This is a genomic window from Streptomyces sp. NPDC057253 (assembly GCF_042669125.1).
Lineage (GTDB): Bacteria > Actinomycetota > Actinomycetes > Streptomycetales > Streptomycetaceae > Streptomyces.
Map to the genome: position 1 here is coordinate 1 of NZ_JBHUXV010000039.1, position 56571 is coordinate 56571.

The window sequence follows — 56571 nt, forward strand, 5'->3', positions numbered from 1 at the left end:
TCCCCGCGCCCCTGGGTAGGTTGCAGCCCACCTTTTCAGGGGCGCGGGGAACTGCGCGACCAGCCACGATGCACCCGCAGCCGCCCAAGCACCTGACGCAGCACTTCATCAGGCGCTACGGCCGTACCGTCCGCGGCCCCGCCACCTCCGCCCCCAACTCCCCCACCCTCCGCCGCAGTTCCCGGTCCGCGGTCACGACCAGCACCGGCCGCTCACCGGCCCCCGCCACCAGCTCCACCATGTGGTCGTCCCCGCTCCCCGGTGCCGACTCCACCCGCACTCCCGGCACCGAGGACACCCCCCGAGCCGCCCCCTCCACCACCAGCACGATCTCCACCGGCCCGTCCCGCCCCGGCACCCCCTCCGCCGCCAGCCGGTCCCGCAGCCGCTCCGCGGCCCCCCGTCGGTCCCGCCACCACCCGTCCGGCACCGAGCCGACGACGTTCGCGGCGTCCACGATCACCAGCTGCGCGTCACTCATGCCCCCAGCGTCCCACGCCCGGCCCACCCGAAGTCGGCACCGGCCGCCCGATTAGAGTGGCCCCGTGTCAATGGTCCGTACAGTGAACGGCAACTGGCTCATCCGCGCCCGCGACGGCCGGCTCGGCGTCTACACGGTCCGCGACGACGGAGTGTGGTGCCGGGCGGAGCGCCGGCCGGGCGGCGACACCTGGCTGCCCTGGCGCAAGGTCGGCGGCGACCAGCGCCTGCACCCCGGACTCGCCGTCGGCCAGGGCGTCGACGGCTACGCACACCTCGTCTCCTGGCGCCCCACCAAGGCCGCGGAGTCGGGCCTCGTCCACTCCACCCACTTCCGCGTCCACCTCGCCCCCCTCGACTGGGCCGCGATCGGCCACCCCGACAGGGCGGGCGCGCGCACCGGCCTGCCCGCCGTGGCCGTGGACGCGGAGGGCCGGGCCCATGTCTTCGCCCGCAACCGCGGGAACGGCGTGCACGCCCTCGTACAGAAGGAGCGCGGCGGCTGGAGCGCCTGGGCGGACCTCACGGGTTCCGACGTCCATGAGCAACTGGTCGCGGTGACGGGGGAGTCGGGCCGGGTGGAGCTGTACGGCACCGCCCCCACCGGCATCCTGCGCTGGCTCCAGCAGGAGGCCGGCGCGCCTCCCGTGCCGGACGACCCGCTGCCGGTCCGCGTCGAGCCGGGCACCCTGAGCGCGCTGCCCACCTCCAAGGAGCACACCACGCTGTTCTTCGCGGACCCGGAGGGCATGCTCCACGCCTGGCGGCCGGCTATCGAGCCCGTCCCCCTGCTCGCCGCGGCCGGCCCCGGCCCGGTCGCCCTGCTGCGCTGCACGCTGGAGGGCCACGACTGCACGCTCCTCGCCCAGCGTTCGGCCTCCGGCCGCGTCGCCTTCGCGGCCTGTCCGACGGAGCAGGAGTCGGCGGGCCTGTGGTGGACCGAGTCCGGGCCGCAGCTGCCGGTGGACACGGCCGTGGCCCTCACCGAGGACGCGGACCGCCGTATCGTCGCCGCCACGCTCACCCCCGACGGCGATCTGCGGATCGCCCGGCAGAAGGACGAGCCGGGCCTGGCGCTGGCGGCCTGGCAGGAGGTCTGACGGCCCTGCCGGGGACCCGGGAACGCCGGTCCCAGGGCCGTCCGGGCACTGCCGGGACCCGGGACGCGAAAGGGGCCCCCGCCGAAGCGGAGGCCCCCTTCACGGCCGTACGAAAGGCGCTTACGCCGGAACCGACGCCAGGCCCGGAGCCAGGAACTTCTTGCCGTTCACGCGCTCGGAGACACCCTCGCGGTCCAGGTACGGCGTGATGCCGCCCAGGTGGAAGGGCCAGCCGGCGCCCGTGATCAGGCAGAGGTCGATGTCCTGGGCCTCGGCGACGACACCCTCGTCGAGCATGAGCCCGATCTCCTGGGCGACGGCGTCCAGGACGCGCTCGCGGACCTGCTCCTCGGACAGGACGACATCGCCCTGCTTGAGAAGCGCGGCGACCTCGGGGTCCAGCTCCGGCTTGCCGGAGTCGTAGACGTAGAAGCCGCGCTTGCCCGCCTTGACGACGGCCGCGAGGTTCGGGGAGACCGTGAAGCGGTCCGGGAAGGCCCGGTTGAGGGTCTCCGAGACGTGCAGACCGATCGCGGGGCCGACCAGCTCCAGGAGGACCAGCGGGGACATCGGCAGGCCGAGCGGCTCCACCGCCTTCTCCGCGACGGCCACCGGGGTGCCCTCGTCGATGACGTTCTGGATCTCGCCCATGAAGCGGGTGAGGATGCGGTTCACGACGAACGCCGGGGCGTCCTTCACGAGTACCGCGGTCTTCTTCAGCTTCTTGGCCACCGCGAAGGCGGTCGCCAGCGAGGCGTCGTCCGTCTGCTCGCCGCGGACGATCTCCAGGAGCGGGAGGATCGCGACCGGGTTGAAGAAGTGGAAGCCCACGACCCGCTCGGGATTCTTGAGCTTCGACGCCATCTCCGTGACGGAGAGGGAGGAGGTGTTGGTGGCGAGGATCGCGTGCGCCGGGGCGACCGCCTCGACCTCCGCGAACACCGTCTGCTTGACGCCGATCTCCTCGAACACGGCCTCGATGATGAAGTCCGCGTCGGAGAAGCCCTCGGCCTTGTCCAGCACACCGGTGACCAGGGCCTTGAGGCGGTTGGCCTTGTCCTGGTTGATACGGCCCTTGCCGAGCAGCTTCTCGATCTCGGCGTGGACGTAGCCCACACCCTTGTCGACGCGCTCCTGGTCGATGTCGGTCAGCACGACCGGCACCTCCAGGCGGCGCAGGAAGAGCAGCGCGAGCTGGGAGGCCATCAGACCGGCGCCGACGACACCGACCTTGGTGACCGGGCGGGCCAGGTTCTTGTCCGGGGCGCCCGCGGGACGCTTGCCGCGCTTCTGCACCAGGTTGAACGCGTAGATGCCGGAGCGCAGTTCGCCACCCATGATCAGGTCGGCGAGGGCCTGGTCCTCGGCGTCGTAGCCCTGCTGGAGGTCGCCGTTCTTGGCGGCCTCGATGATGTCCAGGGCGCGGTAGGCGGCCGGAGCGGCCCCGTGCACCTTGGAGTCGGCGATGAAGCGGCCCTTGGCGACGGCCTGGTCCCAGGCCTCACCGCGGTCGATCACCGGGCGCTCGACGACGATCTCGCCCTTGAGGACGGCCGCCGTCCACAGCAGGGACTGCTCCAGGAAGTCCGCGCCCTCGAACAGCGCGTCGGCGATGCCCAGTTCGTAGACCTGCGCGCCCCCCAGCTGCTTGTTCTGGTTGAGGGAGTTCTCGATGATCACCGAGACGGCCTTCTCGGCGCCGATCAGGTTCGGCAGCAGGGTGCAGCCGCCCCAGCCGGGGACCAGACCGAGGAAGACCTCGGGGAGCGAGAAGGCGGGCAGGGCCGCGGAGACCGTGCGGTAGGTGCAGTGCAGACCGACCTCGACACCGCCGCCCATGGCCGCGCCGTTGTAGTACGCGAAGGTCGGCACCGCGATGCCCGCGAGTCGCTTGAAGACCTCGTGGCCGCCCTTGCCGATGGCCAGCGCGTCCTTGTGCTCCTTGAGCAGCTCGACGCCCTTGAGGTCGGCGCCGACGGCGAAGATGAACGGCTTGCCGGTGATGCCGACACCGACGATCTCGCCGGCCGCGGCCTCCTTCTCGACCTGGTCGATGGCGGTGTTCAGGTTCGCCAGCGAGGCCGGGCCGAAGGTGGTCGGCTTGGTGTGGTCGAAGCCGTTGTCCAGCGTGATGAGCGCGAAGCGCCCCGCGTTGAACGGCAGGTCGAGGTGGCGTACGTGCGCGGACGTCACGACCTCGTCGGGGAACAGCTCGGCCGCGCCCTTGAGGAGTTCGGTGGTGCTCACTTGTCGCCTCCGGCGTCCTTGTGGTGCGGGTTCTCCCAGATGACCGTGGCGCCCATGCCGAAGCCGACGCACATGGTGGTCAGGCCGTAGCGGACCTCGGGCTGCTCCTCGAACTGGCGGGCCAGCTGCGTCATCAGACGCACACCCGAGGAGGCCAGCGGGTGACCGAAGGCGATGGCGCCGCCGTACTGGTTGACGCGCTCGTCGTCGTCCGCGATGCCGTAGTGGTCGAGGAAGGCCAGGACCTGGACGGCGAAGGCCTCGTTGATCTCGAACAGACCGATGTCGGAGATCGACAGACCCGCCTGCGCGAGGGCCTTCTCGGTGGCCGGGATCGGGCCGTAGCCCATGACCTCCGGCTCGACACCCGCGAAGGAGTACGCGACCAGGCGCATCTTCACCGGCAGGTCGTTCTCGCGGGCGAACTCCTCGGAGGCGATCAGCGAGGCGGTGGCGCCGTCGTTCAGACCGGCCGCGTTACCGGCGGTGACCCGGCCGTGGACGCGGAACGGGGTCTTGAGGCCGGAGAGGTTCTCCAGGGTCGTGCCCGGGCGCATCGGCTCGTCGGCGGTGACCAGGCCCCAGCCCGTCTCACCGGCCTCCGGGTTGGTGCGGCGCACCGAGATCGGGACCAGGTCGGCCTGGATCTTGCCGTTGGCGTACGCCTTGGCGGCCTTCTCCTGGGAGCGCACGGCGTACTCGTCGGCGCGCTGCTTGGTGATCTGCGGGTAGCGGTCGTGCAGGTTCTCGGCGGTCATGCCCATGAACAGGGCGGACTCGTCGACCAGCTTCTCGCTCACGAACCGCGGGTTCGGGTCCACGCCCTCACCCATGGGGTGACGGCCCATGTGCTCGACACCACCGGCGATGGCGATGTCGTAGGCACCGAAGGCGACCGAACCGGCGACCGTGGTCACGGCGGTCAGCGCGCCCGCGCACATGCGGTCGATGGAGTAACCGGGCACCGACTGCGGCAGCCCGGCGAGGATGCCCGCGGTGCGGCCGATGGTCAGGCCCTGGTCACCGATCTGCGTGGTCGCGGCGATGGCGACCTCGTCGATCTTCTTCGGGTCGAGACCGGGGTTGCGGCGCAGCAGCTCCCGGATCGCCTTCACGACGAGGTCATCGGCCCGGGTCTCGTGGTAGATACCCTTCGGGCCCGCCTTGCCGAACGGGGTGCGGACGCCGTCGACGAAGACGACGTCCCTGACGGTACGAGGCACGATGGCTCTCCTCCAGATGCGGGATCTGCACTGCTGCGACCGCGCTGAGCGCGCGCTCAGTCCCATGCTACTTATGAGTAACGTTGCTGCCCACCCCTGGAGGCCGGAGCGGCGAAGGTCACACCGCGGGAGGCGCCGTCGATCCCCTCGGCGTCAGCACCGGAGTGGGCACGGGGTGCGATCCGGGTCCCTCCCCGGTGATCACCCCGAACAGCGTACGGGCCGCCTCCGCCCCGAATCCGTGCACGTCATGGCTCATCGCGGACAAGGTCGGATGCGTGAGCCGGCACAGCTGGGAGTCGTCCCAGGCGAGCAGCGAGACGTCGTGCGGCACGCTCAGGCCCATCTCCGCCGCGACCGACAGACCGGCGACGGCCATGATGTCGTTGTCGTAGACGATCGCCGTCGGCCGGTCCGGCGGGGCGGCGGTCAGCAGGGACCGCGTGGCCCGCGCCCCGGCCTCGCCCGAGTAGTCGGTGGTGACCTGCCAGGCCCCGGCGAGCTCCAGCGTCCGCGCCGCCTTGTCGAAGGCGGCCGTGCGCGTGGCCGTGTGCCCGAGCGCCGCCGCGCCGCCCACCCGGGCGATCCGCCGGTGCCCGAGCGCCGCGAGATACCGCACGGCCTCCGTCACGGCGGTCGCGTCGTCGGTCCACACGGAGGTCAGCGCCCCGGTGAACGACGGATGCCCCACGGCCACCACCGGCATCCCCAGCCGCTCGACGGCGGCGACCCGCGGATCGTCCGCCCGGAAGTCCACCAGGATCGAGCCGCCGATCTGCCGCCCGCGCCACCACGACTCCTGAAGCCCGACCTCCTCCTCCACGGTCCGCACGAGCCGCAGCAGCAGCGAGCAGTTCCGCTCGATCAGCACGCTCTCCACACCCGACACGAACTCCATGTAGAACGGTTCGAGTCCCAGCAGCCGGGCCGGCCGGCACACCGCGAGCCCCACCACGTCCACCCGGGACCCGGCGAGCGTCCGCGCGGTGAGGTTCGGCGCCCAGCCCAGCTCCCGCGCGGCCCGGAAGATCCGGTCCCGGGTCGCCTCCGACAGCCCCGGCTTGTGGTTGAAGGCGAGCGACACGGCCCCCTTGGACACCCCGGCGCGCGCGGCGACGTCCTTGATGGTGACGCGGGGGGTCGTCATGAACCGGGCTCCAGGCAGTACAGGGCGGACCGGGCGGCGTCCGGATCGGGAGTCTCCCACCCGCTGACCCCGATGGTCACCCGTTCCCCGGGCAACAGCGTCACCAGCCCCCGATCGGCCCGGGCCGCCGGATCCAGCCGGTCGGCCTGCAACAGCAGATCCCGTACGAGGGTGTGGGCCGTCACGGTCACGGAACCCGGCGCCACCGTCACCTCGAACTCGGGGCGGGGATAGGGGATTTCACGATCGGGTGAGGGGAAGCGCAGGGCCCGCAGCCCGTCCGCGTCGGCCACCAGGAACTCCTTCGGACCGGCGGGCTCCAGCTCGTCCGGCACCGGCACCTCGGCCACGGCCCGGCGTCCCGCCCGGAACTCCAGGCCCGCCTCGCCGATCACCGCCCCCTCGACCGACATCCGCCGCAGCCGCAGGACACCCGCCCACTCCTCGCCCGCCTGGTTGGCCACGGCCACCACCCGCTCGCGGACCGTCAGCAGCCGGTCCGCGTACAGCCGCCGCAACTCGTGGTACAGCGGCTTCTCTCGCCCGTCCCCGTCCACCGCCGACCAACTCGTCACCGGCCAGCAGTCGTTGAACTGCCACACCACCGTCCCCGCACACACCGGCCAGTGCGACCGCCAGTGCTCGATCCCGGCCGCCACCGCCCGCGCCTGGTTGACCTGCGTGAGGTAGTGCCAGCGGTCGAAGTCCCCCTCGGGGAAAGCGAAATGCCGCTCCAGTCCCCGCCGCAGCTTGCCGTTCCCGTCGTCGGCCTTCTGGTGGTGCAGCATGCCGGGGGAGTCCGCCGCGAGCTCCTCCCCGGCCAGCGCCCGCGCGAGCGTGGCGTACGCGGGCGGTGCCTGCCACCCGAACTCGGCCACGAATCGCGGCACTTCACCGCGGTACTCGGTGTAGTCGAGCCGGTTCCAGACCTCCCACGAGTGATGCGTCCCGTGCGCCGGATCGTTCGGGTGGTGCTCCCAGGACCCGGACCAGGGACTGCCCGCCGTGTACGGCCGCGTCGGATCCAGCTCGGCCACCACCCGCGGCAACAGGCCCAGGTAGTACCCCTCCCCCCAGGAGTCCCCGGCGAGCCGCGCCTCCCACCCCCAGTCCCGGAACCCCCACAGGTTCTCGTTGTTGCCGTTCCACAGCACCAGTGAGGGATGCGGCATCAGCCGTACGACGTTCTCCCGGGCCTCCGCCTCCACCTCACCCCTGAGCGGCTGCTCCTCCGGATAGGCCGCGCAGGCGAACGGGAAGTCCTGCCACACCAGCAGCCCCAGCTCGTCGCAGGCGTCGTAGAAGTCCTCGCTCTCGTAGATCCCGCCGCCCCAGACCCGCACCAGGTCCACCCCGGCGCCCGCCGCCTGCCGCAGCCGCTCCCGGTACCGCTCACGGGTGATCCGGGAGGGGAACACGTCGTCCGGGATCCAGTTCACGCCGCGCGCGAAGATCCGCTCGCCGTTGACCACCAGACAGAACCCGGTGCCGTGCTCGTCGGCCGACCGGTCCAGCTCGACGGTCCGGAAGCCGACCCTGCGCCGCCACACGTCCAGGGGGCGGTCCTCGTGCAGCAGAGTCAACACGACGTCGTAAAGCGGCTGTTCACCGTAGCCTCGCGGCCACCACAGGCGCGCCTGCGGGACTTCGAGCCGTACCACCCCCGAGGCCTTGTCGATCGCCGCGCGCGCCCGCACCCCGTCCACCACGGCCTCCACGGTCAGCGGCGCCTCGACCCGGGCGCGCTCCACCTCGACCGCCAACTCCACCACGCCCACGCCCTGTTCGACGCTCACCAGCGGCCGCACCCGGGCGATCCTCGCCGTGGACCACCGCTCGATCCGCACCGGCCGCCAGATCCCGGCCGTCACCAGCGTGGGCCCCCAGTCCCAGCCGAACGAGCAGGCCATCTTGCGGAGGTACTGATACGGCTCGGCATACGCGGCCGGCCGCTCGCCCAGCTTCCCGCGCACCGCCTCGGCCTCGGCGTAGGCGGAGACGAACCGCACGCTCAGCCGACCGGACATGCCGGTCACGTCGAAGCGGTACGAGCGGTGCATGTTCCTTGTCCGGCCCAGGAGTTGGCCGTCCAACCGGATCTCGGCCGCGGTGTCCAGACCGTCGAGGACGAGGTCGGTCTGCTCATGCCCGTTCGAGGGCGCCAGCTCCCTCTCGTAGGTCCACTCCCGCCGCCCCACCCACGCGACCTCGGTCTCGCCCAGGCCGAGGAAGGGATCTGGGATCACCCCGGCCGCGAGCAGATCGGTGTGCACACAGCCCGGCACCACGGCCGGCAGCTCCTCGCCCTCGTGCCGCAGGATCCAGCCCTCGGTGAGCGGTGTGGCCTGAAGCATGAACACACTCCCTAAACCGATCAAGTCCTGTCCTGCGGACGCATTTCGGCACCGCTGCCATCCTTGGCGAGATAGGGACTGTACCGGTTAAGAAAACGTTGTCAGAGTACCGAACCAGCCAACCCGCTCGTGCTCGTCCGTCCCTTGAACGGAGCTGATGCACATGAACCGCCGTACAGCCGTGTCCCTGGCCGTGGCCGCGAGTGCCGCCCTGCTGCTCCCGGGCTGCACCGGCACCGGAGGATCCTCGAAGGGCGCCGACGCCAAGGCTCCTGACGACCCGTCGAAGGTCACCGGAACCATCAAGGTGCTCACCGTCCGCACCGACCTCGTGCAGGACGGCACCCTCAAGAAGTACGCCGCCGAGTGCAACAGGACCTACCCGAAGGTCAAGGTCGAGTTCGAGGGCCTCACCAACTACGAGGCCGAGGTCAAGATCCGGATGAACACCGAGAACTACGGTGACGTCCTGCTGATCCCCGCGGTCATCAAGAAGGCCGACTACCCGAGGTTCTTCGCCTCGCTGGGCACACAGGCCGAGCGTGCGAAGAAGTACCGCTTCACCGACTACACCACGGTCGACGGCAAGGTCTACGGACAGAGCCCGGTCGGCGTGGCCCCCGGGTTCGTCTACAACAAGCGGATCTGGAAGGAGGCCGGGGTCACCGCATGGCCCACCACCCCGGCCGAGTTCATCGCCGACCTCAAGGCCATCAAGGCGAAGACCGACGCGATCCCGTACTACACCAACTTCGCGGCCGGCTGGACGCTCACCTCCTGGACGTACGTCGACGGCGCCGTCAGCTGCGACCCGCAGGCCACCACCGAGCTCGCCGAGGGCGACCCGTGGGCGAAGGGCGCCGACCTGCGCGTCGGCGACACCCTGCTCCACGACATCGTCCAGCAGGGCCTGGTCGAGAAGGACCCGACGACCAGCAACTGGGAGGAGTCCAAGCCCCGTACCGCCAAGGGCGAGATCGCCACCCAGTGGCTCGGCACCTGGGCGATCGTGCAGTTCCAGGACGCCGCCAGGAAGGCCGGGGCCGACCCCGACGACATCGGCTTCATGCCCTTCCCGGCGCAGACGGACGGAAAGTTCTGCGCGACCGTGGCGCCGGGCTACAACCAGGCCGTCAACGTGCACTCCCGGTACAAGGAGGCCGCCCGCGCCTGGATCGACTGGTTCACCGACAAGTCCGGCTACGTCGAGGACAACCTCGCCATCTCCCCGCTCAAGGACGCCCCGATGCCCCAGGTGCTCAAGCCGTACGAGGACCAGGGCGTGAGGCTCATCGAGGTGGACGACGCCCAGGGTGCCCGGGTCAAGCAGCTCGACAGCGACTCGGAGGTCGGCATCTACGCCCCCGAGTACCGCCAGAACCTCGTCGACCTCGCCCGCGGCGCCCGCAAGGGCAGCCTCGACGGCTTCCTCGGCGACCTCAGCAAGCGCTGGACGGACGCCCAGAAGAAGCTGGGGTCCTGATGACGAACACCACCGAGAAGGCGGCCGTGGAGGTGAGCACGGCCGCCCCCGTCCCGGCGCCCGCCTCGCGCCGGACCCGTGCGTGGCGGGGCGTCACGCCCTGGCTGTTCCTGATCGCCCCGCTCGCCCTGCTGATCACGTTCACGTACGCGCCGATCGCCAACATGCTGGCGTACAGCTTCACCGACTGGGACGGCGTCAGCCCCGTGCTGCACTGGACGGGCGTCGAGAACTACCAGGAGGTCTTCACCCGCCCGGATCTCTTCGAGGTCTTCTGGGTCAGCGGCTACTACCTGGCCGCGTCCGCGATCCAGATCGCGCTGGCCCTCTACTTCGCGACCGTCCTGAGCTTCGACGTCCGCTTCCGGAACTTCTTCAAGGGCGTGCTCTTCTTCCCGTACCTGATCAACGGGGTCGCGATCGGCTTCGTGTTCCTCTACTTCTTCCAGGACGGCGGCACCCTCGACTCGGTGCTGAGCCTGTTCGGGGTGCACACCGACCACGCCTGGCTCGGCACCCCGGCCTCCGCGAACACCTCGCTGGCCGCCGTCTCGGTCTGGCGCTACCTGGGCCTGAACTTCGTGCTCTTCCTGGGCGCCATCCAGTCGATCCCGGGAGAGCTCTACGAGGCCGCCGAGCTGGACGGCGCGAACCGCTGGCAGCAGTTCCGCCACATCATCGCGCCCGGCATCAAGCCGGTTCTGACCCTGACGGTGATCCTGTCGATCTCCGGTTCACTGTCGGTCTTCGAGATCCCGTACATCATGACCGGCGGGGCGACCGGCACCGAGACCTTCGTGATCCAGACGGTGAACCTGGCGTTCCGCTTCAACAAGACGGGCCTGGCCTCGGCGGCCGCCCTCGTCCTCCTGCTGATCATCCTGCTGGTGACCTGGGTGCAGCGGCGCCTGGTCCCCGACGACAAGGTGGACCTCGTATGACGCGCCGTGGGATCGCCCGCACCCTGGTCCACCTGTCGCTGATCGCCGCGACCCTGATCGTGCTGCTCCCGCTCCTCGTCGTCCTCCTGACCTCCCTCAAGTCGGAGAAGGAGATGGCGAACACGAGCGGCGCGCTGGAACTCCCGCACGACCTGCTGAACTTCCACAACTACGCGGCGGCGTTCCGGGACGGCGAGATGCTCTCCGCCTTCACCAACACCACGATCATCCTGCTGGTCTCGGTCACCGGCACGGTCCTGATCGGCTCGATGACGGCCTACGCGATCGACCGCTTCACCTTCCGCTTCAAGAAGCTGGTGGTGGCGCTCTTCCTCACGGCGGCCCTGGTCCCCGGTGTGACGACCCAGGTGGCCACCTTCCAGATCGTCAACAGCTTCGGCATGTTCGACACCCTCTGGGCGCCGATCGCCCTCTACATGGGCACCGACATCGTCTCGATCTACATCTTCCTGCAGTTCGTCCGCTCGATCCCGATCTCCCTGGACGAATCGGCCCGCCTGGACGGTGCCAACGCCTTCACGATCTACCGCAAGATCATCTTCCCGCTGCTGAAGCCCGCGATCGCGACCGTGGTGATCGTGAAGGGCATCACCGTCTACAACGACTTCTACATCCCCTTCCTCTACATGCCCTCGGAAGATCTTGGCGTGATCTCGACGTCCCTGTTCCGCTTCAAGGGCCCCTACGCAGCCCACTGGGAGGTCATCTCGGCAGGAGCGGTACTGGTGATCCTGCCGACCCTGATCGTCTTCCTGAGCTTGCAGCGCTTCATCTACAACGGCTTCATGAGAGGCGCGACCAGGTAAGTGCTTTTAGGGGCGCGGGGAACTGCGCGAGCAACCACGACGCACCCGCAGCCGCCGCACGTCGAAGGACCCCTACGGCGGCTACGCGGACAACGCGGCGACAAGAACCGGCGTGACCTGCTCAACCTGCCAGGCCCGAGCCCCCAAACCGGCCAGCGCCGCCCCCACGGACTCCGCACTGACGACACTCGGCGGCTCCCAGCAGACCCGCCGCACGGTGTCCGGGCTGATCAGGTTCTCCTGAGGCATGTTCAGCGACTCGGCCAACGCCGAAACCGCCGCCCGCGCCGCGGACAACCGAGCCGCCGCCGCGGGATCCTTGTCGGCCCAGGCGCGCGGGGGCGGAGGCCCCGTCACCGGCTGCCCCGGCTGCGGCAACTGCGTCTCCGCAAGGGCCCTGGCCCGGTCGACGGCGGCCTGCCACTGCTCCAGCTGCCGCCGCCCCGTCCGATGCCCGAACCCGTTCAACGCGGCGAGCGCGTGCACGTTCACCGGAAGCGCGAGCGCCGCCTCGACGATCGCCGCGTCGGACAGCACCTTGCCGGGTGACACGTCCCGCCGCTGGGCGATCCGGTCCCGCGCCTCCCACAGCTCCTTGACGACGGCCAGCTGCCGACGCCGCCGTACCTTGTGCATGCCGGAGGTGCGACGCCAGGGATCCTTGCGGGGTTCGGCCGGCGGAGCCGAGGCGATCGCGTCGAACTCCTGAAGCGCCCACTCCAGCTTCCCCTGCCGGTCGAGCTCCTTCTCCAGCGCGTCCCGCAGATCGACGAGCAGTTCCACGTCGAGGGCGGCGTACCGCAGCCACGGCTCGGGCAGCGGGCGGGTCGACCAGTCGACGGCCGAGTGGCCCTTCTCCAGGACGAAGCCCAGGACGCCCTCGACCATCGCGCCGAGCCCCACCCGGGGGAACCCGGCGATCCGCCCGGCCAGCTCGGTGTCGAAGAGCCGGGTGGGGATCATGCCTATCTCGCGGAGACAGGGGAGATCCTGTGTGGCGGCGTGCAGCACCCACTCGACGCCGGAGAGCGCCTCGCCGAGCCCGGACAGATCGGGACAGGCCACGGGGTCGATCAGCGCGGTCCCCGCACCCGCGCGGCGCAGCTGGACGAGATAGGCGCGCTGGCCGTAGCGGTAGCCGGACGCCCGCTCGGCGTCGACGGCGACGGGCCCGGTACCCGCGGCGAACGCGGCGATCACCTCGGCGAGCGCGGCCTCGTCGGCGATCACGGGCGGAATGCCCTCGCGCGGCTCCAGCAGAGGGATCGGCGCCTCCGCGCCAGAAGATCCACCATCGTCCGGAGGGCCGCCTCCGGTGGTTCGCAGTGAAACGTCTGCTGCGGTCTCTTGGGCGTCGGTCACATGTCAAGGGTATCCGTGTATGGACAGCGCCTGCCGACGGAACGTTCCGACGGCAGGCGCCTGAGGGTCGTAAACCAGTCAGCCCGGTGAAAGCTCTGGTTCACGTCCGTGAACAGTGAGGCCCGGACGAGCCCCTGGGGACGAGGCTCGGGGGAACCTCAGTGGATGATGCCGGTGCGCAGGGCCACCGCCACCATGCCGGCGCGGTCACCCGTGCCGAGCTTGCGGGCGATCCGGGCGAGGTGGCTCTTGACGGTCAGTGCGGACAGGCCCATCGAGACGCCGATGGCCTTGTTCGACTGGCCTTCGGCCACCAGCCGCAGCACCTCGACCTCGCGGCCGGAGAGCTCGCGGTAGCCGCCCGGGTGGCTCGGGGCACCCGGGGGGCGGCGGTGCATACGGGCGGCGGCGGCGCCGATGGGGGCGGCGCCCGGTCGGGTGGGGAGCCCGAGGTTGGTGCGGGTGCCGGTGACGACGTAGCCCTTGACGCCGCCCGCGAGGGCGTTGCGCACGGCGCCGATGTCGTCGGCCGCGGAGAGGGCGAGGCCGTTGGGCCAGCCCGCGGCGCGGGTCTCGGACAGCAGCGTCAGGCCGGAGCCGTCGGGGAGGTGGACGTCGGCGACGCAGATGTCTCTGGGGCTGCCGATACGGGGACGGGCCTCCGCCACCGACGAGGCCTCGATGACATCGCGCACACCGAGCGCCCAGAGGTGACGGGTGACGGTGGAGCGGACACGCGGGTCGGCCACGACCACCATGGCGGTGGGCTTGTTCGGGCGGTAGGCGACCAGGCTTGCGGGCTGCTCGAGGAGAACGGACACCGGGCCTCCTGGGGTGCGGGACGGCTTGGAAGGTCACAGACGTCTTCGGCACCGAACCCGGCGTCCTTTAGAGAATGATCACGATCTAGTGAGTAACAATTCGTGCAATTCGGACGTGCGATCGATCGTTCGGTGAGCACATCGAGTCGTTCGATGACTCACTCCTGACTGAAAGTGGCCGTATCGACAAATTGATGCGCCATGTGGGTGGACGGTTCCGCTGGTGGGCAGGGGGTCAGCGCGCCTGGGGGTCGCGGCGCTGTGGCAACGTCACCACCGACGCGTCACCCGGACCGGCCGGCGGCAGTCCTGCGACCTGGGCCAGCAGATCGCACCAGGACGTCAGGTGCGCTGAAGCGTCCGGCACCCCGCCCAGGCCCTCACGGGGCGTCCAGGAGGCACGGATCTCGATCTGCGAGGCCGCGGGGCGCTCGGACAGCCCGCCGAAGTAGTGCGAGCTCGCGCGCGTGACGGTGCCGCTCGGTTCGCCGTACGACAGTCCGCGCGCCCCGAGCGCCCCGGTCAGCCAGGACCAGCACACCTCGGGCAGCAGCGGGTCGGCCGCCATCTCCGGCTCCAGCTCCGCGCGCACCAGCGTCACCAGCCGGAAGGTGCCCCGCCAGGCGTCGTGCCCGTCAGGGTCGTGCAGCAGCACCAGACGCCCGTCGGCGAGGTCCTGGTCGCCGTCGACGACGGTGGCCTCCAACGCGTACGCGTAGGGGGCGAGCCGCTGCGGAGCCCGGGTCGGCTCGATCTCGATCTGCGGCCTGAGCCGACTGCCGCGCAGGGCCTGAACCGCGGCCTGGAAAGCCGGCGGAGCCGCACCGCTCCCATCCCGGTCCCCTTCCTTCGCGTCGTCCATCCCACCAGCGCCGTCCGACAGTCGTCCCTGAGCCGCAGCCATGCCGGAAGGTTAAAGGGAAGGGGGCCGTGGTGCCGCCCTAGACACCCGGACTTGGCCCCATGCCCACACAGACACCGCGCACCGGGCACTCACCGCACCGTGCGAGACTTTCCGACGTGAGTGCACACGAGACGCCGCCGTCGGCCACGTACGAATCCGCCTTCCTCAAGGCCTGCCGGCGCGAACCCGTGCCGCACACCCCGGTCTGGTTCATGCGGCAGGCCGGACGCTCGCTGCCGGAGTACCGCAAGGTCCGCGAGGGCATCCCGATGCTGGAGTCCTGCACGCGGCCCGAGCTGGTCGCCGAGATCACCCTCCAGCCGGTGCGCCGGCACCACGTGGACGCGGCGATCTACTACAGCGACATCGTCGTCCCGCTCAAGGCCATCGGCATCGACCTCGACATCAAGCCCGGCGTCGGCCCGGTCGTCGAGCGCCCGATCCGCACCCGCGCCGACCTGGCCCAGCTGCGCGACCTCACCCCCGAGGACGTCTCCTACGTCACCGAGGCCATCGGCCTGCTGACCCGCGAGCTCGGCCCGACCCCCCTCATCGGTTTCGCCGGCGCACCTTTCACCCTCGCGAGTTACCTCGTCGAGGGCGGCCCGTCCCGCACGTACGAGAACGCCAAGTCGATGATGTACGGCGACCCCGAGCTCTGGACCGACCTGCTCGACCGCCTCGCCGAGATCACCGCCGCCTTCCTGAAGGTCCAGATCGAGGCCGGCGCCTCCGCGGTCCAGCTCTTCGACTCCTGGGCCGGCGCCCTCGCCCCCGCCGACTACCGCCGCTCGGTGCTGCCCGCGTCCGCGAAGGTCTTCAAGGCGGTCGAGGGCTACGGCGTCCCCCGCATCCACTTCGGCGTCGGCACCGGCGAGCTGCTGAGCCTCCTGGGCGAGGCCGGCGCGGACGTCGTCGGCGTCGACTGGCGGGTGCCGCTCGACGAGGCCGCCCGCCGCGTCGGCCCCGGCAAGGCGCTCCAGGGCAACCTCGACCCGACGGTCCTGTTCGCCTCCACGGCGGCCGTCGAAGCCAAGACCCGCGAGGTCCTCGACTCCGCCGCGGGCCTGGAGGGCCACGTCTTCAACCTCGGCCACGGCGTCATGCCGTCCACCGACCCGGATGCGCTCACCCGTCTCGTCGAGTACGTCCACACGCAGACCGCCCGATAGGACGCACCGCGTTCTTCGAGCCCGCCGGGACCCTCACCAGGTGTGCCGGGGCCGTGCCTTCCTGCCGAACAGCAGGCCGCGCGGTTCCGGCGGCGGGGGAGTGCCGGCCTTGAGCGGCCAGGCGAGCAGCATCCCGGCGAGGAAGCCCACCACGTGCGCCGCGTACGCCACCGTGCCCGCGGCGGACACGCCCTCGCCGGACGAGTACACCGCCTGGAGCACGAACCAGAAGCCCAGCACCAGCCAGGCCGGCAGTCGCAGCGGCAGGAAGACCAGGAAGGGCACCAGGACCCACACCCTGGCCTTCGGATACAGCACCAGATAGGCGCCCAGGACCCCGGCGATGGCCCCCGAGGCGCCGATCAGCGGGTCGCTGGAGTCGGCGTTGAGGAGCGCGAAGCCGTAGGACGCCGCGTAGCCGCAGACGACGTAGAAGAGCGCGAAGCGGACGTGTCCCATGCGGTCCTCGACGTTGTTGCCGAAGATCAGCAGGAACAGCATGTTGCCCAGCAGGTGCAGCCAGCCGCCGTGCAGGAACATCGCCGTCAGGACCGACAGCGCCGGGGACTTGTCGTAGTCCGGCGGGGCCACCACACAGCCCGTCGCGCCCTGCGCGTTGGTGCCGACGTCGCCCGTCGGGACGAGCTTCGGCATCTGATGGTGGATCAACTCCTGCGGGACGGCCGCCCAGTGCTCCAGGAACGCCTGGAGATGGCACAGCTGCGACACGCTGCTGTCGCCCGCCACGGAACCGGCCAGACCGGGCGTGAACAGGAACACGAGGACGTTCGCGGCGATGAGCGCGTACGTCACCACGGGGGTGCGGCGCACGGGGTTCACGTCATGGACGGGGATGACCACAAGGAAGTAGTGCCCCCGATACGTCCGCCGAATCGGTGGCACCTCGGTGAACACCCGCACGCACGCGTGCGTATGACTCCTCAACCGCCCGTGGCACGGGGAAGGCGGGCCGCGGGGACTACGTGAGGAACAGGCGATGAACGACCGTATTACTCCTGCGATGCACGCTCTTCCCGACGGTGAGGCCGAACTGTCCCTGGTGGTGCGGCTGCCGTGGGAGGACGTGGCCAGGCTCGGTCAGGAGGCCGGGCGGCTGGCGTCCCAGATGCAGCGTCCGGTGACGCTCGACGAGGCGGTGAGCAACCGGCTCAGGACCACCCGGCCGGCCGCCCACGCGAAGCCCGCGGGGGAGCAGCCGGCCGCGATGCCCAGCACCGCCAGCGCCTCCGTCTCGGCGCTGCCGCCCCGGCCGCCCGCGGACCAGGCCCGGCAGGCCATCGAGCGGATCAACGGGACGGCCTAGCCGCCCAGGTCCTCAGGAGGCCCGCACCTTCGCGGCGGCCTTCCTGGCCGCCACCAGCACCGGGTCCCACACCGGGCTGAACGGCGGCGCGTACCCCAGGTCCAGGGCCGTCATCCGCTCCACCGTCATCCCCGCCGTCAGGGCCACCGCGGCGATGTCGACCCGCTTGCCCGCGCCCTCCCTCCCGACGATCTGCACGCCGAGCAGCCGCCCCGTGCGGCGCTCGGCGAGCATCTTGACCGTCATGGGGGAGGCGCCCGGGTAGTAACCGGCCCGGCTGGTGGACTCGATCGTGACCGACACGAACTGGAGCCCCACCCGACGGGCGTCCTTCTCGCGCAGCCCGGTCCGCGCGATCTCCAGGTCGCAGACCTTGCTGACGGCGGTGCCGACGACACCGGGGAAGGTCGCGTAACCGCCGCCCACGTTCATGCCGATGATCTGGCCGTGCTTGTTGGCGTGGGTGCCGAGCGCGATGTGCCGCTCCTGCCCGGAGACCAGGTCGAGGACCTCCACGCAGTCGCCGCCCGCCCAGATGTCCTCGTGGCCGCGCACCCGCATCCCGAGGTCGGTCAGCAGACCGCCGTGGTCGCCCAGCGGCAGCCCGGCCGCCTTCGCGAGCGCCGTCTCGGGACGTACGCCGATGCCGAGCACCACCACGTCCGCCGGGTACTCGGCGTCGTCGGTCACCACGGCCCGCACCCGGCCGTCCTCGCCCGTGAGCACCTTGGTCACCTCGGCGTCGTCGACCATGGTGATGCCGAGGCCCTCCATCGCCCGGTGCACCAGCCGGCCCATGTCGGGGTCGAGCGTGGACATGGGCTCACTGCCCCGGTTGACGACCGTCACCTCGTAGCCGCGCTTGATCAGGGCCTCGGCCATCTCCACGCCGATGTACCCGGCGCCGACGACCACCGCCCTGCGGCCACGCGTGCGTGCCAGCGTGTCGATGAGCGCCTGGCCGTCGTCAAGGGTCTGCACGCCGTGCACGCCAGCCGCGTCGACCCCCGGCATGTCGGGCCGGATCGGCCGGGCACCGGTCGCGATCACGAGTTTGTCGTACGACGTCCAGGACTCGTCCCCCGATTCGAGGTCACGCGCGCGTACCCGCCGGCGGTCCACGTCGATCCCGGTGACCTCGGTGCGCAGGCGCAGGTCGATGCCGCGGTCCCGGTGCTCCTCGGGCGTACGGGCGATCAGGTGGTCCCGCTCCTCGACGTCCCCGCCCACCCAGTACGGGATGCCGCACGCCGAGTAGGAGGTGAAGTGGCCGCGCTCGAACGCCACGATCTCCAACTCGTCGGGGCCCCTCATCCGCCGGGCCTGCGACGCCGCGGACATCCCCGCGGCGTCACCCCCGATCACGACCAGACGTTCCCTCGTGTCCCGCGTACGGCTCATGTTCATGCGAACACGCTACGAGGACGGGGCATTTCACGACCGGGGAGCCCCGCCCTCGGCTCTGCGGAGCCTCCCGGTTCCTCCATACGTCCCGGTTCGTGGGCGCGCCCGGCTTCCTGCGGTGTCGGCCGCACCCGCCTCGCGCGTCAGTCCTCCTCGCCGCGCTCCTGCGGGCGGTCCGGGTCGGGGACCGGGCGTGCCACGGGCAGGGGGCCCAGGGCTGTCGCGGCGCCGGCCGGGGCGGGGCGGTGGGGGAGTCGGGGGCGGATCAGGCGCAGCCACACGAGCACGATCAGTGCGAGCCCCGCCAGGAACGGCAGCACCGCCGCCAGCGCCATCACGATCCAGCGCAGCATGGTCACGAACGCGTCCCAGCCGCCCGTCAGCGCGTCGGCGACGCCCGGGTCGTCGTCCTTCGCCGCCTTCACGACCGGCTTCTCGGACAGGGACAGGGTGATGGTGGCCAGCGTGGTGCGGTCCTTCAGGGACGCCTGGCGGGCGAGCAGCGACTCCAGGTCGGCCTCGCGACTGCTGAGTTCGCCCTCCAGGGTGACCACGTCGCTCAGCTTGGTCGCCTTGTCCATCAGCTCACGGATCCGCGCCACGCTCGCGCGCTGGGACGCGATGCGGCTGTTCACGTCGACGACCTGGTCGGTGACGTCCTGCGCGTTCGCGGTGCGCTCCAGCAGCTTGCCCGCGCCCTCCAGGTCGGCGAGGACCTCCTCGTACTTCTCCACGGGCACCCGCAGCACCACCCGCGTCCGCTCGTGGCCCTCCTCGTCGCGGTTGGTGGTCTCCTTGCCGACGAACCCGCCCGCGTTCTCGGTCGTGGTCCGGGCCGCGTCGAGCGCCTTCGGCACGTCCTTGACCTGGACGGTCAGCGTGGCGGTGCGGATGATGTGGTTCGCGGTGATCTTCGGCGCGGAATCGGCCTGCTTGCCGCCGGCCGAGGCCTGGGCACCGGCCCCGCCCTCCACCTGGGACTGCGGCGCGTCGGCCCGTTCGTCGCTGGCGGTGTCGGCCCCGCTGTCACTGGCCCCGCTGCACCCGGCCAGGGCCAGCGCACCCACCAGCAGCAGCCCCGCCAGGGCACGGCCGCGGCGTACGGAGCTTCGTGAACGGCGTGAACGTGGTGTGCGCATGGGCGTCCCCCCGAGGGTGTGGAACAGCTGACGGTCCTTCGACGCCGCGGCGGGCGCGAACGTTGGACCCCGCCGGTCCCGATGCGGTCACGGTCAGGACTCGTGAAGGACACCGGGCCGCCGACGGGCTGTCAGTGGGGTCTGAGAGGCTGGGGCCATGAGCGGATCACAGGTGGTCGTCGTCGGCGCCGGCATCGCGGGACTGGCCGCGGCCCACCGGCTGCTGGAGCGCGGCGCGCGCGTCACCGTGCTGGAGGCGTCGGACCGGGTGGGCGGCAAGCTGCTGCCCGGCGAGATCGCGGGCGCCCGGGTGGACCTCGGCGCCGAGTCGATGCTGGCCCGCAGGCCGGAAGCGGTCGCCCTCGCGCGCGAGGTGGGCCTCGGGGAGCGCCTCCAGCCGCCGGCCACCGCGACCGCCTCGATCTGGACCCGCGGCGCCCTGCGCCCCATGCCCAAGGGCCATGTCATGGGCGTCCCCGGCACCGCCGAGGCCCTGGCCGGCGTGCTGTCCGAGGAGGGCCTGGCCCGCATCGAGCAGGACGCGCACCTGCCCCGCACCGAGGTCGGCGACGACGTGGCCGTGGGGGAGTACGTGGCGGCCCGCCTGGGCCGCGAGGTCGTCGACCGCCTCGTCGAGCCCCTCCTGGGCGGGGTCTACGCGGGCGACGCGTACCGCATCTCGATGCGCTCGGCGGTCCCGCAGCTCTTCCAGGTCGCCAAGACCCACACCTCGCTCACCGAGGGCGTCCGCGAGATCCAGGCGAGGATGGCGGCCGGCCAGCAGACCGGCCCGGTGTTCATGGGCATCGAGGGCGGTGTGGGCACCCTCCCGCTCGCCGTCGCCGACGCGGTCCGCGCGCGGGGCGGCGAGATCGTCACCGGCGCCCCGGTGACCGAGCTGCGCCGCGAGGCGTCCGGCGGCTGGAAGGTCGTCGCCCGGGACCGCGTCCTGCGCGCCGACGCCGTGATCGTCGCGGCCCCCGCCCCGGCCGCCGCGGCCGTCCTGCGCGCCGAGGCCCCCGAGGCCGCCGGCGAGCTCGCAGGCGTCGAGTACGCCTCCATGGCCCTGGTCACCCTCGCCTACCGCCGCTCCGGGACCGCCCTGCCCGCCGGCAGCGGCTTCCTCGTCCCGCCGGTCGACGGCCGCACCATCAAGGCGTCCACCTTCGCCTCCCAGAAGTGGGGCTGGATCGCCGACGAGAACCCCGACCTCGTGGTCCTGCGCACCTCCGTCGGCCGCTACGGCGAGACGGCGATCCTGGAGCGCGACGACACCGATCTGGTGGACCTCTCCCGCCATGACCTGCGCGAGGCGACCGGCCTGGACGCCACCCCCCTGGAGACCCGCGTCACCCGCTGGACCGACGGCCTGCCCCAGTACCCGGTCGGGCACCACACGCGCGTGGCCCGCATCCGGGAGCACCTCGCCAAGCTGCCGGGGCTCGCGGTGTGCGGCGCGCAGTACGACGGCGTCGGCATCCCCGGCTGCATCGCTAGCGCGCACGCCGCCGTGGACCAGATCGAGGGCGACCTGACCGCCGTACGCGAGCTGACGGCCAACCCGGTGCAGAGTCTCCACGGCGGAGCGGGAGAATGAGAGCCATGAGCAACGACGCCCCCACCCCCGAGTCCGGCAGGGTCCCGAACAAGGGCAAGCTGGCCAAGGACCTCAACGAGGTCATCCGCTACACGCTCTGGTCCGTCTTCAAGCTGAAGGACGTGCTCCCCGAGGACCGCACCGGCTACGCCGACGAGGTCCAGGAGCTCTTCGACCAGCTCGCCGCCAAGGACGTCACGATCCGCGGCACCTACGACGTGTCCGGGCTGCGCGCCGACGCCGACGTCATGATCTGGTGGCACGCGGAGACCAGCGACCAGCTCCAGGAGGCGTACAACCTCTTCCGCCGCACCCGGCTGGGCCGCGCCCTGGAGCCAGTCTGGTCGAACATGGCGCTGCACCGCCCCGCCGAGTTCAACCGCTCCCACATCCCGGCGTTCCTCGCCGACGAGAACCCCCGCGACTACGTCAGCGTGTACCCGTTCGTGCGGTCGTACGACTGGTACCTGCTGCCCGACGAGGACCGCCGGCGCATGCTCGCCGACCACGGCAAGATGGCCCGCGGCTACCCCGACGTGCGGGCCAACACCGTCGCCTCCTTCTCGCTGGGTGACTACGAGTGGATCCTGGCCTTCGAGGCCGACGAGCTGTACCGCATCGTCGACCTCATGCGCCACCTGCGCGCCTCGGAGGCCCGGATGCACGTCCGCGAGGAGGTCCCGTTCTACACGGGCCGCCGCAAGGACCTCGGCGACCTCGTGGCGGGCCTGGCCTGATCAGCGACCGGGTGCGGCGGCCGCCGTGTCATCGGAGGCCGCTTTCCCCTCGGCTCGAGCCTTCCCTTCGGAGCTCGCCTTTCCTTCAGCGGCCGTCGTCCCCTCGGCGCGAGCCTTCCCTTCGGCGGCCCCCGTCCGGGAGGCCACCCGCGGCTTCGGTTCCGGGTGCGGGGCGCACGCGGCGCGCCGCACCGGGAGGCGGCCCTCCAGCAGGTAGGCGTCCAGGTAGCCGTTGACGCAGGGGTTCGGGCCGCCCGCGATGCCGTGCGTGCCCGCGTCCCGCTCGGTCACCAGCACCGACCCCGACAGCCGCCGGTGCAGCTCCAGCGCCCCCTCATAGGGCGCGGCGGCATCCCGCTCGGCGGCGAGGATCAGCGTCGCCGGCACCTCCCCGGGCCCGGTCCGCACGTCCAACGGCTCCTGCCGGGCCATGGGCCAGTAGGCGCAGGGGAGATTCATCCACACGTTGTCCCACGTCTCGAACGGCGCGACCCGGGCCAGCCGGGTGTTGTCCCGGTCCCACACCTTCCAGTCCGTCGGCCAGGACGCGTCGTTGCACTCGACGGCCGTGTAGACGGCGTTGGAGTTCTCCGCCTCCTTCGCCGCCTCCTGATGCGGCCCCGCCTGCTGGATGAGCGGATTCGGGTCGCCCTTGAGGTACGCCGACAGCGCCTGCGCCCGGTGCGGCCAGAAGTCGTCGTAGTACCCGACCGACAGAAACGCCCCCTGAAGCTGCCCCGGCCCGACCTTCCCCCCGGCCGGCTCCGCGGCCAGCCGGGCCGCCGCCTTCTCGTAACTGCGCAGCACCTTCTGGGCGGTGTCGCCGAGCCCGTACACGTCGTCGTGCCGGGCGGCCCACTCCCGGAAGTCCGCCCACCGGTCCTCGAACGCGGCCGACTGGTCCAGGTTGTTGCGGTACCAGACCTGTTCCGGGTCCGGGTTCACCGCCGCGTCGAACACCATCCGCCGCACGTGCGAGGGGAAGAGCGTCGCGTACAGGGCACCGAAGTAGGTCCCGTACGACGCCCCCATGAACGTCAGCCGCGGCTCGCCCAGCGCGGCCCGCAGGACGTCCAGGTCGCGGGCGTTGTTGAGCGAGGTGTAGTGCCGCAGCGCCGCGCCCGTCCGCCGGGCGCACCCGCGCGCGTAGGCCTTCGCCTGCGCGACCCGCTCCCTCTTGTACGACGCCGAGGGGTGCGTCGGTGCCTGCGTGGGCGCGTGGAAGAACTGCTTGGGGTCCTTGCAGGACAGCGGCGCCGAACGGCCCACTCCGCGCGGGGCGTAGCCGACGAGGTCGTAGGCGGCCGCGAGCCCCTTCCACTCGGGAAGGGCGCCGATCAGCGGGAAGTACATGCCGGAGGCGCCGGGGCCGCCGGGGTTGTAGACCAGGGCGCCCTGCCGGGGCACCCGGCGCTTGCTGTTGTGCGGATCCCTGTGGGTGGCGCGGACCCGGCTGACGGTCAGCTTGATCTGCTTGCCGTCGGGGTGCGCGTAGTCGAGCGGGACCGACACCGTGCCGCACTGGACGTCGTCGGGGAGGTCCTCCACCTCGGGGCAGGCGCCGAAGCGGATCCCGGCCGTCCCGGCGCGCGCGGCGGCGAGCGCGGTTCCGTGCGACTCCGCGACGCCCGGGGCGGCCGGAGCGCCCCCGGCCGGAGCGGCGGCGAGCGTGGTGAGGAGCAAGGACCCGGCGGCCGTGTAGAGGGCGGGAGCTCTCATCGGTATCCCTTCGGTGCGCGGCTGCGACAAAAGGGATGTTTGGTTCGGGTGGGTGGGAAGGCAAGCACCGCCCCGCCGGTGTCGGCCCCAATGCCTCCGTGCGCCCCCGGACGCGCTCAGTCCCGCGGGTCCGTGTCCCACCCGTCACGCCGCTGCTCACGGTGGGCGAAGGCCGCGCGCAGATCGGGTTCGCCGACCGCGCTGATGCCGCGCACCGCGACGGAGGTGAGATACGTCCGCTCGTCCGTGCCGCCGCTGTGCCGGGTCAGGGCGCCGAGCAGCCGCTGGCCGGCCGGGGAGGCCCAGCGCGAGTACGGGTGGACCTCCATCCGTGCGATGGCCAGGCAGCTCAGGTCGAGTGCGAGCGGCAGGGCGAACCAGAGGGCGACCAGGTGCCGAGGCATCTCCGAGGGGGCGGGCGCCAGCAGGGCGATCGCGCCCAGCGCGACGACGGCCACCGAGGCCAACTGCACCTGGCGGACCGCTGCCGCGATGCCGGACCGGGCGCCGGCGGGCACGGCGAGGCCCGCGTCCACGAGCCGGTCGCCGAGACCGCGCACCGCGTCCGCCGAGGCCGCGTCGGCGCGCACCGGCGCGATCCGGGACTGACCCTCGGGTCCGATGGCGCCGATGACCGTGCGCTCCATCTCGTCCCGCCCCCGCGGATCGACGACGGTCGCCCAACCGGTGCGGGCCAGCAGCAGCCGTCGCTGCCGGGCCATGGAGACGAGCGTCAGATCGGCGACCCGCCGGGGACCGCCGGACAGGAACGCGGCCTCGTACAGCGTCAGATCGTGTGCCCGGGCATCCGCGTCCGCGGCCGCCGCGTGAACGGCGGCCAGGCACAGCCGCGTGCACGCGGTGCCGGTGGCGGCCCAGGCCAGCAGCAGAAGAAGAACCCAGAACATGCCGCGTTTCTATGCCAAAGGCTCGCGACGGCGCCATGGGCTGTTCACAATCCGGACGGAGTGTTGTCGGTGTGTGACGTTCCGTTTGTCCGGAACCGACCTACGACGCCACGGGCACCGGCGCCGGGCTGGAGGCGGCCGGGGGCAGCGAGTACGTCGTGGCGTACGGGGACGGGGTGACCGGTACGACCACGCCCGGGTCGGTCGTCGGACCGGGCGGCGCGGGGGAGTTGACGAGGGGCGGCGCGTTGTCGCCGGCCAGTTCCTGGGCCAGGGCGGCGAAGTCGACGTACCCCGTGGCCTCCAGGACCTTGATGTGGTCGAGGACGGTGCTGTTGGCGTCGTCGGCCAGGGCGCGGACCAGGGAGTTCTGGGTGCTCGCGCGGACCTCGGCGACGACCGAGAACACCCTGCCGTGGGCGAGGCGCAGGATGTTGGCGAACTGCCGGTCGTAGTCGACGCCCTGGGCCTGGTTCAGCGTTTCGAGCCACTGCTTCTGCTGGTCGTTGGGCTCGTTGGGCAGGGCGAGCCCGAGTTTCGCCGCCACGTCCCGCACCCGGGCGTCCAGGAAGGTGTGTCCCGCCACGAGGTGCTCACCGGCCGTCCGTACGGCCTGGGTCGTGCCCTTCTGCTCCGCCTGCCGGCCCGCGGGCAGCTCCCACAGCCCCGCCAGCCGCACCTTGGTGACGAAGTCCCGGTCCAGCGCGGAGAGCGGGCCGTACGGTGTCGTCACGGTCCCGGCCTTGAGCACGCTCAGCCCCGTGTCCGAGCGGTCGGCGTACGACCAGATCGGGACGAGCAGCGCCACGAGGGTCGCCGTGAGACCGGTGATGATGACTCCAGTACCGGTGAAGATGCCTCGGCCTTTGAGGGGCGGCCGTGGTCGCGGTCGCATGGTGCCTCCTGTTGCGGCACCGCACGCTAGTACGTTTCAGGTGCGGGGGTGACATATTACCGTCGGGTCAACGTCAACCGCCGTACACCGGTGCCGGCCGGCCACCGGGCCGGAGGCACCCCCTCAGCGCCGCAGCAGCACCTTCCGCGTGGCCCGGGCCAGCCGCACCGCGGGCCTGCGGGACCTGGGCACGGGCCCGGACCGCTCCAGCCACCACTCGCGCACCTCCCGCCGTGTCCTCGCGTCCGCCAACTTCCCGTCGAGCAGCAGATGTTCGGTGAAGGACAACGCGTCCCGCCGGTACCCGTCCGTCATCGGCGACCCCTGCGCGTACGCCAGGAACGCCGGCCGGTACCCCGCCCCGAGGATCACCGGCAGCTCCGGCGCCACCTTCGCCACCACGTCCGCCCGCTTCCCCGCGAGCGCCCGCGCCTGCACCCCCAGCCGCACCCGATCGAACCCCTCCGGGGCAGGCGTCCCCGCCACCAGCGCGGACAACAGAGAGGCCTGAGCGAGAGCAAGCCGCTGCCGGGCGCCTTCGGCCGAAGCACCGGACGGTCCCTCGGAGGAGGCGGCCCGCCCCGCCTTGCCGGACAGCCCTTCAGAGGACGTGGCACGCCTTGCGCCGCCGGACGGCCCTTCCGAGGAGGTCGCCCGTCCCTCCTTGCCAGACGGCCCTTCCGGGGACGCGGCCCGACGTGCCCCGCCCGACAGCCCCTCCCCAAACCCGGCACGCCCCGCCCCGCCGGACTGCCCCAGCGAGACCGTCGCCCGGCCCGCGCCGCCTGCCTCTGCCCCGGCACCGCCGCGCCCGGCCCCGCCGCCTCCCCCCTTCTCCACCGCCTCCCGGATCGCCCTCAACTCCCCCTCCAGTTCGGCCGGTTCGGGGAAGTTCTCGTCGCGTTCCAGTAGTACCCCCGGCGGGGACACCCGGGACGCGAGGTCGGTCAGGATGTCGAGGACCGGGCGCGGTACCGGGTGGGCGTGGCTGTCGTGCCACACGCCGTCCCGTTCGAAGCCGCCCGCGACATGGACGTACGCGAGGGCCTCCAGCGGGAGTTCGGCGAGCGCCTCGGCCGGGTCCTCGGCGCGGTTGACGTGGTTGGTGTGCAGATTGGCCACGTCGATCAGCAGCCGCACCCCGGTCCGGTCGGCGAGGTCGTACAGGAACTGCCCCTCGGTCATCTCCTCGCCCGGCCAGGAGATCAGCGCGGCGATGTTCTCCACGGCGAGCGGCACCGGCAGCGCGTCCTGGGCGATGCGGACGTTCTCGCACAGGACGTCGAGCGCGTCCCGGGTGCGGGGGACGGGCAGCAGGTGCCCGGCCTCCAGCAACGGGGAGGCGGTCAGCGGTCCGCCGGCCCGGACGAACGCGATGTGCTCGGTGACCAGCGGCGCCCCCAGCGCCCCGACCCGTTCGGCCAGCGCGGCCAGCCGCCCGGCGTCCGGCCGCTCCGCCCCGCCGAGGCCGAGGGAGACGCCGTGCGGCACCACGGTCACCCCGCGCTCGCGCAGCCGCCGCAGCGACTCGGGGAGATGCCCGGGGCAGACGTTCTCGGCCACGACCTCGACCCAGTCGATGCCCGGCATGCCCTCCACGGCGTCCGCGATCTCCGGCCGCCACCCGATCCCCGTGCCCAGTCGCTCCATGGTCCGTCCCCTCCTCGTCCTCTCCCGCATCCCCTCCGGCCGCCGTCCGACCGGCGTGACGGAGGTATGGCCCCGGGCCCCGCCACCGAACCGTGCCCGGGGGACCTTCAGAGCAACATTTGAGGTTCGGGGACCGGGCCTCGTCAGACGCCCGTGCCGGGCCACCCCTCCGGCTCCCGGCCCAGCAGCCGCAGCGTCTCCTCCAGCGGCCCGGCCCCCTCCGGAACCTTCAGCGCGGGCGCGAACGCGAACCCCGGGCCACGCCCCGCCGGGTCCGCCGGCACCCGCCGGGCGACGGCCAGGGCCGCGCGGAGCACCTCGTCCGCGAGCCGGAGCCGCACACCGAGCGCGGCCGCCACGTCCCACGCGTGCACCACGTAGTCCACGAAGTGAAAGCCGATCGCCGTACGGCCGGGGAACCCGCCGCCCAGCTCCGGCAGCACGAACTCCCGCTCCAGGACGCCCGGTTCGGCGAAGGCCGCGAGCACCGAGTCGGCGGCCACCCGGTGCGCCCGGGCGGGATCGGCCTCCTCCGTCCACTCCCGCCAGTACCGCGTCTCACCTCCCTCGCCCCGGGCCGCGGCCGCGAACCCGCGGTGCTGCGCGGTCATGTGCGCCACCAGCCGCCGCAGATCCCACCCCGCGCACGGGGTCTCCCGCGCCCAGTCGCCGTCGTCCCCGTCCCGGGCCGCTTCCACCACCCGCGAAGCCTCCCCTACGGCGATCCGGTCCAGCTCGACCACGTCCATCAGCGCTCCCCGGCGATCAGGTCAAGGGCGTACGCCCACACGGCATCGGGATCGAACTCCTCGAACTCCCGCCGGGCGGACCGCAGTTCACCGCGCCCGCGATGCGCACGGACGATCCGCGCATGGTCGGGGCGCCCGGTGAACCGCTTCAGCCCCCGCTCGTCGGCCCACACCGACACGGACCCGGAGCGCCGGCCGAGGGGATCCGCCCACAGCCACATGCCGACCGCGCCCGGAGTCGACGCCCAGGTGCGACGCAGCCGCAGCCCGGCCAGCGCGACGGCCACGGCCTGCCCGTGGCCGCGGGCGGTGAAGTCGGTGATGCCGACGAGCACAGGACCGTCGAGCGGGATCGCGGGGCCGGACTTCCAGCGGGAGCGCAGGATGCGGCGTCGAGGAGTATCCATGCCCCGACCATAAAACTAAACGAACGGTCGTGCTACTAGTTTTCGGGAAGGAAGAGACGCGGCCACCGGCCTGCCGCAGAACTCAGGCGTCCAACCGGGCGGCGATGCCCCGCCGCGCCCTGACATAGGGCGTGGCCTCGTCGTGCAGCAGCGACATCGCGTTCGCCGTCTCCATCAACGCGACCACCTCGAAGGCGAGTTGTGCCGTATCGGTGCCCGCGTCCAGTTCACCCCGGGCGCGCGCCTGCCCGGCGCACCTCTCCAACTCCGCGAGCCAGGCCCGCTGGGCCTCGACGAGGGCGTCGTGGACCGCGCCCTCCCGGGCGTCGAACTCGGCCATCACGCCGTAGAAGAAACAACCCCCGGGAAAGACCCGCTCCTGCGAGTACCGCAGCCAGCCCTCGCACAGCCCGCGCAGCCGGTCGAGGCCCTCGGCCGCCCCGGAGACCGGCTCCAGCACCTCGGCGACGAAGATCCGCGAGGCCTCCCGCACGGTCGCCAGCTGCAACTCCTGCTTGGAGCCGAACAGGGCGAAGACCCCGCTCTTGCTCAGCTCCAGCTCCCCGGCCAACCGCCCCACGGACAAGGCCTCCAGGCCCTCGACCGAGGCGATGTCGACGGCCCGCCGCAACACCGTCCGCCGGGTCCGGTTGCCGCGCTCCACGCGCCCGTCGAGCCGGGTCACCGCAGCGCCGGGTGGTCGGCGACGACCGTGCAGGAGCCCGGCGCGATCTCGGTGAAACCGGCGTCACGGACCAACGGCAGCCCGCTGGTGGTCAGTTCGTCCCAGCGGCCGGGGTCCGCGGTGCGCACGGCGAGCGGGAACCCGGCGTCCCGCCAGCCGGCCTTCTCCTCGTCGGACAGTTCCCACCAGGCCAGTTGGGCGCCGTGGCCGGCCTGGGCCATCGCCTTGCCGGCCGACATGTCGAGGTCCGGGTTGAGCCACAGCACGGGGGCCGCCGGATCCGCCGCCACGGGAGGCTCGGGGTCGTCGAGGTCGGTGCCGGAGACCTGGAGCTTGGCCAGCTCCTTGGGCCAGCCGTCGAGCGGCACCGGCGGAAACACCCGCACCTCGGCCGACTTCCCCGTCACCGTGATCCCGGGCAGCGCCTCGGCCCGCCGCCACTCCGCCCCGCGAGCCCGCCGTACGACCTTCCGGATCCGGGCGTCCTGCCAGTCCCGCACGGCCTCGGCCCACTCCCCGTCGCCGACGGAACGCTCGTCGCTCAGCATCACGAGCACGGCCCGGGCGGCGGTCTCCAGCGCGTCGGTGCGAGCGGGCGGAGCGGCCTTCTCGATCCGGACGACCAGGGGCAGCACGAACTGGGGCGCCTGGTCGCGAGCGGTCGGCTCGGAGCGGAAGGGGCTGTCGGTCGAGGGGGTCACGTCGTTGCTCACCCGGCCCAGCCTAGAGCTCAGCCGGAGCAGGCCGTCCGCTGAGCCTCCTGCCACTCGCAGACCGGGCACAGGGTGATCCCCTTGTACGACTCCGGGTACTCCGTCGGCTTCCGGCACAGCACGCACTCCGCGTACGGCGGCCCGTCCGCGACCGGCGGCCTCGGCCCCTCGCCGATCGTGCAGTAGTCCTCGCTCATGCCTCCAGCGTATGGGGTGTCCCGCAACTGATCTTGGTCTGGGCAAGGCTGCGTCATCGAGTGCTGAGGGGCTGCCTCCGGGGATTTCGTCGCGGGCGCAACCAATCCACCCGGCCGTCGGGAACGGATTACGCCCGGACATGTCCCGACGGTGGAGGCCCTCGGTGAAAGAAGCAGTACATATCGTCAGAAACCCGTCCGCGGGACCTGACCTGCAAGAGCTCGTGGGGCAGGTGGCTCTGGGGGACGAGGACGCGTTCGCCCAGGTGTACGACACCGTCGCGGGCCCCGTGCTGGGTGTCGTGCGGGCCGTGCTCCGGGATCACGCCCAGTCGGAGGAGGTGGCGCAGGAGGTTCTGGTCGAGGTCTGGCGCACGGCTCCCCGCTACCGGCCCGATCGCGGGACCGCGGTCAACTGGATCCTCACGCTCGCGCACCGCCGGGCCGTGGACCGGGTGCGTTCGGTGGACGCCGCGATGGCCCGGGACCACAAGGCCGCGCTGCTCGACCACGTGCCGGAGTACGACGAGGTGGCCGAGCATGTCGAGGCGCGCCTGGAGCGGGAGCAGGTGCGGCGCTGTCTGCGCACGCTGACCGAGCTCCAGCGCCAGTCCGTCACTCTCGCCTACTACCGGGGCCTGACGTACCGCGAGGTCGCCGAGGCGCTGGGGCTCCCGCTGGGGACCGTGAAGACCCGCCTGCGCGACGGACTGATCCGGCTGCGCGACTGCCTGGGGGTGACCGCGTGACCACCACCGACCTGCACCGGCTGACCGGCGCGTACGCCCTGCACGCCCTGTCCGACGAGGAGAACGCCTCGTTCGAACGTCACCTCGTGGGCTGCGAGGCCTGCGCCCAGGAGACGGCCGAGCTGAGCGCGACCGCGGCCCGGCTGGGACTGGCCGTCACCGCGCCCGTCTCCCCGGCACTGCGCGAGCGGGTGCTGCGCCGGATCACCACCGTCCGCCAGGAGACGCCCGGCACGCCGGTCCGGGTCCTTCCGGTGCGTGCCGGGCTGAGGGCCCGGCTGCTGTCCCGGTGGGCCCTGGCCGCCTGTCTCGCCGCGGCCGCCGCGCTCGGCGGGACGACCGTGTGGCAGCACCAGCAGGCCGCGGACGCCCGCGCCGAGGCACGTCAGGCGTCCCGGAGCGCGGATGAGATCGCCGCCGTGCTCGCCGCGCCGGACGCCCGGACGCGGGCCGCCGAGTTCGCCGCGGGCGGCACCGGCACGGTCGTCGTCTCCCACAGCAGGGACAGGGCCGTCTTCGTTGTCTCGGGCATGAGCCGCCCGCCCGGCGGCAAGGTCTACCAGCTCTGGTTCGACGACGACGGCACCATGCGGTCCGCCGGACTGATGGACCCGGACCGCAGCGACCAGGCCGTTCTCCTGCAGGGCGGCGTCGACCGGGCGTCGGGCATGGGCATCACCGTCGAACCCGACGGCGGCTCGAAGCAGCCCACCACCGCACCGATCGCCCTGATGACGTTCCCCGGCTGAGTGCCGACGGCCCGCTCTTGGGTCGTGCAATGAAAAGACGATTTACAGGTGATCCGTAGCCGAAGCGGGCGCGGATTGGTCGGAAAAGAAAATTCATCCGATCGTGGCTACGACCAATCCGGGGGGATTGCAGGAACGGATTCCCCACGTGACCGAGAACGTGAGGAATTCCCGCCGCCGGACCGGCCCGGTGCGGCTGTCGCTGGGCGCGCTCAGCGGTGCGCTGGCCGGGTGTGCAGCGCTCGCGATCGCCCAGGTGATCGCGGGTGCGGTCCGCCCGCAGTCCGGTCCCGTCGTCGCGGTCGGCGGCGCCGCGATCGACCGCACGCCCGCCGCGGTCAAGGACTGGGCGATCCGGAATTTCGGCACCGACGACAAATTGGTTCTCCAGCTGGGAATTCTCGCGGTGCTCGCGCTTTTCGCGGTGTCCCTCGGAATTGCCGGACTGCGATTCCGCCGCCCGGCCGCGGCCGGTGTGCTGCTCTTCGGAGTCGTGGGCGCGCTCGCGGCCACCGGCAGGCCCGACTCGACCGGTCCCGCGGACGCGCTGCCCTCGGTGGCGGGGGCCGTCGCCGGAGCCGTCCTGCTGTACGTGCTGACGGGCCGCCTCGCGCGACGCACCGAACCTTCCCCGGCGGCTCCCTCCGGCGGTGACTGGGACCGCCGAGGCTTTGTGATCGCGGCCGGCACGGCGGCGGTGGCCTCGGCGGGAGCCGCCCTGCTGGGCCGGTCCCTGGCGGGCGCCGGCGGCCGGGACGCGGTCGCCTCCCGGCACAACGCGGTGCTTCCCGCTCCCGTGTCTCCCGCCCCGCCCGTACCGAGGGGCGCCGGACCCCGGGTCCCCGGCCTCAGCCCGTTCATCACGCCCAGCAGCGACTTCTACCGCGTCGACACCGCCCTCGTGGTCCCCCGGGTGGACGCCACGACCTGGGCGCTGCGCATCCACGGCAAGGGCGTCACCCGTCCGCTCACCCTGTCGTACGACGATCTGCTGCGCCGCGACCTCGTCGAGCGGGACATCACGCTGACCTGTGTTTCCAACGAGGTCGGCGGCCCGTACGTCGGCAACGCCCGCTGGACCGGCGTACGGCTGGCCGATCTGCTGGCCGAGTGCGGGGTCCGGCCGCCGTCCCAGGGCGGGCCGGCCGACCAACTGGTCGCCCGTTCCGTGGACGGCATGACGATCGGCAGCCCCGTCGAGGACGTGATGGACGGCCGCGACGCCCTCCTCGCCCTCGGCATGAACGGCGTACCGCTGCCCTTCGCGCACGGCTTCCCGGTCCGCATGGTGGTGCCCGGCCTGTACGGCTTCGTGTCCGCCTGCAAGTGGATCGAGGACATCGAGCTCACCACCTTCGGCGCCTACGACCCCTACTGGGTCAAGCGCGGCTGGGCCCGCAGGGCGCCCGTCAGGACCCAGTCCCGCATCGACACGCCCAAGCCCTTCGCGCGCCCGAAGGCGGGCACGGTCATGGTCGCCGGTGTCGCCTGGGCCCAGCACCGCGGCATCGACAAGGTCGAGGTGCGCGTGGACGACGGGCCCTGGCGGGAAGCCCGGCTCGCCGCCGAGGACACGGCCGACACCTGGCGCCAGTGGACCTTCCCCTGGCAGGCCACCAGGGGCGGCCACACCCTCACCGTCCGGGCCACCGACCGCACCGGCGCGGTGCAGACCGCAAGACGTACCCGCACGATCCCCGACGGCGCCGGCGGATGGCACTCCGTGGTCGTGACCGTCGACTGACCCCCGAACCGCTTTTCCCTTCCCCCATGTAGAGGCAGCACAGGCTGCGTCAATCCACAGGAGAAACACGATGAACACCCGTATCCGCCGTACCGCCGTCACCCTGGCCGCCGCGGCCGTGCTGCCGCTCGCTCTCAGCGCCTGCTCCGACAGCGGCAGCGACTCCGCGTCCTCCGACTCCTCCACCAAGGCGTCGGCCTCCACCGAGGCGTCCGCCTCCGCCTCGGACGAGGCGATGGCCGGCTCCGGCAGCACCGCCTCGGCGGACCAGCCCTTCGGCCCGGCCTGTTCGGCGGTGCCGAAGAGCGGTGCCGGTTCCTTCGACGGCATGGCCCAGGACCCGGTCGCCACGGCCGCCTCCCACAACCCGGCGCTGTCCACGCTGGTGGCCGCGGTGCAGAAGGCCGGGCTGGTCGACACCCTCAACAACGCCCAGAACATCACCGTGTTCGCCCCGACCAACGACGCCTTCGCGAAGATCCCCAAGGCCACCCTGGACAAGGTCCTGAACGACAAGGCCCAGCTCACGAAGATCCTCACCTACCACGTCGTCGGCCAGAAGCTCACGCCCACCGACCTGGAGAACGGCTCCTTCGACACCCTGGAGAAGTCGAAGCTCACCACTTCCGGCTCCGGCGAGTCCTACACCGTCAACGACTCCGCGAACGTCGTCTGCGGCAATGTGAAGACCGCCAACGCCAACGTCTACATCATCGACAGCGTCCTGATGCCCACCAGCTGACGGCCCGTCATCGGTGGGGTGCCGCTTCGGTGGCACCCCACAGCCCCGGCCCCCGCGTGGAGTGACGACGCGGGGGCATGGGAGCAGACGGGGGTCCGTACGGGGTGAGAGGCAGAGCGACGTGAGCACACCAGTAGTGGGAACGGCCGCGGGCCTGTCCGTCCCGCCCCCGCTGAGCACGCCCTCGCGTCGGAGGTCCCGTGTCCGCTGAACCGTGGGCCGGTCGGCTGCGCCGGATCGGCCGGCTGCCGCGCCCGCCCGCCACCTGGTGGCCCGCGCTGCGCCGCACGCCGGTCTCGCTGTGGGACGACGACATCTCGGACTACGCGGCGGCCCTGACGTACTACGCGATCCTGGCGGTGCTGCCCGCGATGCTGGTCACCGTGCTGGCGTTCGGCATGATCAGCCCGGACACGGCCGAGGAGTTCGTCAGCCATGTGACGGCCTACGCGCCCGGCGGATCCGGTGCTCCGCTGCACGCCGTGCTCGGCCGGGTGCTCGGCGCCGACCGGACGGCGTGGCCGCTGCTCGCGGCGGGCTCGGCCAGTGCCCTGTGGTCCGCCTCCAGTTACCTCGCCGTCTTCCGCCGCGCCCTGCACCGCATGCACCGGGTCGAGGACCGGCGCTCGCCCTGGCGCAAGGCGCACCGGATCCTGCTGACCGCCTTGGGGCTGCTCGGCCTGCTGCTCGTCGGCTCGCTCACGCTGCTGCTGACGGGGCCGCTCGCGGAGGCCGCAGGACGGACCCTCGGCGTGGACACCACGGCGGCCTGGGCGTGGAGCCTGCTGCGCTGGCCGGTGCTGCTGTGCCTGGTCGCGCTGCTGGTCGTGGTCGTCTTCCACACCGGCCCCGCACCGGCCCGCCGACGCGAGCGCAGTGTGCCCGGCGGGGTGCTGGCGGCCGCCCTGTGGCTGACGGTCTCCGCCGGCTTCTCGGCGTACGCCGGGACGCTGGGCGCCTACAGCAGGCTGTACGGCTCCCTCGCCGGCGTGGTGGTCTTCCTGGTGTGGCTGTGGCTGTCGAACCTCGCCCTGCTCACCGGGGCGCAGTTCGCCGCCGAACTCGGGCCCCGTGCCGAGAGCACGGATCAGAGCACCGATCAGAGCGCCCTGCTGAGCGCCGCTCGGAGCACCGTTCAGAGCACCGGGAAGGCGCCCGCGCCGTAGCACTCCCGCGGCAGCGGATCCGGTACGGCGTCGGGGTCGAGGAGGTGGGCGACGACGGCCGCGGTGGTGCGGTGCCAGAGGCGGTGGCGGCGCAGCATCGCGTGGTCGCCGCCGTCGATGACGGCCATCCCGGCCCGCGCGGCGGTGCCCTGGGCGCGGTGGACGCAGTCGGCGGTCGCGGCGGGCGAGGTGACGCGGTCCCGTGCGCCGTGCAGGGCGACGATCCGTCGGCCCGCCGTCTGGGCGACCGGCTCGCCGGTCGGCCACCACGGCGCGAGGGCCAGCACACCCGTGACCTGGGGGTGTCCGGCGGCGTGCAGGGCGGCCCGGCCGCCCATGGAGTGGCCGAGCAGCACGGTCGGCACGGGGCCGGCCAGCGCGGTGAGCTCGTCCAGGGCCCGCAGGGTGTCCCGCCCGGCGTCGGCGCGGGTGCCGTTCCAGCCGCGCAGGCGGTAGCGGACCCGGGCGACCAGGACGTCCTCGTGGGGCAGCGCGGCGGTCACCGCCCGCAGGATCGGCTCCATCCGCAGGGCCGCGAGCTGCCGGGGGCTGGTGGGGCTGACGCTGGTCTCCTGCCCGCCGTGCAGGACGAGGAGGGCGGCCCGGGGCCGTGGCGGGCACTGCCGGGGCAGCAGGGACAGGGCGGCCGTGGTCCGGGGAGATGACGAGGTGTCGTCCTGCGGCACGATCAGAAGCTCCTTGTCGCCGTGGGTCGCACTCCCGCATCCTCCCCCGAACGGGCCGTCACCGTCGCCCCCGTCCGGTGTCCCGCTTCGGCGGCCGGGGGAAGAAGCCGCTGGTGCGGGCCCGGTACTCGGCGTAGCCGGGCCGGTCGGCCATGTGCCGTTCCAGCAGCCGCTGTCCGCTGCCCCGGGTCAGCAGCAGGCTCATCACCACCGGCGACACCACGGTCGCGGCGGCCGCCGCCGGGGCGTCGCAGACCAGCAGGAACAGGCCCCACCAGACGCAGAAGTCACCGAAGTAGTTGGGGTGCCGGGTCCACGCCCACAGCCCCCGGTCCATGATCCGGCCGCGCCGGTCCGGATCGGCCCTGAACCGGGCGAGCTGGGCGTCGCCGACCGCCTCGAAGACCGCCCCGACCGCCCACAGCGCGACGCCGGCCCAGGCCAGGGGCGACGGCCGGCCGGGCACGTACTGCGCCGCCTGCACCGGCAGGGACACCAGCCACACGAGCGCGCCCTGGAGCAGGTAGACCATGCGCAGGGCGTAGAGGTTCCGGTTGCCGGGTGCCTTCGCGAGCATCGCCTCGTAACGCGGGTCCTCGCCGTGGCCCCGGCCCCGGCGGGCGATGTGCACCGCGAGGCGCAGGCCCCAGGCCGCCGTCAGCCCGGTCGCCAGCAGCCGTCGTACCGGATCACCGTGCCCGGCGGAGACGGCGAGGGTCGTCAGGGCCACGGCGGTGAAGCCGATCCCCCAGGCCACGTCGACGATCCGGTGCACGCCCGCACGCACCGCGAGGGCGAAGGTGACGAGCATGACCGCCAGGGCCGCCGCGGCCGCCCAGGCCAGGTTGGTCGCGAAGGCGCTCCACGGGAAGGCGTTCACAGGTCCTCGTACCAACCGCTCGGCGTGGCCGGCACACCGGCCGCGCCGCCCGGCCCCGGCCGAACGGCGAGGATCTGGTCGACGCCCATCCGGCCCTCCTCGAAGGCCAGTGCCCCGCCGACCAGGTAGAGCCGCCACACGCGTGCGGTCTCCTCGCCGACCAGCCGTACGAACGCCTCCCAGCGCTCCTCCAGGGTGCGGTGCCAGGCGCCGATCGTACGGACGTAGTGCTCGCGCAGCGACTCCGTGTGCCGGACCTCCAGACCGGCCGCCTCCAGCAGGGCCACGGTCTCGCCGAGGGGGCGCATGTGCATGTCGGGGGCGATGTACGCCTCGATGAACGCCCCGCCGCCCGGGGTGCCCGGGCCCCGTGACATCTGCTGCACCAGCACCCGTCCGCGGGCCCGGACGAGCCGGTGCAAGGCGGCGGCGAAGGCGGGGTACTCGGCGTCGCCGACGTGCTCGCCCATCTCGATCGTGGACACGGCGTCGTATCCGCCGCCCCGGATGTCCCGGTAGTCCTGGCAGACCACCTCCACCCGATCGGTGAGCCCGCGCTCGCGCACCTGGCCGCGCACGTACGCCGCCTGCTCCCCGGCCAGCGTGACGGCGGTGACCTGTGCCCCGTACCGCTGCGCCGCGTGCAGGGTGAGCGAGCCCCAGCCGCACCCGATGTCCAGCAGCCGGGCGCCGGGCCTGAGGGCCAGCTTGCGGCAGATCAGCTCCAGTTTGGCCCGCTGGGCGTCGACGGCGGTGACGTCGGGCTCGTCGCTCGTCCAGTAGCCGCAGGAGTAGGCCATGGTCTCGTCGAGGAGGAGGCCGTAGAAGTCGTTGGACAGGTCGTAGTGGTGGCTGATGGCGGCCCGGTCGCGGGCCCGGCTGTGCAGGCCGCCCCGCAGCCGCGCCTGGGAGGCGGGCGCGGGCGGCGGGGGCCCCACGGCGCCGAGGCGTACGGCGGCGACGAGCGCGCGGGCCCGGTCGGCGGACGTCAGCCGGGGCGGGCGCAGGCCCCGCTCCCGCTGGGCCGCCCACATCGTGCGCAGTCCCTCCGCGAGGTCGCCCTCGACATCGAGCTCACCGGTGACGTAGGCCTGCGCGAGGCCCAACTCGCCGGGCTGCCAGAGCAGCCGGCGCAGCGCGCGTCGGGAGCGCACGACCACGACGGGTGCGTCGGGCGGTCCGGTCTCGCTGCCGTCCCAGGCGCGCAGGCGCAACGGCAGGGGACCGCCGAGCGCGTCCTCGACGAGGGCGCTGAGCCGGTGGGCGGCACCGGGCGGGGCGAGGGTGCTCATCGGACGGGGTTCTCCTTGGTGAACAGGTACTGCTGGACGTCGAGGTAGCCGGAGCGGAATCCGGCCTCGGAGTAGGCCAGGTAGAAGGTCCACAGGCGGCGGAAGGTCTCGTCGAAGCCGAGGGCGGCGACCTCGTCGGCGCGTTCGGTGAACCGCTCCCGCCACAGGCGCAGGGTCTCGGCGTAGTGGGCGCCGAAGGCGTCGCGGCGGGCGAGGCGCAGCGCGGTGTGGTCGCGGGCCGTCTGTTCGATCGCCTCGGTGGACGGGATGAGGCCGCCGGGGAAGACGTACTTGTGGATCCAGGTGAAGGTGTCCCGGGAGGCGAGCATCCGCTCGTGGGGCATGGTGATCGACTGGAGCGCCACCCGGCCGCCCGGGGCGAGCCGTGCGTCGAGGGTGCGGAAGTACGCCGGCCAGAACTCTGCGCCGACCGCCTCGATCATCTCCACGCTGACCACGGCGTCGTACTCCCCGGCCGCTTCCCGGTAGTCGCAGAGCTCGACGGAGACGCGGTCCGCAAGGCCCGCCGCGCGCACACGTTCCAGGGCCAGGGACCGCTGCTCGGCGGAGAGGGTGAGCGAGGTGACCCGGGCGCCCCTGGCACCGGCCCGCAGGGCCAACTCGCCCCAGCCGGTGCCGATCTCCAGCAGCCGGGTGCCCGCGCCGACGTCGGCCAGGTCGAGCAGCCGGTCGATCTTGCGGTGCTGGGCGGCCTCCAGGAGATCCCGACTCGCCGGGAAACCGCGGAAGACGGCCGAGGAGTAGCTGAGGGTGTCGTCGAGGAAGAGGGTGAACAGGTCGTTGGAGAGGTCGTAGTGGCGGCTGATGTTGGCGCGGGAGCCGTCGGGGGTGTTGCGCTCCTCGTGCGGGTGTCTGGGGGCCCACAGTCCGCGCAGGCGTTGCAGCGGGGCCGGGATCAGGTCGGCGGCGTGCGCGGCGAGCACGGTGAGCGCGGCGACCAGGTCGGGGGCGTCCCACTCGCCGGCCATGTACGACTCGCCGAAACCGACCAGGCCGCCGGTGCCGATCCGGGCGTGGAAGGCGGCCGGGTCGCGCACCTCCAGGAGCGGGCCGCCGAGACCGAGGTCGCCGGAGCCGGTGAGACGGGCGCGCAGGGGAAGTCCGCGCAGGGCCCGGCGGACGAGCGCGGCGGTCACGGCGTCCCGAGGCCGGGAGGGGCGGGGCACGGCGACGACGTCGGGCCAGCGGGCCGTGTCGGCCGCCACGTCGTGGGCGACTGTGGTCATGTCAGGTTCTCCGGGATGTGCTGTTCGGGTCGGGGCTGGACGGACAGGCCCCGCAGGTGGAGGCGGATGCCGTGGAAGCGGATCGCCGCGGACACGGCGAGGGTGGACCAGGGGTGGCGCAGCGCCAGGCGCAGCAGGTTCGTGACGGTCACCGCGCGGCGGGTGCCGTGGACGGTGGCCGTCAGGGTGCGGCCGTCCTCGCGGTCCAGGTGGACGGTCAGGTCGAGCCGGGGCCCCGGCCTCGGCAGCCGCATGCGGTAGCGGCCGTCCACGGGCAGGAACGGCGAGACGTAGAACTCCTTGTCGGCCTGGGCCGTCCCGGCCTGGTCCGGGTGCAGGAGGTAGGCGTGCCGGCCGCCGTAGGTGTTGTGGACCTCGGCGACCACGCAGCGCGGATCGCCGCCGGGGCCGTGGCACCAGTAGAGGGTGATCGGGTTGAACACGTACCCGAACACCCGGGCGTGGGTGAGCATCAGCACCGGTCCGCCCTCCAGATCGACGCCCTGCCCGGCGAGGTAGGCGTCGAGGCCCGCGCGCAGGGAGGGCTGGTCGCCGGTGAAGTGGTCGCGGGCGTCGAAGCGTGCCAACGGCCGCAGGGGCAGCGGCAGTCGGGGAGGGCGGTCGGGGTCGACGAGCCACAGGTAGGTGCGGTGGCGCAGCAGGTACCGCCACGGGGTGGTCCGGACATGGCGGATCGTGCAGGCGTAGAGGGCCGGTACGGCGTTCACCAGCGCGCTCCGAGTGCCGCGGCGGCCTCGACTCCCGAGCGGCAGCCGTCCTCGTGGAACCCCCAGCCGTGGTAGGCGCCCGCGAACACGCTGACGGGACCGGCCAGTTCGTGCAGCCGCCGTTGGGCGGCCACCGATTCCGGGGTGTAGACGGGGTGTTCGTAGACCATGCGGGCCAGCACCCGGTCGGGGTCGACGCGGTCCTCGCCGCCGAGGGTGACGACGAACGTCTCGGTGGCGTCCAGGCGTTGCAGCCGGTTCATGTCGTAGCTGACCCGCACGTGGTCGGCGGTCGCCGTGCAGGACGGCATGAGGTAGTTCCAGGAGGCGCGGGCGCCGCGGGCGCGGGGCAGCAGCCGGGTGTCGGTGTGCAGGAGGGTGGTGTTGCGCGCGTACCGGAACGCGCCGAGCACCTCCCGCTCCTGGTCGGTCGGATCGGCGAGCAGGCGCAGCGCCTGGTCCGGGTGGACGGCGACGACCACGGAGTCGTACGACTCGGTGGTGCCGTCGGCGACGGTCACCTCGGCGGCGTCGGCGTGGCGGCGCACGGCCCGGACCGGGGTGCCGGTGCGGATCTCGGGGATCCGCTTGGCGATCCGGTCGACGTACTCCCGCGAGCCGCCGGTGACCGTGCGCCACACCGGCGAACCGCCGACCGACAGCATTCCGTGGTGCTCCAGGAAGCGGAACAGGCAGGCGGCCGGGTAGCGCTGGGCGGTGACGGCGTCGCAAGGACCACACGGCCGAGACCACGGGTGTCATGAAGTGGGCAAGGAAGTAGGCGGAGAAGCCCTCGCGGTCCAGGAACTCGCCCAGGGTGAGGTCCTGTTCGTCGCCGTGGTGGCCGTGGCCCAGCAACCGGCGGGCCGCCCGGTGGAAGGCGGGCACCTCGGCGAGCAGCCGCAGGTAGGGGCCGCGCAGGATGTTTCGGGGCCGGGCGAGGAGCCCTGCGGGGCCGCGGGCGCCGGCGTACTCCAGGCCGCAGCCCTCGCACCGGACCGACATGCTCATCTCCGACTCCTGCGTGGGGACGCCGAGTTCGTCGAAGAGCCGCAGGAGGTTCGGGTAGGTGCGGCGGTTGTGCACGATGAACCCGGAGTCCACCCGGTGCACCCGCCCGTCGTACGACGACGTCAGCTCATGTGTGTGCGCGTGCCCGCCGAGCCGGTCGTCGGCCTCGTAGAGCACGACGTGTCGCGTCCGGCCCAGGATGTACGCGGCGGTCAGCCCCGCCACCCCGGAGCCGACGACGGCCGTCCGCCTCATCCTCTTTCCTCCCGCCCTCGCGATCAGGTCCGCGCGTAATCCGGAACAGGTCGCGTTGCGGATTGGCGGGAGGGGGGATCAAACCGAGCAGTCCGGGAGGACGAGGCGATCGTGGTGGCGGAGCGCGTTGCGGGACGACCCTCAGGTCCCGATCAGCTCGGACACCCGTACGAACCGGTAGCCCCGCGCCCGCAGCTGCGGCACCACCGCCCGGACCACCCGCTCCGTCGTCGGCGCGGCACTGCGCGTGCAGTGCAGGACCACGACCGACCCCGGCCGCACCCCCTCCAGCACCTGCCGCGCGACCGCCTCCGCGTCCGTCGCGAACGCGTCCCCGCTCACCACGTCCCACTGGACCGCCGTCACTCCGGCCGGGGTCAGCTCCTTGAGCGCCCGCCGGTCGTAGCACCCGCCGGGAAAGCGGAAGTACGGCCGCGCGTCCGGCACCCCGGCCTTCCGGAACGCCGTGTACGCCCGCTCCACGTCCGCCAGCATCCGGTCCGCGGACACCGTCGGCAGCCCATAGCAGTCGTCGGTGAAGGCGTAGTGGCTGTACGAGTGGTTGGCGACCTCGAAGAGCGGATCGTGCCCGAGGGACCGGGCCTGGTCCGGGTACTCCTCGGCCCATCGCCCGGTCATGAACACGGTGGCCGGCACCCTCAGTTCCCGCAGCGCCGAGATCAGCCCCGGATTGTCGAACCGCTCACCCGCCGCGGCCCGCGCTCCCTGGTCCGCGGTCATGTCGGCGTCGAAGGTGAGCGCGACCGTCCTGCCATGGACCCGCGACCCGTTCCTGAAGACCGGGGTCAGCCCGCCGGGACCCGGGGCGAGGGTGGGCGGCGCGGTGGTGGCCGAGGGGGCCGGGCGGGCCGGCCTCGTGACGGGCTGGGCAGCGGCGGCGCAGGCCGTGAGGGCGGCGCCGAGGAGGCAGACGGCGGTGACGCGTCGTACAAGAGTGATCACCGCACGAAAATAGGGCGAACCTTCCTATTTACCTCTCATCCCCGGCGGGGGTGTCACCCGCTCAGATGTCCCGCCTCTCCAGCGGCTTGGTCGCCGGGCCCTGGATCACCTTGCCGTTGGTGTCGAAGCGGGAGCCGTGGCAGGGGCACTCCCAGGCGTCCTCGGCGCCGTTGAAGGAGACCAGGCAGCCCATGTGGGTGCAGCGGGGCGAGACGGCGTGCAGAGCGCCCTCGTCGTCGCGGTAGACCGCGACCCGGTCGCCGTTCACCCGGACCACCGCGCCCTCGCCGGGCGGCAGGGACTCCAGCGGCGGGGAGGGGCGCAGCCGGTCGCCGACGAAGTGGCGGGCGACCTGGGCCTGGTGCTTGAGGAAGGACGGGGCCTCGCGGACCTGCGAGCGCAGCCGGCGGGGGTCGTACAGCTCGCTCCACTCGCACGTCCCGCCGGTGATCTGGACCGTGAGCAGACGGCCCGCCATGATGCCGCCGCTCATGCCCCAGCCGCCGAAGCCGGTGGCGACATACGTGTGCCGGGCTCCCGGGTGCAGCGGGCCGACGAGCGGCACGGTGTCGGTGGGGTCGTTGTCCTGGGTGGCCCAGGCGTGGGTGAGCTCGACGTCGGGGAAGTGCCGGGCGGCCCACGCGGAGAGGTCGTCGAAACGGGCCCGGGTGTCGCCGGTGCCGGGCGTGAAGTGCTCGCCGGTGACGATCAGCAGGCGCCGTTCCTCGTCCCAGGGCGCCGTACGGACCGAGCGGGTGCCCTCGTCCGGCGTGATGAACATGCCGTCCGGATCCCGCTCCCGCTCGATCGTCCCGGCGACCACCAGCTCACGGCGCGGGGAGAGCCGGGTGAAGAGCAGGGCCCGGTCGAAGATCGGGTAGTGGGTGGCGACCACGACGTCCCGGGCCCGCACCCTCGCCCCCGTGGCCGTCTTCAGCCGGCACGGCTCGCCCTCCTCAAGACCTACGACGGCGGTGTGCTCGTGGACCGCCGCGCCCGAGGAGACAAGATCCTCGACCAGGGCCAGCAGGTACTTGCGGGGATGGAACTGCGCCTGATCCGCGACCCGCACCGCCCCCGCCACCGGGAACGGCAGCCCGGTCTCCGTCTCGAACGACGCCTCAAGCCCTGCCTCCCGGGCGGCCGCCGCCTCCGCCCGCAGCTCCTCGACCCGGCCCGCGTCACAGGCGTAGGTGTACGCGTCGCGCCGCTCCCAGTCGCAGTCGACGCCCAGCTCCTCGGCGATCTCGGCGGCCCGCTCGATCGCCTCGCTCTGCGAGCGCGCGTACAGCCGGGCCCCCTCGCGGCCGCGGGTGCGGGCCAGCTTGTCGTAGATCAGGGTGTGCAGGGCGGTGAGCTTGGCGGTGGTGTGCCCGGTGACCCCGGCCGCCACCTGCCCGGCCTCCAGTACGGCGACCCGCCGCCCCGCCTGCGTCAGCTCCCATGCCGTGCTCAGCCCGGCGATCCCGGCGCCGATCACGGCCACGTCGACGTCGAGGTCGTCGGTCAGGGGCGGCCGGGGCCCGCCGGGTGCCGTCTCGAGCCAGTACGAGCCCTTGACGTGTCGGTTCTCGGTCATGCGGGCCGAGTACCCCGGGATTCACTGTTCCAGCAGTCGCCTGCGGGCCTCGGCCACATCGAAGTCCGCCTCCGGATAGCGCGGGTCCAGCTCGGACAGGTGTTCCAGGAGGAGGCGGCTGACCGCCCAGTTGCGGTACCACTTGCGGTCGGCGGGGACCAGGTACCAGGGCGCGTGCCCGGTCGAGCAGCGCTCCAGGGCGATCTCGTACGCCTGCTGGTACGCGGGCCACAGGGCGCGCTCCTCGATGTCCGAGACGCTGAACTTCCAGTGCTTGTCCGGGCGGTCGAGACGCTTGAGGAGGCGGTCGCGCTGTTCCTCGTACGAGATGTGCAGGAAGCACTTGATCACGGTGACGCCGTCGGCGGCCAGAGTCCTCTCGAAGCGGTTGATCTCGTCGTAGCGGCGCTCGATCTCGTCGCTGCGGGCCAGGGCGTGGACGCGGGCGACGAGGACCTCCTCGTAGTGCGACCGATCGAAGACGCCCAGCTCACCGGCTTGCGGGAGGGCCCGTGCGATACGCCAGAGGAAGGGGTGCCCGAGTTCCTCGGGCGTGGGCGCCTTGAAGGCGCGGACACGGCAGCCGGAGGGGTTGAACAGGCCGGTGACGTGCTTGACCGTGCCGCCCTTGCCGCTGGTGTCCATGCCCTGGAGCACCAGCAGGATCCGGCGCCGGTCGCCCGCCGTGCTCGCCGCCCACAGACGTTCCTGGAGGTCGGCGAGCGGGGTGGCGAGTTCGGTCATCGCGGCCAGGCCGGCCTCCTTGTCCCGGGGGCCGGCCGGGGTCTCCCGGGTGTCGTAGGAGGCCAGGTCCACCGTCTTGCCGCCCGGCACGTGCAGCAGCTCGCGCAGGGAGAAGCCGTCGGCGGCCGTCGGGTCCTTCTTGGTCACCCCGGCCGTCGGGTCCTTCTTGGTCACCCCGGCCTTCGAGTCCTTCTTGGTCACGCGGGCCTTCGAGTCCTTCTTGGACATGGGCACCCCTTCCGGTCCGGGTCCGGTCCCTCGATCCCGCGCCGGGGGACCGGGGCGCGCCGGCCGTCGCGGAGGGCGGCTACCCGCGCCAGGGGCCCGTCACCGCGAAGGTCGTCCCGGGTGTGTAGCAGTTGACGTACATCGTGTGCCCGTCGGGGGAGAAGGTGACTCCGGCGAACTCGCCCCACTCCGGTTCCGCCGGGGTGCCGATGTTCTGGGCGTTGCGGGCCATCGCGTAGACCTCGCCGTGCCGGGTCACACCGAAGACGTGCTGGGCGCCGTTGCCGTCCTCGCACACCATCAGGCCGCCGCTGGGTGCCAGACAGATGTTGTCGGGGGACTCGCCGGGCAGCTGCACATCGGTGTCCGGGCCGAAGACGATCACCAGGGTGAGCCGGCGCGCCGAGGGGTCGTAGCGCCAGATCTGCCCGAAGTGGGAGGCGGCCGAACCGTCGGAGCTGCGCGCGAACGACGACACGAAGTAGACGGACTTCCCGCCCCAGTAGCAGCCCTCCAGCTTCTGGGCGTGGGTGATGCCCTTCGGGCCGAAGTCCTGGAGTCGGACCGGCGTTTCGCGGGCCAGCGGGTCCGGTACGTCGACCCACTCGATGCCCTCGAAGCAGGCGCCGGTCTCCTGGATCACGGACAGGTCCGGCACGCCCGGCACCCGCATCGCCTGGAGCCGGCCGCCCGCGCGCAGCGAACCGAGGCCGCCCTCGGGCCGGTTGGGCAGGAAGCGGTAGAAGAGGCCGAAGGGCTTGAGGAAGGCGTCCTCGGTCTCGTAGACGATGCCCCGCTTCGGGTCGATCGCGATCGCCTCGTGCTGGAAGCGGCCCATCGCGGTCAGCGGTACGGCGCCCGAGCGGTGCGGGTCGACCGGGTCCACCTCGAAGATGAAGCCGTGGTCCTTGGTGTAGCCGTTGGTACCGGCCTTGTCCTCGGTCTCCTCGCAGGTGAGCCAGGTGCCCCAAGGGGTGGGCCCGCCCGCGCAGTTGACGGCGGTGCCGGCGATGGCGACCCGCTCCGCCAGCACGTTGTTCCGGGAGTCCAGCGTGAGGGCCGTACAGCCGCCCTTGCCGGCCGGGTCGTAGGTCAGGCCCTCGACCGTCGGCACCTGGAGGGGCGCCGTGACGCGGTTCTCGTGGTTGCGGACCAGGTGGACCCGGCCGTTTCTGCCGGGCAGGGCCGTCATGCCGTCGTGGTTGGAGGGGACCTTGCCCTCGCCGGAGCGCAGCTGGTCGCCCTCGCGGGAGAGGACCTTGTAGCGGAAGCCCTTCGGCAGGTCCAGGAGGCCCTTCGGGTCGGGTACGAGGGGGCCGTAGCCGGTGTGGCCGAGGGACTGCGCGGCGGCCGTGCCCGCGAAGAGTTCGGACAGGGCCCCGGAGAAGGCGATACCGGCTCCGAGTGCCCCTGAGCGGGCGAGGACTTGACGTCGTGTTGCGGACATGGCGAAGCAACCTTCCTGCTGGCGGACAGGAACTGTGACGCCGCTGTGTCTATCACCTGGGTCGGCCCTCGGGAACCACGCGCGTAGCGTGTCCCCGTCCGTCACTGCCCGGGCGGGTCCACCCGCACCCGCTCTCCGTCACTGCCCGGTCGGATGCTCCTGGGCGCGCTCCAGGAAGCGCAGCAGCTCCACCGGGAACGGCAGGACCAGCGTGGAGTTCTTCTCGGCGGCCACCGCGACGACCGTCTGGAGCAGCCTCAGCTGGAGCGCGGCGGGCTGCTCGGACATCTCCTTGGCGGCCTCCGCGAGCTTCTTGGAGGCCTGGAGCTCCGCGTCGGCGTTGATGATCCGGGCCCGCCGCTCCCGGTCGGCCTCGGCCTGACGGGCCATCGACCGCTTCATCGTGTCCGGCAGCGACACGTCCTTGATCTCCACGCGGTCCACCTGTACGCCCCAGCCCACGGCCGGGCTGTCGATCATCAGCTCCAGGCCTTCGTTGAGCTTCTCGCGGTTGGAGAGCAGGTCGTCCAGCTCGCTCTTGCCGATGATGGAGCGCAGCGAGGTCTGGGCCATCTGGGAGACGGCGAACTTGTAGTCCTCGACCTTGACGAGGGCGCTCGCCGCGTCGACGACCCGGAAGTAGACCACCGCGTCCACGCGCACCGTGACGTTGTCCCGGGTGATGCCCTCCTGGGCCGGCACCGGCAGCGTGACGATCTGCATGTTCACCTTGTGCAGCCGGTCGGCGAACGGGACGATCAGGGTGAACCCGGGCTCGCGTACGCCGCCCGCGAGCCGCCCGAGGCGGAAGACCACCCCGCGCTCGTACTGCTTGACGACCCGGGCCGCCGCCGCCAGATAGACACATCCGGCGGCCGCGGTCGCCGCGGCCGCGGCCAACAGCTCTGGGAGCATGTCGACCTCCTCGAAGAGGCCTGTTTGTCTGCTCCTGCAACGATATGCCCGATGCCTGGTCCGAGACCACGACGGTCTCGGACCAGGCGGTGAGGGCTACGGGGCGGTGGCCCTCACCGGCTCCGGCTCGGTGACCCGCACCGGCTCCGTGCCGACCGAGCTGTGCCGCTCGGCCCAGTTCTCCAGTGCCGTACGGCAGGCGTGGTCCAGGTGGTGCAGTCCGGAGAGGTCCAGCTCCACGGGCCGGTCCTGGGGCAGCGCCTCCAGGCTGTCGAGGATCTTCGGCAGCCTGAGGAAGGTCGCGTTGCCCGACAGGTGCGCCTGGACGGGGCCGGCGCCCTTGTCGACGATCTCCAGCCTGAGGTGCGAGGCCTCCCAGGCGGTCTTGGCGACGGACAGCGCCAGACCGATCAGCACACCCTCGAACATGTTGATCGCGACGATCGAGACGGCCGTGGCCACCAGGATCAGCGCCTCACCGCGGTGGCTGCGCCACAGCGGCACGATGGCCCGGAAGGGGATCAGCTTGAAGCCCGCGTGGACCAGGATGCCGGCGAGCGCGGGCAGCGGGATCAGCGCCAGCGTGGACGGCAGCAGGGCCGCGAACAGCAGCAGCCACACACCGTGCATGACCCGGGACGCCTTGGTCCTCGCACCCGCCTGGACGTTGGCGGAGCTGCGCACGATGACCGCGGTCATGGGCAGGGCGCCGAGCGCGCCGCACACCGCGTTGCCCGCGCCCTGGGCCATGAGTTCCTTGTCGTACTCGGTGCGCGGACCGTCGTGCAGCCGGTCCACCGCGGCCGCGCTGAACAGCGACTCGGCGGAGGCGATCAGGGTGAACGCCAGGATGGTGCCGAATATGGCCGGATCGGCGAGCTCGCCGAAGGCCTCCGAGCCGGGCGGCCGGATCGAGTCCAGCAGGCCGCTGACCTCGACGGTGGCGATCGACAGGCCGAGGACCTGGGTGACCAGGGTGGCCAGCAGGACCGCGGCGAGCGCGCCGGGCACGGTCTGCGCCTTCCCGGGCAGCTTCTTCCACAGGACCAGCACCGCGACGGTGCCCGCGCCGACGGCGAGCGAGAGGAGGGCGGTGGAGCTGCCGAGCGCGTCGACGGCGGCGCCGGGCAGCCCCAGGATCTTGTCGACCCCGCTGGTGGGCGCCTTCAGGCCGGCCGCGGAGTACAGCTGCCCGGCGATGAGCACCAGGCCGATACCGGCCAGCATGCCCTCGACGACGGACACGGATATCGCCCGGAACCAGCGCCCGAGCTTCAGGGCGCCCATCGCGAGCTGGATGAGCCCGGCGGCCAGCACGATCACGCCGAGGGCGGGCAGTCCGAACTCCTGGACCGCCTCGAAGACGAGGACGGTCAGGCCGGCGGCGGGCCCGGAGACCTGGAGGCTGCTGCCCCGCATGACTCCGGTGACCAGCCCGCCCACTATGCCGGTGACGAGTCCGAGCTCGGCGGGGACGCCGGAGGCGACGGCCACGCCCACGCACAGCGGGAGCGCGACCAGGAACACGACCAGGGAGGCGGCGAAGTCCTGCCGCAGGTGAGGGTATTTGGTCAGCATCCCGATCACAGACCCTCGAACGCGTCGGTCTCGGTGCGGTGGACGCGCACCGCGCCCGTGTGCACCTCGTAGTACCAGGCGTGCAGGGTCAGTTGCTCTTCCGCGAGCTTCTTGTCGATGAACGGGTAGGACCGCAGGCGCAGGATCTGGGCCAGGACATGGCTCTGCACGCCCTCGGCCACCTCCGGGTCCTCGACCGGGCCCGCGGGACGCTCGGTGGCGTGGTGCAGCCAGTCCCGTACGGCGGGGACGGCGTCGAGGTCGTCGCCGCGGACCAGGGCGCCGACGGCGCCGCAGTGGGAGTGCCCGCAGACCACGATGTCGCGCACGCCCAGCACTTCCACGGCGTACTCGATGGTGGCCGCCTCGCTGGTGGGGTGCGCGGAGGCGTAGGGGGGAACGATGTTGCCCGCGGTGCGCAGCTCGAAGAGCTCGCCCGGGCGGGCGCCCGTGATCAGGGCGGGGACGACCCTGGAATCCGAGCAGGTGATGAACAGGACCTGGGGGGACTGGCCTTGGGCCAGCGGGGCGAACTCCTCAGGGCGCTGTCCGAACGTACGGGCGTTGTCGATGAGGGGCTGCATGTGGTGACTCCTCCTGGCGCGCCGTGGGGGCGCGTCGGGCGTACCGGGCGCGCGGGACGCGCGTCGGTCTGCATGACAGTGATTCAGGTGAGGTGGGGGGACTTCGCCGCTGTCAGCAGCGGAAGACCTGAAGTGCCGCCGGTGCATGGGCTGTCGAGGGTCTCGACAAGGGGAAACCGCCTGGGACGGCGTGTTTCCGGGGTGCGGTCGCCGACTCCTGGGTCAGTGCCGGGCGCTCGGGCCCCTGGGGGGCGAAGTCGACGGCGCGGTGCCGGTCGCGGGCGCGCAGGGGGCCGGTGGGGTCCCCCGCGGGGTTGCAGTGGCGCTTCGTGGCGGCTTCGGTGCGCAGAGTGGCGCCGGTGAGTTTGGATCCGGCAAGAGCTTTGGCCTCGACTTGACGGCCGGTATGCGCGGATGCGAAGCCCCCGGTGGGAGCGAAGAACTGGAGGGCGAGCAGGACGGCGGCGAGCGTCGCGATCACGGTGCGTACCGTCGTACCTCGGAACACGCGCCCCCCTTCCCGCAGTTCGCACTTCCAGTCCAGACCGACGCTTGGTCAACGGCTGGTCAAGAAACACCTTAGCCTGGCAAAGTTGTTTGCAGGGTTAACTTAACGTTTCCAGCTGAAGAGAGGCTGAAGCGTGCGGGGTGGCTGTCGCGAACTTGCCCTTGACGGGCGATGTTTCGGTGTGGCCAGGCGGTGCGGCTAGGCGACGAGACCCTTGGCGTCGCGGGCCAGCGCGGTGAGTCGGGATATCGCGCGGAAGTACTTCTTGCGGTAGCCGCCGTTCAGCATCTCCTCGCTGAACAGCCGGTCGAAGGGCTGCCCGGAGGCCAGGACCGGCACCTCGCGGTCGTAGAGACGGTCCGCCAGGACCACCAGCCGCAGCGCCGTCGACTGGTCCGGCACCGGCTGGACATCGGTCAGGCAGACCGCCGTCAGACCGTCGGTCAGGGCGCCGTACCGGCTCGGGTGGACCTTGGCGAGGTGCGCCAGCAGGCTCGGGAAGTCGTCGAGCGAGGCGCCCTCGGTGGCGTACGCCGCCCTGGTGACCTCCTCGTCGGCGAACGGCGCCGGCGCCTCGGGCAGCCCGCGGTGGCGGTAGTCCTCGCCGTCGATGCGCAGGGGGCGGAACTGCGCCGCCAGGCCCTGGATCTCGCGCAGGAAGTCGGCGGCCGCGAACCGGCCCTCGCCGAGCTTGCCCGGCAGGGTGTTGGAGGTGGCGGCGAGCGCCACTCCGGCGTCGACGAGCTTGCCGAGCAGGGTGGAGACCAGGACGGTGTCGCCCGGGTCGTCCAGTTCGAACTCGTCGATGCACAGCAGGCGGTGGCCGGAGAGCGTGCGGACCGTCTGCTGGAAGCCGAGGGCGCCGACCAGGTTGGTCAGCTCGACGAAGGTGCCGAAGGCCTTGAGGGAGGGCTCGGCGGGGGTGGCGTGCCACAGGGAGGCCAGCAGGTGGGTCTTGCCGACGCCGTAGCCGCCGTCGAGGTAGACGCCGCGGGGGCCGGCCGGGGTCCTGTCCTTCGCGCGGGACCTTCCGAGCCCGAGGAAGCCGCGCTTGCCGCCGCCGACCGCGTGGGCGCCGCTCAGGCCCGCCGCGAAGCCTTCCAGGACCCGCACGGCCTCGGTCTGGCTGGGCTGGTTCGGGTCCGGGAGGTAGGTGTCGAAGCGCACCGAGTCGAACCGCGGCGGCGGCACCATCTCGGCGACCAGCCGGTCCGCGGGGACGTGCGGCGCGCGGTCGCACAGGGACAGCGGGGCGGTCTCGGCCATCGGGCCGAACCCGGACGCGGCGGGGGAAGTAGACACGGTTCACCATGCTAAGGGCCGTGCCAGACTGCACGACATGCGACGCCTGTTCCCTGTGACCGACGAGACAGCGATCCGGACCCCGGCCGAGGACGGGATCGGCCACGACGGCGGCGCGGCGGCGCCGAGCACCGTCGCGGGTCACGACTGGAGCCTCGCCGAGCTGGCCGCCGCCTACGCCTACCCCGAGCTCGGGCCGGGCGCGGGACCCGGAGCTCCGGAGGTCTGGCTGCGCGCCAACATGGTCTCCACGCTCGACGGGGCCGCCCAGTACGACGGCCGTTCGCAGCCCATCTCCACCGCGACCGACATGCGGATCTTCGGGACGCTGCGGGCGCTGGCCGACGTGGTGGTGGTCGGTGCGGAAACGGTACGCCAGGAGGGGTACCGGCCCGCACGCGCGCGTGCGGAGTTCGCGGCCGCGCGGGAGGCGGCCGGGCAGGGGCCGGCCCCGGCGATCGCGGTGATCACCGCGAGCCTGGACCTGGACTTCTCCCTCCCGCTGTACACCTCGCCCCTGGTGCCCACGCTGATCCTCACGGGCGCGGCGGCGGCCCCGGACCGGATCGCGGCGGCCGAGAAGGCCGGGGCGCGGGTGGTGATCGCCGGGGACGGCGTCGGCGTGGAGCCCGCGCGGGCCGTACGGGCGCTGGCCGAGCTCGGGCACACCCGGCTGCTGACCGAGGGCGGGCCCCGGTTGCTCGGGCAGCTGGTGGCCGCCGGGGTGCTCGACGAGCTGTGTCTGACCCTGTCCCCGATGCTCACCGCGGGGGACGCGCAGCGGATCGCCGGGGGGCCGTCGGTCGCGGTCCCGGCGCGGTTCGTCCTGGACTCCCTGCTGGAGGAGGACGGATTCCTCTACAGCAGGTATCGCCGGCCCTGAGGGTGGGCGTATGGGTAGAGGGGTTCGATCGGTACCGCTGTCGCCGACATCGGTGGAATCTGTCGTTCCGTTTAGCGTCCGACGGGCACACTGAATCCGGCAGTACCCGTGCGATCACGGGGCAGGATGGTTTCCGCAGAGCGCAGAGAAGGGGACGCCGGTGTTCACCAGCGTTTTGATGATCGAGAAGGCCCTGACGTCCGCCGACGTGGAGTTCGTCACCACTTTGCACGGGGACGAGTCGGTCGCGTTCCATGTGCTGCTCCAGCCGCGGGGGGATCAGGCGGACCGGCTGCTGCGGGCCATCGACGACGTGGCGCTGGGCGAGCTGGACGAGGCCGTACGGGAACGGGAGACGCCCGAGGGCGAGGCCGCGAAGGGGGTCGGCGAGCAGGCGCTGGCGGTGTCCCTCCAGGCGCTCAGAGCCTCCGGGAGCGAGGCCGAGGGGCGGCTCATCGAGGACCACCCGCTCGACGCGCTGAAGTCCCTGGTCGACGAGATCGGCGCGGACGAGGTGATCGTCCTGACCGACCCCCACTACGTGGAGGAGTTCTTCCACCGCGACTGGGCGTCCCGGGCCCGTCACAAGGTGGGGGTACCGGTGCTGAAGCTGTTCTCGCACAGCAAGGCATAGGCTGAGCCCCGCACTCGTACCGCACCACTTTGGGGAGACACACGCATGGCACCCGGCCTTCCTACCGCCATGGACCGACCGCACTTCATCGGGATCGGTGGGGCCGGGATGTCGGGGATCGCGAAGATCCTCGCGCAGCGCGGGGCGAAGGTGGCGGGCAGCGACGCCAAGGAGTCGCCGACCGCCGAGGCGCTGCGGGCGCTGGGCGCGACCGTGCACATCGGGCACGCGGCGGAGCACCTGGCGTCCGACGCCACCTGTGTGGTCGTGTCCTCGGCGATCCGGGCCGACAACCCCGAGCTGGCCCGGGCCGCCGAACTCGGCATCCCGGTCGTCCACCGCTCCGACGCCCTCGCCTCCCTGATGGACGGCCTCAGGCCGATCGCCGTGGCGGGCACGCACGGCAAGACGACCACGACCTCGATGCTGGCCGTCTCCCTGTCCACGCTGGGGCTGAAGCCGTCGTACGCGATCGGCGGCGACCTCGACGCCCCCGGCTCCAACGCCCTGCACGGCGAGGGCGAGATCTTCGTCGCCGAGGCGGACGAAAGCGACCGCAGCTTCCACAAGTACGCCCCCGAGGTCGCGATCGTCCTCAACGTCGAGCTCGACCACCACGCCAACTACGCCTCCATGGACGAGATCTACGAGTCCTTCGAGGCGTTCGTGGACCGCATCACCGAGGGCGGCACGCTGGTGGTCAACGCCGATCACGAGGGTGCCCGGGAGCTGACCCGGCGGGTCACCGCGTGTGACGTGCGCGTGGTGACGTACGGCGACGCCGAGGACGCGGACGTGCGGGTCCTCTCGGTCGTTCCGCAGGGCCTGAAGAGCGAGGTCACCGTGCTCCTCGACGGTGCGGAGCTCACGTTCGCGGTCTCCGTCCCGGGGCGCCACTACGCCCACAACGCCGTCGCCGCCCTGGCCGCGGGCGTGGCCCTCGGTATCCCCGCCGCCGACCTCGCGCCCGCCCTGGCCGCGTACACCGGCGTCAAGCGGCGCCTCCAGCTCAAGGGCGAGGCGGCCGGAGTGCAGGTCATCGACTCCTACGCCCACCACCCGACGGAGATGACGGCGGACCTGGAGGCGATGCGCGCGGCGGCCGGCGAGGCCCGCATCCTGGTCGTCTTCCAGCCCCACCTCTTCTCCCGCACGCAGGAACTCGGCAAGGAGATGGGCGAGGCCCTCGCCCTGGCGGACGCCTCGGTCGTGCTGGACATCTACCCGGCCCGCGAGGACCCGATCCCCGGGGTCACGAGCGAGCTGATCATCGACGCGGCGCGGGCCGCGGGCGCGGACGTGACGCCGGTCCACGACAAGGCGGACGTGCCCTCGGTGGTCGCGGGAATGGCGAAGGCCGGTGATCTCGTTCTCACCATGGGCGCGGGTGACGTGACGGACCTCGGCCCGCTGATCCTGGACCGTCTCGCACAGTAAGGGGCTGAGCTTCATGTCGTACGACGTCGAAAAGCCGGACGAGCAGTGGCGAGCGGAGCTGACGCCGGCCGAGTACGCCGTACTCCGCAAGGCCGGGACCGAGCCGGCCTTCACCGGTGAGTACACCGACACCAAGACCACCGGCGTGTACTCCTGTCGCGCCTGCGGTGCCGAACTCTTCACCTCCACCACGAAGTTCGAGTCCCACTGCGGCTGGCCGTCCTTCTACGACCCGAAGGACACCGACGCGGTCGAGCTCATCGAGGACCGCTCCCACGGAATGGTCCGCACCGAGGTCCGCTGCGCCCGCTGCGGCTCGCACCTCGGGCACGTGTTCGAGGGTGAGGGCTATCCGACACCCACGGACCAGCGGTACTGCATCAACAGCATCTCGCTGCGCCTGACGGCGGACGAGAGCTGACGCCGGACGAGGGCGGACGCCGACACCCCCGGAGTGAATGACCGAACCATTGGTCTGTTGACTTTCGGCTGATCGAGCCAGAGGATTCCGGGGGTGACCCACTCCGCGCTCCCGTCTGCCCGCACCGCCCTCCCCGTCGACCTCGACGAGGCGGCCCACCGCTGTCTCGTCGCCGGGTTCGAGGGGACCACGGCCGTCCCCGACACGCTGAAGCGGCTCATCGACCGCGGGCTCGGCGGGGTCATCCTGTTCACCCGCAACGTGCGCGACGCGGAGAAGGTGCGCCGCCTCACCGACACCCTGCGCGCCCTGCGCCCCGATCTGCTGGTCGCCATCGACAACGAGGGCGGCGGCATCGGGCACCTGGTGGCCGCGGGCGCCCCGGAGGTCCCCGGCTCCTACGCCCTCGGCGTCGTCGACGACCCGGACCTCACCGCGCGCTGCGCCGACGCGCTCGCCGGACACCTGGCCGCCCTCGGCATCACCGCCTCCTACGCCCCGGTCGCCGACGTCCAGCGCCAGGCCGACAACCCGATCGTGCGCACGCGAGCCTTCGGCGAGGAGAGCGGGCTCGTCTCCCGGCACCTGGGAGCCTGGATCACCGCGACCGAGGCCCGCGGCATCGCCTCCTGCGCCAAGCACTTCCCGGGGCACGGCGGCACCCTCACCGACAGCCACCACGAACTCGCCGTCGACCCACGGCCGTACGAGGAACTCGACCTCGACCCCTTCCGCGCCGCGATCGCCGCGGGCGTGCCGATGCTGATGAGCGCGCATGTCGTGTTCCCGGCGCTCGACGCGAACCGTCCGGCCACGCTCAGCCGGCGGATCCTCCGGGATCTGCTCCGGCACGAACTCGACTTCGACGGGGTGCTGGTCAGCGACGCGCTGGAGATGAAGGCGATCGCCGATCGGTACGGGGAGGCCGCGGGGGCGCGGATCGCCCTGGCCGCGGGGGCGGACCAGGTCATCGTCGCGGTGGCGGACCTGGCGGTCACGCTCGAGTGCCGGGACGCGGTGCTGGAGGCGCTGCGGGACGGGGTGCTGGCCGAGGAGCGGGTTCGGGAGGCGGCGGGGCGGGTGGCGCGGCTGGCCGAGCGGTATGCGACGCCGGCCGCGGAGGTCGCTCCGTGGGACACGGAAGCCGGGCTGGAGGCGGCTCGGCGGGCTGTTCGGGGGCGGGCGGTGGGTGTGCGGGGGGTACGGGGGGCGCATGTGGTGGATCTGTTTCCCGCGCCGCATCCCGCCTTGAACTGGGGCGGGGAGGATCTGCTGACCCAGGTGCTGGCGGTCGATCCGACGGCCACGGGGACGGCGGTGGCCGGGGAGCCGGCGGATCTGGAGGGCGTGGCCGGGGAGATTCTGGCCAAGGCCGGAGACGCTCCGCTGGTCGTGGCCACGTGTGATGCGGGGCTGTATCCCTGGCAGGGGCGGTTGCGGGATGCGCTGGTGGGTCGGCGGCCGGGGGTGGTTCAGGTTGCCACGGGGCTGCCGGAGGGGGGTGCGGTTTGTTCCTACGGGCGGGGCAGGGTCAATTTGCGGGCGGTGGCTGAAGTTCTGGTCGGTGCGTGATGAGTTTCGTCCGCGGGCCGGTGGGGGCTTGTCGCGCCCGCGCGGCGGAGCCGCATATTGATACAGCCCCGCGCCCCTAAAGGACTCACCTTGCGCCCCTGAAAAGGCTCGCCCCGTGTCCATTAGGTGGCTCACCTTCACGGCACCCGTATGAGCTCCTTGATACCCCTCGCCGCCAAGTAGCTCTCGTCCTCCGCCCGTTCCGCCAGTACCACCGCAGGACGCACCCCCTGCTGCCGCAGCCGCATCCACTCCTCGAAGTACGCTCCGCCCGGGCCCGACACCGAGCGGGTGGACGGGGTGCAGGTCAGGATCAGGGCCGTGGTGCGTGGCTCGGTCGGC

The 56571-nt window shown here is 72.3% G+C and carries 53 protein-coding genes and 1 pseudogene (1 of these 54 only partly in view); 18 read left to right on the plus strand and 36 right to left on the minus strand.

The window, feature by feature from the left end:
- Positions 1-115: 115 nt before the first annotated feature.
- Positions 116-481, minus strand: a complete 366-nt coding sequence (locus ACFULQ_RS21980; RefSeq protein WP_383546407.1) for an NTP pyrophosphohydrolase — start codon at positions 479-481, stop codon at positions 116-118.
- 70 nt (positions 482-551) lie between these two features.
- Between ACFULQ_RS21980 and ACFULQ_RS21985 the strand changes: the two genes are divergently transcribed.
- On the plus strand, positions 552-1580 hold the full coding sequence (locus tag ACFULQ_RS21985) for a hypothetical protein (RefSeq protein WP_383546508.1): 1029 nt from the start codon (positions 552-554) through the stop codon (positions 1578-1580).
- 120 nt (positions 1581-1700) lie between these two features.
- Here the strand turns inward: ACFULQ_RS21985 and ACFULQ_RS21990 are convergent, their stop codons facing one another.
- The 4 genes from ACFULQ_RS21990 to ACFULQ_RS22005 all read right to left on the minus strand — a co-directional run bounded on the left by ACFULQ_RS21990 (position 1701) and on the right by ACFULQ_RS22005 (position 8551).
- Positions 1701-3827, minus strand: a complete 2127-nt coding sequence (locus ACFULQ_RS21990; protein WP_383546409.1) for a 3-hydroxyacyl-CoA dehydrogenase NAD-binding domain-containing protein — start codon at positions 3825-3827, stop codon at positions 1701-1703.
- Positions 3824-5050, minus strand: coding sequence for a thiolase family protein (locus ACFULQ_RS21995; RefSeq protein WP_383546410.1), 1227 nt, complete (start codon positions 5048-5050; stop codon positions 3824-3826). Before ACFULQ_RS21995 ends, ACFULQ_RS21990 begins: the two co-directional genes overlap by 4 nt.
- Before the next feature lie 118 nt (positions 5051-5168).
- The gene (locus tag ACFULQ_RS22000; RefSeq protein WP_383546412.1) at positions 5169-6197 is read right to left on the minus strand and encodes a LacI family DNA-binding transcriptional regulator; all 1029 of its coding nucleotides are present in this window, start codon (positions 6195-6197) and stop codon (positions 5169-5171) included.
- Positions 6194-8551 (minus strand): glycoside hydrolase family 2 protein, encoded by a 2358-nt coding sequence (locus tag ACFULQ_RS22005; protein ID WP_383546414.1) that lies wholly within the window; start codon positions 8549-8551, stop codon positions 6194-6196. The genes ACFULQ_RS22000 and ACFULQ_RS22005 overlap by 4 nt, the downstream gene beginning before the upstream one ends.
- A gap of 163 nt (positions 8552-8714) precedes the next feature.
- Here ACFULQ_RS22005 and ACFULQ_RS22010 point away from each other — a divergent pair, with 163 nt between their 5' ends.
- The 3 genes from ACFULQ_RS22010 to ACFULQ_RS22020 are packed head-to-tail and all read left to right on the plus strand — an operon-like array spanning position 8715 to position 11802.
- Entirely contained in the window at positions 8715-10034 is a 1320-nt protein-coding gene (locus tag ACFULQ_RS22010) for an ABC transporter substrate-binding protein (RefSeq protein ID WP_383546416.1), read from the plus strand.
- The gene (locus ACFULQ_RS22015; protein WP_383546418.1) at positions 10034-10975 is read left to right on the plus strand and encodes a carbohydrate ABC transporter permease; all 942 of its coding nucleotides are present in this window, start codon (positions 10034-10036) and stop codon (positions 10973-10975) included. The genes ACFULQ_RS22010 and ACFULQ_RS22015 overlap by 1 nt, the downstream gene beginning before the upstream one ends.
- Positions 10972-11802 (plus strand): carbohydrate ABC transporter permease, encoded by an 831-nt coding sequence (locus ACFULQ_RS22020; RefSeq protein WP_383546420.1) that lies wholly within the window; start codon positions 10972-10974, stop codon positions 11800-11802. The genes ACFULQ_RS22015 and ACFULQ_RS22020 overlap by 4 nt, the downstream gene beginning before the upstream one ends.
- Positions 11803-11883: 81 nt before the next feature.
- Here the strand turns inward: ACFULQ_RS22020 and ACFULQ_RS22025 are convergent, their stop codons facing one another.
- From ACFULQ_RS22025 to ACFULQ_RS22035, 3 genes are all read right to left on the minus strand, one after another.
- Complete coding sequence (locus tag ACFULQ_RS22025; RefSeq protein ID WP_383546422.1) at positions 11884-13164, minus strand: HRDC domain-containing protein; 1281 nt, start codon at positions 13162-13164, stop codon at positions 11884-11886.
- 158 nt (positions 13165-13322) lie between these two features.
- Complete coding sequence (locus tag ACFULQ_RS22030) at positions 13323-13985, minus strand: response regulator transcription factor (RefSeq protein WP_007385400.1); 663 nt, start codon at positions 13983-13985, stop codon at positions 13323-13325.
- A gap of 235 nt (positions 13986-14220) precedes the next feature.
- Positions 14221-14889 carry a DUF3000 domain-containing protein gene (locus ACFULQ_RS22035; protein WP_383546424.1) on the minus strand — a complete coding sequence of 223 codons (669 nt, stop codon included), beginning with the start codon at positions 14887-14889 and terminating at the stop codon, positions 14221-14223.
- Positions 14890-15005: 116 nt separating this feature from the next.
- Here ACFULQ_RS22035 and hemE point away from each other — a divergent pair, with 116 nt between their 5' ends.
- Positions 15006-16061, plus strand: a complete 1056-nt coding sequence (gene hemE, locus ACFULQ_RS22040) for a uroporphyrinogen decarboxylase (RefSeq protein WP_383546426.1) — start codon at positions 15006-15008, stop codon at positions 16059-16061.
- 33 nt (positions 16062-16094) lie between these two features.
- Here hemE and ACFULQ_RS22045 read toward each other — a convergent pair whose 3' ends face one another.
- Positions 16095-16922, minus strand: a complete 828-nt coding sequence (locus ACFULQ_RS22045) for a rhomboid family intramembrane serine protease (RefSeq protein WP_383546510.1) — start codon at positions 16920-16922, stop codon at positions 16095-16097.
- Between the two features lie 136 nt (positions 16923-17058).
- On the opposite strand from ACFULQ_RS22045, the gene ACFULQ_RS22050 reads away from it, so the two are divergent.
- A complete protein-coding gene (locus ACFULQ_RS22050) occupies positions 17059-17385 on the plus strand; it encodes a hypothetical protein (RefSeq protein ID WP_383546428.1) in 327 nt (108 codons plus the stop codon).
- A 12-nt stretch (positions 17386-17397) separates the two neighbouring features.
- Here the strand turns inward: ACFULQ_RS22050 and ACFULQ_RS22055 are convergent, their stop codons facing one another.
- Together ACFULQ_RS22055 and ACFULQ_RS22060 are read right to left on the minus strand one after the other, a co-directional pair.
- Positions 17398-18792, minus strand: coding sequence for an FAD-dependent oxidoreductase (locus ACFULQ_RS22055; protein ID WP_383546430.1), 1395 nt, complete (start codon positions 18790-18792; stop codon positions 17398-17400).
- Positions 18793-18932: 140 nt separating this feature from the next.
- The gene (locus ACFULQ_RS22060; RefSeq protein ID WP_383546431.1) at positions 18933-19928 is read right to left on the minus strand and encodes a DUF4349 domain-containing protein; all 996 of its coding nucleotides are present in this window, start codon (positions 19926-19928) and stop codon (positions 18933-18935) included.
- 157 nt (positions 19929-20085) lie between these two features.
- Here ACFULQ_RS22060 and hemG point away from each other — a divergent pair, with 157 nt between their 5' ends.
- Complete coding sequence (hemG, locus tag ACFULQ_RS22065) at positions 20086-21525, plus strand: protoporphyrinogen oxidase (RefSeq protein ID WP_383546433.1); 1440 nt, start codon at positions 20086-20088, stop codon at positions 21523-21525.
- A 5-nt stretch (positions 21526-21530) separates the two neighbouring features.
- Positions 21531-22262, plus strand: coding sequence for a hydrogen peroxide-dependent heme synthase (gene hemQ / locus ACFULQ_RS22070; protein ID WP_020133767.1), 732 nt, complete (start codon positions 21531-21533; stop codon positions 22260-22262).
- On the opposite strand, the gene ACFULQ_RS22075 is transcribed toward hemQ, so the two are convergent.
- The 9 genes from ACFULQ_RS22075 to ACFULQ_RS22115 all read right to left on the minus strand — a co-directional run bounded on the left by ACFULQ_RS22075 (position 22263) and on the right by ACFULQ_RS22115 (position 30185).
- Positions 22263-23981, minus strand: a complete 1719-nt coding sequence (locus ACFULQ_RS22075; protein ID WP_383546436.1) for an alpha/beta hydrolase — start codon at positions 23979-23981, stop codon at positions 22263-22265.
- A gap of 116 nt (positions 23982-24097) precedes the next feature.
- Positions 24098-24889, minus strand: a complete 792-nt coding sequence (locus tag ACFULQ_RS22080) for a TIGR04222 domain-containing membrane protein (protein ID WP_383546438.1) — start codon at positions 24887-24889, stop codon at positions 24098-24100.
- A 100-nt stretch (positions 24890-24989) separates the two neighbouring features.
- Complete coding sequence (locus tag ACFULQ_RS22085; RefSeq protein WP_383546439.1) at positions 24990-25784, minus strand: DUF4142 domain-containing protein; 795 nt, start codon at positions 25782-25784, stop codon at positions 24990-24992.
- Between the two features lie 123 nt (positions 25785-25907).
- On the minus strand, positions 25908-27434 hold the full coding sequence (locus ACFULQ_RS22090) for a DUF692 domain-containing protein (RefSeq protein ID WP_383546440.1): 1527 nt from the start codon (positions 27432-27434) through the stop codon (positions 25908-25910).
- 143 nt (positions 27435-27577) lie between these two features.
- Positions 27578-28183, minus strand: coding sequence for a TIGR03086 family metal-binding protein (locus ACFULQ_RS22095; RefSeq protein WP_383546442.1), 606 nt, complete (start codon positions 28181-28183; stop codon positions 27578-27580).
- On the minus strand, positions 28183-28590 hold the full coding sequence (locus ACFULQ_RS22100; protein WP_383546444.1) for a hypothetical protein: 408 nt from the start codon (positions 28588-28590) through the stop codon (positions 28183-28185). Before ACFULQ_RS22100 ends, ACFULQ_RS22095 begins: the two co-directional genes overlap by 1 nt.
- Positions 28591-28672: 82 nt before the next feature.
- Positions 28673-29275 carry a TetR/AcrR family transcriptional regulator gene (locus tag ACFULQ_RS22105; RefSeq protein ID WP_383546446.1) on the minus strand — a complete coding sequence of 201 codons (603 nt, stop codon included), beginning with the start codon at positions 29273-29275 and terminating at the stop codon, positions 28673-28675.
- Positions 29272-29988: an aminoacyl-tRNA hydrolase gene (locus ACFULQ_RS22110; protein ID WP_383546448.1), complete on the minus strand. Its 717-nt coding sequence runs from the start codon at positions 29986-29988 to the stop codon at positions 29272-29274. The genes ACFULQ_RS22105 and ACFULQ_RS22110 overlap by 4 nt, the downstream gene beginning before the upstream one ends.
- Before the next feature lie 17 nt (positions 29989-30005).
- A complete protein-coding gene (locus ACFULQ_RS22115; protein ID WP_383546450.1) occupies positions 30006-30185 on the minus strand; it encodes a hypothetical protein in 180 nt (59 codons plus the stop codon).
- A 164-nt stretch (positions 30186-30349) separates the two neighbouring features.
- Between ACFULQ_RS22115 and ACFULQ_RS22120 the strand changes: the two genes are divergently transcribed.
- The 5 genes from ACFULQ_RS22120 to ACFULQ_RS22140 all read left to right on the plus strand — a co-directional run bounded on the left by ACFULQ_RS22120 (position 30350) and on the right by ACFULQ_RS22140 (position 35335).
- Entirely contained in the window at positions 30350-30934 is a 585-nt protein-coding gene (locus ACFULQ_RS22120; protein ID WP_383546451.1) for a sigma-70 family RNA polymerase sigma factor, read from the plus strand.
- Positions 30931-31683, plus strand: a complete 753-nt coding sequence (locus tag ACFULQ_RS22125; protein WP_383546452.1) for an anti-sigma factor domain-containing protein — start codon at positions 30931-30933, stop codon at positions 31681-31683. Before ACFULQ_RS22120 ends, ACFULQ_RS22125 begins: the two co-directional genes overlap by 4 nt.
- 148 nt (positions 31684-31831) lie before the next feature.
- Positions 31832-33427 (plus strand): molybdopterin-dependent oxidoreductase, encoded by a 1596-nt coding sequence (locus tag ACFULQ_RS22130; protein WP_383546454.1) that lies wholly within the window; start codon positions 31832-31834, stop codon positions 33425-33427.
- Between the two features lie 70 nt (positions 33428-33497).
- Complete coding sequence (locus ACFULQ_RS22135) at positions 33498-34169, plus strand: fasciclin domain-containing protein (protein ID WP_383546455.1); 672 nt, start codon at positions 33498-33500, stop codon at positions 34167-34169.
- 200 nt (positions 34170-34369) lie between these two features.
- On the plus strand, positions 34370-35335 hold the full coding sequence (locus ACFULQ_RS22140) for a YihY/virulence factor BrkB family protein (RefSeq protein WP_383546457.1): 966 nt from the start codon (positions 34370-34372) through the stop codon (positions 35333-35335).
- Here ACFULQ_RS22140 and ACFULQ_RS22145 read toward each other — a convergent pair.
- The 15 genes and pseudogenes from ACFULQ_RS22145 to zapE form a co-directional block, all read right to left on the minus strand.
- On the minus strand, positions 35305-36021 hold the full coding sequence (locus tag ACFULQ_RS22145) for an alpha/beta hydrolase (protein ID WP_383546459.1): 717 nt from the start codon (positions 36019-36021) through the stop codon (positions 35305-35307). The two genes, ACFULQ_RS22140 and ACFULQ_RS22145, sit on opposite strands and share 31 nt — an antisense overlap.
- 58 nt (positions 36022-36079) lie before the next feature.
- On the minus strand, positions 36080-36901 hold the full coding sequence (locus ACFULQ_RS22150; protein ID WP_383546461.1) for a DUF1295 domain-containing protein: 822 nt from the start codon (positions 36899-36901) through the stop codon (positions 36080-36082).
- Positions 36898-38193, minus strand: a complete 1296-nt coding sequence (locus ACFULQ_RS22155) for a class I SAM-dependent methyltransferase (RefSeq protein ID WP_383546463.1) — start codon at positions 38191-38193, stop codon at positions 36898-36900. The genes ACFULQ_RS22150 and ACFULQ_RS22155 overlap by 4 nt, the downstream gene beginning before the upstream one ends.
- The gene (locus tag ACFULQ_RS22160; protein WP_383546464.1) at positions 38190-39440 is read right to left on the minus strand and encodes a class I SAM-dependent methyltransferase; all 1251 of its coding nucleotides are present in this window, start codon (positions 39438-39440) and stop codon (positions 38190-38192) included. The genes ACFULQ_RS22155 and ACFULQ_RS22160 overlap by 4 nt, the downstream gene beginning before the upstream one ends.
- Complete coding sequence (locus tag ACFULQ_RS22165) at positions 39437-40168, minus strand: DUF1365 domain-containing protein (RefSeq protein ID WP_383546466.1); 732 nt, start codon at positions 40166-40168, stop codon at positions 39437-39439. Before ACFULQ_RS22165 ends, ACFULQ_RS22160 begins: the two co-directional genes overlap by 4 nt.
- Positions 40165-41434 (minus strand): annotated as a pseudogene (locus ACFULQ_RS22170) (NAD(P)/FAD-dependent oxidoreductase). Before ACFULQ_RS22170 ends, ACFULQ_RS22165 begins: the two are co-directional and overlap by 4 nt.
- A 141-nt stretch (positions 41435-41575) precedes the next feature.
- Positions 41576-42397, minus strand: a complete 822-nt coding sequence (locus tag ACFULQ_RS22175) for a polysaccharide deacetylase family protein (protein WP_383546467.1) — start codon at positions 42395-42397, stop codon at positions 41576-41578.
- Between the two features lie 61 nt (positions 42398-42458).
- Positions 42459-43976: an FAD-dependent oxidoreductase gene (locus ACFULQ_RS22180; protein ID WP_383546468.1), complete on the minus strand. Its 1518-nt coding sequence runs from the start codon at positions 43974-43976 to the stop codon at positions 42459-42461.
- Between the two features lie 21 nt (positions 43977-43997).
- Positions 43998-44948 carry a polyphosphate kinase 2 family protein gene (locus tag ACFULQ_RS22185; RefSeq protein WP_383546469.1) on the minus strand — a complete coding sequence of 317 codons (951 nt, stop codon included), beginning with the start codon at positions 44946-44948 and terminating at the stop codon, positions 43998-44000.
- Between the two features lie 79 nt (positions 44949-45027).
- A complete protein-coding gene (locus tag ACFULQ_RS22190) occupies positions 45028-46395 on the minus strand; it encodes a PhoX family protein (protein WP_383546471.1) in 1368 nt (455 codons plus the stop codon).
- A 138-nt stretch (positions 46396-46533) separates the two neighbouring features.
- Positions 46534-47310 (minus strand): slipin family protein, encoded by a 777-nt coding sequence (locus ACFULQ_RS22195; RefSeq protein ID WP_383546472.1) that lies wholly within the window; start codon positions 47308-47310, stop codon positions 46534-46536.
- A gap of 96 nt (positions 47311-47406) precedes the next feature.
- Entirely contained in the window at positions 47407-48888 is a 1482-nt protein-coding gene (locus tag ACFULQ_RS22200) for a SulP family inorganic anion transporter (RefSeq protein WP_383546474.1), read from the minus strand.
- Between the two features lie 5 nt (positions 48889-48893).
- The gene (locus ACFULQ_RS22205; RefSeq protein ID WP_383546476.1) at positions 48894-49472 is read right to left on the minus strand and encodes a carbonic anhydrase; all 579 of its coding nucleotides are present in this window, start codon (positions 49470-49472) and stop codon (positions 48894-48896) included.
- A gap of 112 nt (positions 49473-49584) precedes the next feature.
- Positions 49585-49980: a hypothetical protein gene (locus ACFULQ_RS22210; protein WP_383546478.1), complete on the minus strand. Its 396-nt coding sequence runs from the start codon at positions 49978-49980 to the stop codon at positions 49585-49587.
- Between the two features lie 198 nt (positions 49981-50178).
- Positions 50179-51246 carry a cell division protein ZapE gene (gene zapE / locus ACFULQ_RS22215; protein ID WP_383546512.1) on the minus strand — a complete coding sequence of 356 codons (1068 nt, stop codon included), beginning with the start codon at positions 51244-51246 and terminating at the stop codon, positions 50179-50181.
- 73 nt (positions 51247-51319) lie between these two features.
- Between zapE and ACFULQ_RS22220 the strand changes: the two genes are divergently transcribed.
- The 5 genes from ACFULQ_RS22220 (at position 51320) to ACFULQ_RS22240 (ending at position 56229) form a co-directional block, all read left to right on the plus strand.
- The gene (locus tag ACFULQ_RS22220; RefSeq protein ID WP_383546480.1) at positions 51320-52165 is read left to right on the plus strand and encodes a pyrimidine reductase family protein; all 846 of its coding nucleotides are present in this window, start codon (positions 51320-51322) and stop codon (positions 52163-52165) included.
- Positions 52166-52343: 178 nt separating this feature from the next.
- A complete protein-coding gene (locus tag ACFULQ_RS22225; protein ID WP_062022863.1) occupies positions 52344-52799 on the plus strand; it encodes a hypothetical protein in 456 nt (151 codons plus the stop codon).
- A gap of 45 nt (positions 52800-52844) precedes the next feature.
- Positions 52845-54236, plus strand: coding sequence for a UDP-N-acetylmuramate--L-alanine ligase (murC, locus tag ACFULQ_RS22230; RefSeq protein ID WP_383546482.1), 1392 nt, complete (start codon positions 52845-52847; stop codon positions 54234-54236).
- A 13-nt stretch (positions 54237-54249) separates the two neighbouring features.
- Positions 54250-54657: a peptide-methionine (R)-S-oxide reductase MsrB gene (gene msrB, locus ACFULQ_RS22235; protein ID WP_020133748.1), complete on the plus strand. Its 408-nt coding sequence runs from the start codon at positions 54250-54252 to the stop codon at positions 54655-54657.
- 93 nt (positions 54658-54750) lie between these two features.
- On the plus strand, positions 54751-56229 hold the full coding sequence (locus ACFULQ_RS22240; protein WP_383546484.1) for a glycoside hydrolase family 3 N-terminal domain-containing protein: 1479 nt from the start codon (positions 54751-54753) through the stop codon (positions 56227-56229).
- 137 nt (positions 56230-56366) lie between these two features.
- Here ACFULQ_RS22240 and ACFULQ_RS22245 read toward each other — a convergent pair whose 3' ends face one another.
- A protein-coding gene (locus ACFULQ_RS22245; protein WP_383546486.1) for a glycosyl hydrolase crosses the window boundary here: on the minus strand, positions 56367-56571 show its final stretch. 1100 nt of this gene lie beyond the right edge of the window; 205 of the gene's 1305 nt are visible here — the last part of the coding sequence; the start codon falls outside the window, past its right edge — the gene reads right to left on this strand; it ends in the stop codon at positions 56367-56369.

Bases quoted from the DNA above. Each gene is read 5' to 3' on its own strand.
- ACFULQ_RS21980 (WP_383546407.1), bottom strand. From the start codon at position 481: ATGAGTGACGCGCAGCTGGTGATCGTGGACGCCGCGAACGTCGTCGGC.
- ACFULQ_RS21985 (WP_383546508.1), top strand. From the start codon at position 552: ATGGTCCGTACAGTGAACGGCAACTGGCTCATCCGCGCCCGCGACGGC.
- ACFULQ_RS22000 (WP_383546412.1), bottom strand. From the start codon at position 6,197: ATGACGACCCCCCGCGTCACCATCAAGGACGTCGCCGCGCGCGCCGGG.
- ACFULQ_RS22005 (WP_383546414.1), bottom strand. From the start codon at position 8,551: ATGCTTCAGGCCACACCGCTCACCGAGGGCTGGATCCTGCGGCACGAG.
- ACFULQ_RS22010 (WP_383546416.1), top strand. From the start codon at position 8,715: ATGAACCGCCGTACAGCCGTGTCCCTGGCCGTGGCCGCGAGTGCCGCC.
- ACFULQ_RS22015 (WP_383546418.1), top strand. From the start codon at position 10,034: ATGACGAACACCACCGAGAAGGCGGCCGTGGAGGTGAGCACGGCCGCC.
- ACFULQ_RS22020 (WP_383546420.1), top strand. From the start codon at position 10,972: ATGACGCGCCGTGGGATCGCCCGCACCCTGGTCCACCTGTCGCTGATC.
- ACFULQ_RS22035 (WP_383546424.1), bottom strand. From the start codon at position 14,889: ATGGCTGCGGCTCAGGGACGACTGTCGGACGGCGCTGGTGGGATGGAC.
- ACFULQ_RS22050 (WP_383546428.1), top strand. From the start codon at position 17,059: ATGAACGACCGTATTACTCCTGCGATGCACGCTCTTCCCGACGGTGAG.
- ACFULQ_RS22055 (WP_383546430.1), bottom strand. From the start codon at position 18,792: ATGAACATGAGCCGTACGCGGGACACGAGGGAACGTCTGGTCGTGATC.
- ACFULQ_RS22060 (WP_383546431.1), bottom strand. From the start codon at position 19,928: ATGCGCACACCACGTTCACGCCGTTCACGAAGCTCCGTACGCCGCGGC.
- hemG (WP_383546433.1), top strand. From the start codon at position 20,086: ATGAGCGGATCACAGGTGGTCGTCGTCGGCGCCGGCATCGCGGGACTG.
- hemQ (WP_020133767.1), top strand. From the start codon at position 21,531: ATGAGCAACGACGCCCCCACCCCCGAGTCCGGCAGGGTCCCGAACAAG.
- ACFULQ_RS22075 (WP_383546436.1), bottom strand. From the start codon at position 23,981: ATGAGAGCTCCCGCCCTCTACACGGCCGCCGGGTCCTTGCTCCTCACC.
- ACFULQ_RS22080 (WP_383546438.1), bottom strand. From the start codon at position 24,889: ATGTTCTGGGTTCTTCTTCTGCTGCTGGCCTGGGCCGCCACCGGCACC.
- ACFULQ_RS22085 (WP_383546439.1), bottom strand. From the start codon at position 25,784: ATGCGACCGCGACCACGGCCGCCCCTCAAAGGCCGAGGCATCTTCACC.
- ACFULQ_RS22090 (WP_383546440.1), bottom strand. From the start codon at position 27,434: ATGGAGCGACTGGGCACGGGGATCGGGTGGCGGCCGGAGATCGCGGAC.
- ACFULQ_RS22095 (WP_383546442.1), bottom strand. From the start codon at position 28,183: ATGGACGTGGTCGAGCTGGACCGGATCGCCGTAGGGGAGGCTTCGCGG.
- ACFULQ_RS22100 (WP_383546444.1), bottom strand. From the start codon at position 28,590: ATGGATACTCCTCGACGCCGCATCCTGCGCTCCCGCTGGAAGTCCGGC.
- ACFULQ_RS22115 (WP_383546450.1), bottom strand. From the start codon at position 30,185: ATGAGCGAGGACTACTGCACGATCGGCGAGGGGCCGAGGCCGCCGGTC.
- ACFULQ_RS22135 (WP_383546455.1), top strand. From the start codon at position 33,498: ATGAACACCCGTATCCGCCGTACCGCCGTCACCCTGGCCGCCGCGGCC.
- ACFULQ_RS22155 (WP_383546463.1), bottom strand. From the start codon at position 38,193: ATGAGCACCCTCGCCCCGCCCGGTGCCGCCCACCGGCTCAGCGCCCTC.
- ACFULQ_RS22160 (WP_383546464.1), bottom strand. From the start codon at position 39,440: ATGACCACAGTCGCCCACGACGTGGCGGCCGACACGGCCCGCTGGCCC.
- ACFULQ_RS22180 (WP_383546468.1), bottom strand. From the start codon at position 43,976: ATGACCGAGAACCGACACGTCAAGGGCTCGTACTGGCTCGAGACGGCA.
- ACFULQ_RS22185 (WP_383546469.1), bottom strand. From the start codon at position 44,948: ATGTCCAAGAAGGACTCGAAGGCCCGCGTGACCAAGAAGGACTCGAAG.
- ACFULQ_RS22190 (WP_383546471.1), bottom strand. From the start codon at position 46,395: ATGTCCGCAACACGACGTCAAGTCCTCGCCCGCTCAGGGGCACTCGGA.
- ACFULQ_RS22195 (WP_383546472.1), bottom strand. From the start codon at position 47,310: ATGCTCCCAGAGCTGTTGGCCGCGGCCGCGGCGACCGCGGCCGCCGGA.
- ACFULQ_RS22200 (WP_383546474.1), bottom strand. From the start codon at position 48,888: ATGCTGACCAAATACCCTCACCTGCGGCAGGACTTCGCCGCCTCCCTG.
- ACFULQ_RS22205 (WP_383546476.1), bottom strand. From the start codon at position 49,472: ATGCAGCCCCTCATCGACAACGCCCGTACGTTCGGACAGCGCCCTGAG.
- zapE (WP_383546512.1), bottom strand. From the start codon at position 51,246: ATGGCCGAGACCGCCCCGCTGTCCCTGTGCGACCGCGCGCCGCACGTC.
- ACFULQ_RS22220 (WP_383546480.1), top strand. From the start codon at position 51,320: ATGCGACGCCTGTTCCCTGTGACCGACGAGACAGCGATCCGGACCCCG.
- ACFULQ_RS22225 (WP_062022863.1), top strand. From the start codon at position 52,344: ATGATCGAGAAGGCCCTGACGTCCGCCGACGTGGAGTTCGTCACCACT.
- murC (WP_383546482.1), top strand. From the start codon at position 52,845: ATGGCACCCGGCCTTCCTACCGCCATGGACCGACCGCACTTCATCGGG.
- msrB (WP_020133748.1), top strand. From the start codon at position 54,250: ATGTCGTACGACGTCGAAAAGCCGGACGAGCAGTGGCGAGCGGAGCTG.